The sequence below is a fragment of the Rhodopseudomonas palustris genome, from assembly GCF_034479375.1.
Lineage (GTDB): Bacteria > Pseudomonadota > Alphaproteobacteria > Rhizobiales > Xanthobacteraceae > Rhodopseudomonas > Rhodopseudomonas palustris_M.
This window is the reverse complement of record NZ_CP140155.1, coordinates 917,595-975,265: the sequence shown is the minus strand read 5'-3', so window position 1 is coordinate 975,265 and position 57,671 is coordinate 917,595. Positions and strand designations below refer to the sequence as shown.

The window sequence follows — 57,671 nt, the reverse complement described above, 5'->3', positions numbered from 1 at the left end:
CGCCGATAATGGGCAAGGCTGGCTGGTGGCGCGTGCGGATCGATTCGCCTGCACTTGTCCGCATCCGATTCACGCAAGCGGAGATCGACGATCTGCTCGCCGCCGCAGCGCTGTGCCAAACCGCGCGCGCGCTCGGTGCCGCCACGCGCGCATTCGAACAGGCGGTGGCGTACGCCCGTGAACGCCGGCAATTCGGCCGGCCGATCGGCAACTTTCAAGCGATCCAGCACAAACTGGCCAACTGCCATATCGCGCTCCGCGCGGCTGAACTTACACTCGCCAACGCCGCCGCTCAGCACGACCTCGGGATCGAACGATGGCGCTGGTTCGCAGCCGCCGCGCAAGCCACCGCTGCGAGCACCCTCCGCCGCATTTCGCTCGAGACCCAGCATGCATTCGGCGCGGTCGGCTACAGCGAGGAGCACGAGGCGCCGCGCCATTTCAGGCAAGTTCATCTCGGCGTGCTTCGCCACGGAGGCGAACGCCCGCCGGTTGAACAGCTCGCGTGCTACTTTCTCGATCAGGACGGCCCGGTGCAGTTTCCCGAATACGATCTCGGGCCAGCCGGAAATGCCTTCCGGGCGGAGGTGCGCGCTTGGCTGGGGGCATACTGGTCTGGCGAACGCCGCGCCCGGTACGAGCGACTTTCGTTTCGCGAGCGGGAGTACGATCGAGACTTCGCCAGGGCGCTCGGCGAGACCGGCTGGATCGGCCTGAACTGGCCGAAGGCGTTCGGCGGTCAGCAGCGTAGCGCGTTCGAGCAACTTGCCTTCATGGAGGAGATGGAGCGCGCCGAAGCCCCGCGGGCCGGCGCGCCGGTGCAAGCGGCGATGCTGCAGGTTTACGGAACGCCCGAACAGCAGCGACGCTATCTGCCGGAAATTTTGCGCGGCGAAGCCATCTACGGCATGGGCTACAGCGAACCGCAGGCCGGCTCCGATCTTGCCTCTCTGAAGACCCGCGCCGTGCGCGACGGAGATGGCTACGTCATCAACGGCCAGAAGATCTGGACCACGACCTATTGGGGCGAGTACATGCTGCTCGCGACCCGGACCGATCCTGCCGCGACGCCGCCTCACGCGGGCATCACGATGTTCATCGTTCCGATGAAGACGCCGGGCATCACCATCCGTCCTTCGGAAACTATGTACGGGGGTACGTTCGCCAACATCTTCTACGACGACGTTCGGGTGCCGGCGGAGAATCGGATCGGTGCAGAGGGTGACGGATGGAAAGTCCTCACCGGAGCCTTGGCGACTGAGCGCGGCTTCATTGGCGGCGGCATCGTGCTGAAGGTCGCGCACGCGTTCGAGCTTCTCTGCGCGCACATCCGCACCGCCGAGCGCTGCGGCCAACCGATGCGTTGCGATCCACTGATCCGCGCCAAGATCGGTGCGCTCGCAGCCGAGATCGAGGCGGGCCGCCGCATGATGGTGCACTGCGCGGAACTGGTCGACAGCGGCGAGACGCCGCCCGACGAAGCCGCGATCAGCAAGGTCTATTCTGGCGAGCTGATGGAACGCTTTGGCGAAACGGCCCTGGATCTGCTCGGGCTCGAGGCCCTTCTCAGTGAAGACAGTCCCGGCGCGGTTCTGCGCGGGCGTATCGAACAAAATCTCCGCCATTCGCTGATGTGGGTGATCAGCATCGGCACCAACGAGATCCAGCGCAGCCTGATCGCCCAGCGCGGCCTCGGGTTGCCGCGATAAATTCACCAAATGAGATGTGACACGGACCAGGCCGCCGCAACTCCCTCTGCCGCGATTCTCGCATTTCATCGCAGGGCCGTTGTGCACGCTCGTCCTCGCCGGCGTGGGGCCAACGTGATCAAGCTCGAGAACGCGGCGAGTGGCGAAGACTTCCGTCACTTCAGCCCCACCTCGGCGGCGAAGGCGAGCCGTGCCGACGATCCGCGCTTCGCCACCAATCCCGATCGGATGGCGCATCGCGAAGAACTCACGGCCATGATCGAAACAACCCTCGCGAAAGACACTCACGAACGATGGCGGGCCGGAATGCACACCACGGGCGTGCCAGCCCGCGACGTTCGGACCGTAGAAGACGCGTTCAACTCGGTCGAAACGGCCGAGCGCGTGCTCGCGTCGTCGATTCCGCATCGGCCCGCGGGCGAGTTCCCGAACGTCGGATCGCCACTCCACTTCAGAGATACGCCGGTGTGCCCCGATAGCGGCCCCGACTCTCAGCCAGCACACCAGCGAAGCGCTGCAGCGCGTCCTCGGCTACGGGCCGGGGCATGGCAGAGCTGAAGGCGGCCGATCAGCTCGCGGTCGATCGAACGGCTCGGCGCGTATAGATGTCGGCGTAGCTGTCGCGCAGGACGTTCTTCTGAACCTTGCCCATCGTATTGCGCGGCAGCTCGTCGACGACGAACACGCGTTTAGGCATCTTGAACTTGGCGAGCCGGCCGTCGAGTCCTGCAAGGATCACCGCCTCGTCGAGACTTGCGCCGGGCTTGCGCACCACGACGGCAGTCACTCCTTCGCCGAAATCCGGATGCGGCACGCCAATCACGGCGGATTCCACGACGCCCGGCATCGCGTCGATCTCCGCTTCGATCTCCTTCGGATAGACATTGAAGCCGCCCGAAATCACCAGATCCTTGCCGCGTCCGACGATCAGCACATAGCCGCGCTCGTCGATCCTGCCGAGATCGCCGGTGATGAAGAAGCCATCGGCACGGAATTCGGCCTTGGTCTTTTCGGGCATACGCCAGTAGCCCTTGAACACGTTCGGCCCCTTCACCTCGATCATGCCGATCTCGCCGCGCGACTTTTCCACACCAGTCTCGGGGTCGGTAACGCGCAGCACCACCTCCGGCAGCGGGAAGCCCACCGCGCCTGGCACGCGCTCTCCGTCATACGGGTTCGACGTGTTCATATTGGTCTCGGTCATGCCGTAGCGTTCGAGCACCGCGTGACCCGTACGCGACCGCCATGCGCGATGCGTCTCTGCGAGCAGCGGCGCTGAACCCGAGACGAACAATCGCATCCCTGCGGTGCTCTCGCGCGACAGTCCGGCATGTTGCAACAGCCGCGTGTAAAACGTCGGCACGCCCATCAGCACGGTAGCGCGCGCCATCATCGCCAAGACGAGATCCGGATCGAACTTCGGCAGAAAGATCATCGCGCCGCGAGCGAACAAAGTCACATTGGTGGCCACGAACAGCCCGTGGGTGTGGAACGTCGGCAGCGCGTGAATCAGCACGTCGTTGTCGGTGAAGCGCCAGTAATCCACCAGCGTCAGTGAATTGGACGCCAGATTGCCGTGGGTGAGCATAGCGCCCTTCGACCGGCCGGTCGTGCCGGAGGTGTAGAGGATGGCGGCGAGATCATCGGGCCCGCGCGGCACAGTGACGAAGCCGCTGTCGGCCGCGTCGGCGGCGTCAGTAAGCGTCCCGCGCCCCGTCGGGTCGAGCGTTTCGACCTTCGCGTTCACGCCGGCCGCGATCGCCGCGATGGCGTCCGCCCTCGCCGTCTCGCACACCACCAGCGACGGCTCGGCGTCGGCGATGAAATGCGCGAGTTCGTTCGGCGTGTAGGCCGTGTTGAGCGGCAGATACACCGCGCCGGCCCGCACCGTCGCCAGATACAGCACGATGTTGGCGACGGACTTGTCGACCTGAGCCGCCACGCGATCGCCGACCCTGACCCCGCGTTCGACCAGCACGTTCGCCATTCGTCCTGTCGACGCGATCAAATCCGCATAGCTGATGCGATATCCGTCGTGCGTCTCGATCGCGAGTCGATCGGAATCGTCCATGCCGGAAAACAACGACGAAAACAGATTTTGATCGAAGGTCTTGATCATTCGTCTAACACTCATCCAGATGGCGGCTTCGCGCCCATCGTCATGCCACACCTCGAATGGGGCCGCCGGGCATGGCGTCCCCCGCGACAACTCACGTTCGTCGATCAGATATTGCGTCCTGTCGCCTTCCAGAACGGCTCCTTCAGGCGGCGCTTGAAGATCTTGCCGCTCTCTTCGCGCGGCAACTTGGCGTGGAAGTCGATCCGCCGCGGGACCTTGTACTTGGCGATCCTCTGCGTGAGCTCGGCGCGAACCTGTGCGGCTGTGAGCTCCCATCCCGGCTCGAGCTCGATCGCCGCCGCGAGCGACTCACCAAACTCTTCGTCGGGGATGCCGAAGACCGCACAGTCGCGCACGCCCGGGCACTGGATCAGTGCGGACTCGATTTCCGCCGGATAGATGTTCACGCCCGCCGAGATCACCATGTCGGAGCGCCGATCGCAGAGATACAGGCGCTCGTCCTTGAGATAACCGACGTCCCCGACGCTGATCAGCCCATCGCGCTCCACCGACTTTCGCTTGTTGACGTCGTTGAGATAGACAATGTCCGACAGAGACTCCTGACGCACGAAAATCTCGCCGGTCTCGCCGGGGCCGACCGGCTTGCCGTCCTCGCCATACAGGGCAATGCGGGCGCCGGGGGTGAGCCTCCCGACGCTGCCGGGATGCGCCAGCCAGTCTTCCGGCGTGCTCAGCATCACCGCTCCGACTTCGGTGCCGCCGTAGGTCTCATAGATCACCGGCCCCCACCACGCCATCAGCGCTTTCTTGATCTCCGGCGCGCACGGCGCTCCTGTATGGATCACCCAACGCAGCGAGCTGACGTCGTAGCGGCGGCGTGTCTCTTCGGGCAATCGCATCAGCCGGACGAACATGGTCGGCACCATCACCGCGTGGGTGATCTTCTGCTGCGCGATGATCGCCAGCATTTCTTCCGGTTCGAATTTGGACTGGAAGGTGATCACGTCGGCCTGCGGAATGGCCTGACGCAGGCAGGCGTTCGGAGACGCGTGATAGAGAGGCCCACCGATCAGGACGCGCACGCCGGGAGAGATGCCGTAAACCGACCGCATCAACTCACCATAGGCCTTCGCCTGTTCGGGCGTCGCCGGCTGGCGCTTCACGCCTTTCGGGTGCCCGGTCGTGCCCGACGTGTAGATCAGCGTCGCGCGACTGCGCGGCGGCGCCCCGCTCCAAGGCTGAAATTGCGCCAGCCATTCCGGCCAGTTCCGGTCGGATGCGACCGGCGTTTCGGCGCCGGCCGGAACGTCGAACTGCCTCACGATCTCAGGTGGTGTCGGAACAGCGATCACCTCAATTCCCTGCAAGCTCTCCGCGAGGCCGTCGCGGGCCGCCGCCAGCAGGTCGGCATGCGCGATCAGCACCTTGGGCTTGGCATCCTTCAGGATGTAGGCGCATTCCTGCGCGCGGCCGTGCCAGTTGATCGGCACGCAATACGCACCGATCAGCGAGGCCGCGTGGGTCGCCTCGACGAAACTGAAATCGTTGCGCAGCAACAGCGCGATGGTGTCTCCCTCGGAGACTCCGATGGCATGAAATCCGCTGGCCGCGCGCGCGCCGTTTGCCAGCACTTCGTCACGCGGGAGAGCCGTTTGGTCGAGAAAGATCGTTGGCGCAGTCATGTATCCTCTGACGATGTACTAGTCGGTGCCACAGAAATACTCACCCGGCCCGTTCTCACCGCCGCCGGGCGTCCCCGCTGGGGACTACTGGGCGAGTTTGCAAGCCGGATTCGGCGTCTCCGACATCAACTCTTCGGGCTTGATCCGCCGGACAATCTTGAAATAGTCCCAGGGCCCCTTCGACTCGGCCGGCGACTTCACCTGCAACAGAAACATGTCGCGCATCACGCGGCCGTCGGCCCGAATCCTGGCTGACGGCGTCGTTAGATCCGAGATCGGCAATTCGTGCATCTTCTTCGCTACCTCGGGCCCGGATGTGGTGCCGGCGGCTTTGACAGCCTTCAGATAATGCGTGACCTCGCTGTAGACGCCCGCCTGCAACGCGGACGGCGGACGGCCCATCTTCTCGCTGAAGCGCTTGGAGAAATTGCGGGTGTTCTCGTCGGTGTCCCAGTAGAAGGCACTGGTGGTGTAGATGCCCCTCATTCGATCGAGCCCGAGGCTGTGCACATCCGACTCAAACAGCATCAAACCGGCGATCCGGATTCCTCTTTCCAGCAGGCCGAATTCGACGGCGTTCTCGATCAGCAAGACGCCGTCGTGGCCGGCGAATGACGAGGCGATTACGTCGGGCTTCGCATCCTGAGCAGCTAGCAGGAGCGATGCGTAGTCCGCGGTTCCGATCGCCGCGCGACGCGAACCAACCATCTCTCCGCCGATCTCTTTCACCGTTTCCGCAACGGCCTTTTCCATCTGGTGCCCGAATGAATAATCGGGGCCGACCGCGAACCAGCGCTTGGCCCCGGACTGCGCGACGCTGAGCACGGTGGCCCGCGGCAACACGGTGGTGTCGAACGTCCAGATGAACCCCGTCGGCGAGCAGGACTTGCCGAACAGATCGAGCGTCCCGGAGCCTGAGATCAACGCGATCTTGCCTTTGACGCGCGCCAGATTCTGAATTCCGAGCGCAATGGTCGACACCGGAATGTCGGCGATCGCCTCGACCTGCTCCTCGTCGTACCAACGTCGCGCGATGGTGAGGCCGACATCGGGTTTCAGCTGGTGATCGGCGGAGACGAGTTCGATCGGTCGTCCCAACACGGCGCCGCCGAAGTCCTTCACCGCCAGCTCGGCGGCGACCACGGAGCCCCGCCCCACGGTGTCGGCGATGACACCCGACATGTCCGTGAGCACGCCGATCTTCAACGGCTGCGCCGCCGCTCCACCGGCCCACAAATACAGGCCAAGAACGGCCACCGCCAATGCACGCGCCATGTCGCCTTCTCCCTATCGTCTTATTGGTTGTACCATTGATAATCTTTGTTCGGCGCCTCCGCAAGCCCGCGCGATGCACCTGGTCGATCGGCATCGATCGGTCCGGACCTGCCACGTCGGCCGATGCACGGCCGGTGTCCGCGTCGCATGATCGCCACGTCCTTCGCGCTGTTAGCAGACGCAGCATAGACGCCCTCGCCGCCACCGAGCGATCGAAGCGAACGATCCCGCCTCACAGCGCGATCCGCGCTTGGCTTGCCCGCTATCGGAGAGAGCTCTCGCGACGATGGCGTGCGGCGGGCGCGTTTCTGTGGTGTTGACGGCACCGGCGGCAGAGTCGGAAAGAATGACGGGACGCCTTGCGTAGCGACGCGCGGCGCCCAGATCCTCGCGCACGCGATGGCGCGATCACGCCTCCGCGCGGTTCTTCATGCGATACCTGATCGGCAGCCGCTTCGGACCGCTGACCAGATTGGCCTCGATCCACGCCGGCTCGCCCGACAGCTCGATCGAGTCCACCTGCGCGAGCAGTTCCTTGAACAGAGCTTTCAGCTCCATCCGTGCAAGGTTAAGTCCGAGGCACTGATGCACGCCGTGTCCGAAGGCGATATGACGGTTGGGTGCACGATCGATCCGAAATGCGAACGGATCGTCGAACACCTCCTCGTCGCGATTGCCGGAGGGAAAGCACAGCATCAACGAATCACCGGCGCGGATTCGCTTGCCGCGAAGCTGATAGTCCTGAGTCGCCGTGCGGAAGAAGTGCTTCACCGGCGAGGTCCAGCGCAGGATCTCTTCGACCGCGGAATTCAGCAGATCCGGCGACTCGCGCAGCCGACGGAGCTCCGCCGGATGCTCGATCAACGCATGCAGCCCACCGGCCATCACCGAGCTCGTCGTATCGTGGCCCGCCGTCGCGATCACTAGATAGTACGACAGGCTCTCGAAGACCCCGATCGACTTGCCGTCGACCGACGCATTGGCGATTACCGAGGCGAGATCGCCCTTCGGGTCCCGGCGACGCTCCTCCGCGATGGCGCCGAAGTAGCGAAAGAACTCCTGGGCCGCGACCTGGCGGTTCTGGATGTCATTGGTCCCTCCGGACAACTCCTTGTCCGACGAGCCCAGCAGCGCCTGCGTCAGCCTGAGCATCTTGACGTCGTCTTCGCGCGGAACGCCGAGGATCGTCATGATGACCCTCAGCGGGTACCAAAGCGCAACGTCATTGACGAAATCGCACCGGCCGCCGCGCTCGCCCATCAGGGCAACGAACTCCCGAGCGAGGCCTTCGATGTCGCGCTCGATCTTGCGCAGGTTCATCGGCATGAACCACGCCTGCGTAATACCGCGATAAGCGCGATGATCGGGCTCGTCCATGTTGACGAGCGTCCTGATGAGTTTGGCGTTGCCGGCGCGCGTTCGCCGGTCCTCCTCCTCGATCGGAATAAGACTAAGGCGCGGATCGTTGATGAATTTGTCGTTCTGGCGTTCGATTTCGAGGATGTCGCTATGCTTTGCGACCGTCCAGAACGGCCGATATCCGGTCGGCTCCGTCCAACGCACAGGGTCATTGCGCCGCAGGCCTGCGAAGACATCGTCGTATTTGCGCGGCGTCCCGTACGTGACAGGATCCACGACCACGTCATCGATCCGCTCGACCATCGTTTCCTCCAAGCGTCTGATTATTTTTGTGACTGTTTAGCACCGGCGCGAAAGGCAAACCTGCCTGGCGGTGCCGAGCACCTGACGCGGAGTGCCAAGTTCACCGAGCCGCGGCATTCCTACTCGCGGTCAAGGTCCATTGCCTGGGCGATTGGCCGTACCGCGCCCGGAACAGCCGGCTGAAATGCGTCGGGTCGACGAAGCCGACCGAATACGACACGCTGGTGATGCTCGCCCCCTCTGGTCGGTGTTGCAGCAATCGCGCAGCTCTCGCGAGGCGCGCTTCTTGAACAAGCCCCATCGGAGTCTGATTGATCTGGCGAAACAGCCGGTACAGCGAGCGGCGCGAGAGCCCGACCGATCGGCCGATATCGTCCGGGCTCAGATTGGGATTACTCAACTGAACCTCGATGGCCTGTCTCACCTGTTCGATTTTCGCAGCCACGAGCATCAAGGCACTTCGTTCGTTGGCGTCGGCGGCCAAACTCGCCTCGACGGCGTCCATCAACAGGATTTCCATCGAAGCTTGAACGCGCGAGCTCGGCCATTCCACGAATCCCAGGGCCTCGACGATCATGGCGAGTGCAACTCGGCTCTCGGGAGACCTCGCCAGGCGCATCCCTCCGATCTGAATGCGCGACCACCGTTCGCCATAGCGATGGGGAACCGCTAGCCCTATCGTTCGACTCGCATCCGGAATCAGGAACGAGGTCGGCAAGGACGCGTCAAAGATCGCCCATTCGCCGGCTCGGAGCTCCGTCGCCTGATCAGCCTGCTTTACGAATGCGCGGCCGTCGCGTTGCAGCAAAATGAAGCAGCTACTGGTCTCGAGCGGATCAATCGAAAGTCCGTACGTGTCATTGGTAGGCCCCAATCCGGACGCCGCGACGCAATTGTCGAGCAACAGTGTGTCGCCCAATCTCTCGAGGCGCCCCCAGAGAGAGAACGACTGTGCCCGTCGCGTGTAGCGGCTCCCGGCGAAATGCGGCGCGATCGCGGAGTGCCAATCCTCGGCCGACGTGAAGCGTCGGTGCGCTGCGGAAATCGGCGACATGCGATCGTAGCCCCTTCGGCTGCTTCGCGGCCATTCTATGAATGGTTGAACCTTTTGGTCAAGGATGGTATTGACGGGCCAAACAAGAACGGCGCCGGCATTGCGGACTACGCAGCTGATCGACCGACCGATGGGGAGAAACAAAGTGAGCGTTGTATTCCAGGGCCTCAAAGTCATTGATGCGGCGACGTTCGTGGCGGGCCCCGCCGCGGCTGTAATCCTCGCGGATTTCGGCGCGGACGTTATCAAGATTGAGCCCACCGGCACCGGCGATCCGCAGCGCCTCCTCGGGCTCCTGCCGAATCTACCTAAGGCGGATCACAACTACGCATGGAGCATCGCCGCGCGCAGCAAGCGGGGGATGGCGTTGAACCTGAAGACGGAAGCCGGCCGCGCGGTTTTGACGCAGCTCGTACGCACCGCCGACGTTTTCATTACCAATCAGTCGCCCGCCTCGCGGAAGCGACTGGAGATCACTTACGAACAGCTTTCGGCCCTCAATCCGCGGCTCGTCTACGCGGCGCTCACGGGCTACGGCGAGACCGGCGCGGACGCCGAGCGGCCAGGCTTCGACGCCAACGCGTTCTGGGCGCGGTCGGGCCTCGCCGATAATGTTCGCCCCGACGTTCGCAGCGCGCCGGCCGCCCCCACTCTCGGCATGGGCGACCAGCCGACCGCCGTCACGCTCTACGCCGCCATCGTCACGGCTTTGCTGCATCGCGAACGCAGCGGACGCGGCAGTTTCGTCACCAGCTCGTTGCTGGCCAACGGCGCGTGGGCCAACGCGGCGTCGATCCAGGCCGTGCTTTGCGGCGGTGAAATCCAGTATCGGCTGCCCCGGAACGAAACACGCAACGCGCTCACCTGCTTCTATCGATGCGCCGATGATCGCTGGTTCATGATCAGCCTGGTTCAAGAAGAGCGCGACTGGTCTCGGTTTTGCGAAGCCATGGGCGTGCCGGAGCTCATCGACGACTCTCGCTTCGCGACGCTGACGCCCAGGCGCGCCAACGCCTCACAGCTTGTCGCCATCCTCGACGACGTATTCGCCAGGAGCGACGCCGCTGAATGGCAGCGGATCTTTCAGGCGGCTGATATCACCGCTTCCGTCGTCGCGCGCGCCGGCGATCTCGTCGACGACGAGCAGATGCATCACGCCGGCGCGTTCGTGGCAGCCAGTTGGATTCCGGGCCAGGGCAAGACCATCGATAGTCCGTTCTGGATCTCTGGCGTGGCCAAGACCGCTCCGCGGCCGGCTCCCGAACCGGGACAGCATAGCCGAATGATCCTCGAAGAGCTCGGATACTCCGCGGACGACATCGCCCGGCTCAAGGAAGCGGGCGCTGTCGGCTGAGCCAAGGGCCCGTCGATCAATCCCTCACTGCAGATCTTTTCACTCATCCCGATCTCTCGAGCCGAAGGAAACTCCATGCCGAGGAAGCATCTGTCGCATGTCGTCGCCGGCGCCCTGGCCGCCGCTATCGCCGCAACCTCGCCCGCCGCCGCCGACAAGAAGTACGATCTTGGCGCGACCGATACCGAGATCAAGATCGGAAACATCGCGCCCTACAGCGGGCCGGCGTCGGCCTACGGCATCATCGGCCGCACCGCAGCGGCTTACTTCCGCAAGGTCAACGACGAGGGAGGCATCAACGGGCGCAAGATCAACTTCATCAGCTACGACGATGCCTTCAGCCCGCCGAAGGCCGTCGAGCAGGCGCGCAAGCTCGTCGAGAGCGACGAGGTCCTGTTCGTTTATCAGACTGTCGGCACCCCCTCGAACGCGGCGATTCAGAAATTTCTGAATGCCCGCAAGGTGCCGCAGCTCTTTGTCGCCAGCAACGCGACTCGCTGGGGCGATCCGCAACAGTTTCCGTGGACGATGGGCTGGCAGCCCAATTTTCAGAGCGAGGGCCGCGCCTACGCCAAGTACATCCTCAAGCACTATCCGAACAGCAAGATTGCCGTGCTCTGGCAGAACGACGATGGAGGAAAGGACCAGCTCAAGGGCTTGCGCGATGGCCTCGCCGACAAAGCCTCGATGATCGTCGCCGACGCCTCGTTCGAGTTGTCCGAGCCGACCATCGATGCCCACCTTGCCCGCCTGAAGAGCTCCCGCGCAGATATCTTCGTGGCCTGGAGCACGCCGAAGGCAAGCGCGCAGGCGATTCGTAAACTCGCCGAGCTCGACTGGAAGCCCATTTTCTTTCTGGGATCGGTCTCGAGTTCGGTCGCAAGCGTGCTTCGCCCGGCCGGGCTGGAGAACGCCAAGGGCATCATCTCGAACGCTTATCTGAAAGATCCTGCGGATCCGGCGTGGGGTGATGACCCTGAAATCAAGCACTGGAACGCGTTTATGGACAAGTATCTGCCCGACGGCGACAAGGCGGACCGAGTGAGCGTCTACGGCTACGCGGTGGCGGCGACTATGGTCGAGGTCCTCAAACGCTGCGGCGACGATCTCACGCGGGAGAACGTGATGCGGCAGGCGGCGACCATAAAGGACCTCACTGTTCCGATGCTGCTTCCCGGCATCAAGATCAACACGTCTTCACGAGATTATTTCCCCGTCGAGCAGATGCAACTCATACGTTTCGATGGCCAGCGCTGGCAACCCCTTGGCGAACTGGTCGACGCGGAAGTGGGAAGCAGCAACGCCAACTGAGCAGTGAACAGGCTGCACGGCATCCACGAGTTGGGCGATTATGCGATTTGGATTACAAGCCGGGAATCAGCGCTCACCGGTGCAGCGGACCGGCCAGGAATGCGAATTGGAGAGGGAACCACAATGAGAGCGGTCGTCGTCGAGAATTATACGGCCATCGATCAGATCGTGTTGAAGGACGTCCCGATTCCAGATCTCTCGCCAGGTTCGGTGCGGGTGCGCGTGCGCGCGGTCGGGATCGGCTTCGTCGACGGCCTCAAAGTCCAGGGCCTCTATCAGACCAAGGATCCGTTGCCGTTCATCCCAGGCACCGAATTCGCCGGCGAAGTGGAGGCGGTCGCGGACGGCGTGACCGGCTACGTGCCCGGCACACGGGTGATGGGAATGCTGCGCTCCGGAGCGCTCGCCGAATTTGTCGTCGTTCCACCCGAGGCCCTGCGCCGCCTTCCAGACGGCGTCTCCGCCGAGGCGGGCGCGTCGTTCCGAGCGAACTATCTCACCGCGCACTATTCGCTCACCGAACGAGCCAGTCTACGGGCCGGCGAGCAATTGCTCGTGCTCGGCGCGGCTGGCGGCGTCGGGACGGCGGCGATCCAGCTCGGCAAGATTCTCGACGCCCGCGTCATCGCCGCAGCGTCCACCGAGGAAAAGCGTCGCTTCGCCCTGGACCTCGGTGCCGATGCGGCCATCGACTACACGCGCGCGGATTGGCGCGACGAGCTCAAGACGCTCACCGACGGCCACGGCTGCGACGTGATCGTCGATCCGGTCGGCGGCCCGGTCTCGCTCGAGGCGTTCAGATCCATCGCCTGGAAAGGGCGCCACCTCGTGATCGGATTCGCGGCCGGCAGCATTCCCGCGCTTCCTTTCAACCTGCCGCTCCTGAAGGGCGCGCAGCTGATGGGCGTCGATCTCGCGCAGGTACCCCGGCGCGAGCCGGAGGCCTATCAGCGCGTCACAGGCGATCTGTTCCGGCTGCTGAGCGCGGGACAGCTGCAGCCGGCTGTCGGTCAGGTCTTCGACCTCACGGATTTCCGCGACGCCTTCAAGACGCTGTCGGGCCGCCAGGCGCTGGGTAAGGTAGTCGTGAGAGTCTGAGCATGGTCCCGCCAAAATCAGATGGGCAGCAGTACTTCGAAGATTATGCGGTGAGCCCAGCAGCGCCTACATCACCCTGAACAATTGATGTCGTCTTCGCACGAAACGCCGAGGATCTTCATTAGGACCGCAATGAGCACCCACGAAGCGCTGCGAACGCTAGTGAAGCAAACCAGTGAAAGGCCGATGAGGTCCCGCGATCCCTCGTCAAGGAGATCGTGCTGACCCCCGAAGACAATCGAGTTTAAATCGACCTCCGAGGCAGTCTCGCCGGATCACTGTTGTCCACAGCGTGAGACCGCTGCCCAAGCGGGTGATTGTTCGAGCAGCTCCCACGGCATTGCCTGTGCCCGGGTCGTCCACAGCAATCGATACAGACTCCACCGTCGGCAAAGGTCGGCGCGTTCACGCGCTGAGCGACGATTCCCATTCTCCCTATGGCGCATCAAAGTTGCGCCTTTCCGCCTCCGTCAGTTGCTGCCGTTGCGAGGGGGACAACACCCCGGAGCCGATCACCTGCACGGGGCTGGACGGATCCTGCATGCGATCAACGTCGCTGCGGCGATCGCGTCGGCGATTGCCGTCGCTGTCGTCAGGCGTGCCGCCGTCGCCACCGCCGCCATAGCCCAGGAATTCGACAATGATCACCGATGGGCGATCATTGTTCGTCTGCGCCGGCGCCGCTGTCTGCTGCGTGGCGGCGGTCGCGTTCGATGCCACCAAGCCGGCGCCGATGCTCGGCGGCTGCACGGTCGGTATCCCCGCTGCCGTTCCCTGCACCTGAATGTTGGCGGCGTTGACGATCTGCAGCGCGGCCAAGTTGATATTGCCGGAGACGCGGATGCCGGCTTCACCCGCGTCGATGGTGCCGAGCGGAGCGATCAGGTCGATGTCGCCGGCTGGTTTCTCCGGGATCGGCCTGAGCGTCGCGATGCCGGCGCCGGCGGATGGCACCTGCGGCGACAGCGTGACGTTGCCATAGATGTCGTAGACCCGCTTCGGCGGCGTGTAGACAACCGTGGTCTTCGAGCCGCGACCGGCGTTGATGTCGCCCGTCGCAGTCCAGGCGATGATGTTGCCGCCGAAGGTGGTCATGATGCGCGACAGGCCGAGCAGCACGCTGCCCTTGGCATAGACCTGGATGTCGCCGGATCCTTGCGTCACCAGGCCGGCCGTCGAAGGCGGCGCGACACCTTCGACACCGACCACAAGTCTGCCGCCCGGCGTCAACATCTGGATGTCGCCGCCGAACAGCGTCTGCACGCCGGAGCCGCCGAACATGGTGATGTCGCCCGATGCTGCTGCAGCATCCGGGAACAGCGCCGCGATTGCCGCGCGACCGCGCAGATAGCTACCATGGCGCGGGCTGGTGGCGTCGTTGTATTCGCGGCCACCGGCGGTCAGCTCGGCGAAATAGACCTTACGCAGGAATATGGCCTGTTGCTCGGACGTCAGATCGGCAAACTTCGCGCGGGCCTCGCCAACCGTCTTGGTGACCTCCTCTGGCGACAGTTTGGCAAACCTGGTGCCGACCTCCTCAACGTCTTTAGCGCTGAAGTTGCGATCTTGGAGCCAGGCGACCAACTCCTTCTCGTAGGTCTTGGCGACCTTGCCGGAGCCATCGAGCGGCGTCCCCTTCGGCAGCAGATTGGCCGGATCGAGATAGCGCAGCAGCGCCTGGTAGTCCGGCTCTGTCGCGCCGATCCCGGCCAGCATCGTGATGGAAGCGCCTGGACGCAGATCACCAGCGATCGGCTGACCGACCGACACGACGCCCGCTTTGTTGTCCATCTGGATATTGCGGCCTGCGGTGATCTGCAGTGTGCCGGGACCGGCAATATTGAAGCTGCTGTAGATGATGTCGTGCCCGGCCTGCACCAGCGACACGTCGGTCTCGTCGTTGTGCACGAACAGGTTGCCGGTCGAGGAGAAGTAGGTGTCGTATCCCGCCCCCAGCCCGTCCTCGGTGGTCCCGATCGCGGTGCCGCTGCCGACGATGTCGCGGCCGGCCATCATCCGCACCGGGCCTGCGCCCTGATACCAGACCTGCCCGGCCCGCGTCGGATCGTTGGCGGCGAAGGTCACGATGCGGCCGCTGCTGACGCCGACCAGATCGCCATTGACGGCGTAGAACCGCGCCGGATCGAGGGCGCCCCACTCCGCCGTCGCGGTGTTGGGCCCGAAGGCGAACAGCGGATAGATGCCCTGGCTCCACTCGGCCACATTTCCCATCGCCGACAGATTGCTGAATGCAGTGGTGCCGGTCTGATCGGTCACGGTGAAGGCCGGACGGACCGGCGTCGCCAGCGATCCCGCAGAGGCGCTGGTCCGCGCGACCGTGTAGCCGCCCGCATAGATCGATCCCGACGCCAGGAATTCGAGCTTGCTGTTGGCCGAGGGCGCCAGCAGCAGCGGCGCGTAAACGGCCGAGATCAGGGCGGAGCGATCGGAGATCGCATTGCCATAGTAGAAGCTGCCGCCGGCCGCGACGGCGGTGAGGATCGATGGATACATCATCGCCGAGTCGGTGGAGGGCAGTTGGGTCCCGAGGCTGATCGGCACCAGATCGCCGCCTGCAGAGAACAGGTTGATGGCGCTGTGGTCGGTCCATAGCGAGAACCAGGTTTTGCCGCCGGCCGCGCCGTCGCGCGCATAGGCTGGACCATAGGGTGCATCGATCATCGTGGTGACGCGGCCGGGATCGCTGGCGCCGGACACAACCAGGTCGCTGCCGCTGTTCAGCGTAAAGGTCGAATCGCCGGGTGCCAGCGCCAACCCGCCGAAGGCCAACGCCCGCGACGCATTGAATACGTCAAAGGCCCGGCTTTCGCGCGGCGACTGGTCGATCGACTGGACGCCATAGGTCGGGCTCACCATGCCCAGCGAGGCTGCGGCGATGCTGGTGTCGCCGCGCAAATTGGTGACGGTGCCGTTGAAGCTGGCGTCCTTGTACAGCGAGGCCGGGTTGAGCTTGCCGCCGACCCGCAGATCGAGGTCGCCGCCGCCGGTCAGCGTCAGGCTGCCATCGGCGCCGAGCCGGCCGGTGCTGCCGACGGCCAGCACGAGACCCTGGGTGCGCTGGTTGCTGATCTGATCCTGCGCGCTTACGCCATCCGATGCGACGACGTTGCTGCCCATCAGCGTGACGATACCGGCATTGCCGCCGACATCGACGCGGAGATCACCGCCGCCCAGCGTGCCGAAACCGGTGAATCCGACCAACGTGTCGGCCCGGCCATTCCGCGCGACGTAACTGCCGAAATTGATCCACCAGGCGGTGGCCTGATCGGCCCCGCCGCCGAGCGTCGTGCCGGTGCCCTGCCGCCACAGCCAGTTGCCGATGGAAGCACTGTTGTAACCGACATCGGTCGGATTGGGCCGACCAACGCCGCCCGTGTAGACTGGCAAGGTCATCAGATTGCCGGTCAGATCGCCGCCGGCCTTGATGGTGAGATTGCCGCCACCGGTCGGATACCAGGCGCGCGCCAGGCTGTCCGTCCCGCCGTCGACGAATTTATCGTAGCCTTTATTGGCGTCGCCAAGCACCGTGCCCGACGCGGTCTTGGCCCGCGGCAGATTGTAGGGATCGCTGGCGCTGGTCGTCGTGGACGACGTGCCGGCGGTGTAGACGCCGAACAGCGAGTTCATTTGCAGGCTGCGCGCCGAGAGCAGATCGAGATCGGCGGCACCGGTGCGGACCACGCTGAAGCGCGTGCTGCCGGGGAGCAAGTCGAACGTGTCCTTGGCCGTGTTCAGGCAGTAGGAGGGCGTGCCGGCGCACAGGGAATCGACGGTGAGGCCGGGGATCAAACTGTCCAGAAATTGGTCGGTGATCAGCGTGCCGGCGACGATGCCGGGGATTCCTTGAGACTCGAGGTCGTCGGCTGCGTACTGGGTCCAGGTAAAGACCGGCTTGACCGCGCACCAGCCGGGAAAATCGGTGCACATGCCGATATAGCCGATCGCGGCCTCGTCGACCGGCGCCCCCACAAAAATCGATGTGTTACTGGGATCGCCCCAGTTATCGACGCCTTCCTGCGTCCAGACCAGGGTGCCCCCCGGCTTGGACTTGCCGTAGAGGCCATAGTGATGGTCGGCCAATCGCAGATCACCATGGGCCGCATGCGGATCGGTCAGCCGGCTGTCCGCCGCCTTGGTGTCGGCGCCTGCGACCAGCCGCACCGACCACGACTGCGAACCTTCCGGCAGCATCTTGGCCAGCGCCCAGAGTTTGCCGGCGGCCCCGGGCCGCAAATCCACCGAGGTGGCGTTGTTTGGAAGTTTGATATCGGTCCCGGCCGGCAGCAAAGCGCCCAGCGGCAGCGCGAGATCGCCGTTCAGTATGCCCGGTATCGGCAGCGCGACACCCTTCGGCCAGATCAGCGCCGCCAGCGACGCGGAGTCCGGCAGCTTCATGCCCGCGTCGAACTTTGTGCCGGCCGGCAGCGTGACGGGCGCGCTGACGATCGAGCCGGCCGCAAACAGCAGGTTGCCGGACGCATCGCGCACATTGGCACTCAGCACAGTTCCTGCGGCCAGATTCATAGGCGTGCTCAATGAGCTCGCCGTCGGGATCACCGTGCCCGCACCGAAAGTCGCCGCTTGCATCGGCAGATCGAAATTCAACGCCTTGCCGCTGATGAATGTGGTGCCGGTGGCGAGCACCACGCCGGTGCGCGGAATGGTGATATCGCCGCCGGTGAACTCCTTGCCGGGCAGCAGCAGCCAGCCAGTGTCATCCTGCGTCGCCGGCGGCGTGGTGAAGCCGTCGCTGATGCTGCCATAGATATTGAGGTCGCCGCCGGCGCGCAGCGTCAGCGCGGCCGCTTCGCCAGATCCGTCTCCGGCGATGCCGGTGAACTGCGAATGCGGGTTGAGGCTGGCATAGCGGTAGCCGGACAAGTCGAGATCGCCCTGCACGACGAGATCGCCGTCCGCCGTCTTGCTGACCACCTCGACGCCCGGCCGCAGATGGAAGACGTCGCGATAGGTCGCATTGTTGAGCCCGGCGAGCTTGCCGTTGACCAGCGCGTCATTGACGCGCGCCGCATTGATGAAGTCGGTGCTCTCGTCGTGACGGTTTTTCAGCCAGGCCTGATCGATGTACTGATAGCGTCGACCATTGGCCGCAGGATCCGGCGCGTATGGCGCGTCGTCGTAGCTCCGCATCGCATTGACGGCGATCGAACGCGCGCCCTGGATGTTCGGCATGCCGCTGACATCGATATCGATGTCGCCATAAGCCACGGCATCGAGGTCGGTGACGTTGCCGCTGCTGCCGATCCGCGGCGCATTGAGCTCCAGCGTGCCACGGGCGCGACCGTCGTTCTGGCCCGCCGCCGAACCCACGGAAGCGCTGGTGCCGTGGCGCAGGTCGATGCGGGCGCCCTGCGCCAGCGTGAGCCGGCCGTTGCCCGAACTTAGTTCGACGATGGCCCGGTTCGGGCTGTCGATAATCTTGCCGTAGCTGTCGACGCGCAGCACCGTGCCGTGGGCATCGAGCACCGCCGATCCCGTCAGCGTCAGGCCGTTCTTCGCGGCAAGCCGAATGGTGCCGACGCTTTCGCCGCTGGCATCGATGGTGCCGGCCACCGTGAGCACGCCGTTGTCGAGCGAGACGTTGATCTCGTTGGCCTTAAGTTCGTTGCCGATGGTGAGGTCGCCCTGCTTGATCTGGAAGCTGCGCGCACCAAAGACGCCGCCGGCATTGAGCCGCGCATTGAGCGCGGCAAAATCGCCGAGAGTCTGCGCGCGCACAATGGCGCTGCCGGCGCGATACGGCACCAGCGTGCCGCCGGCGTCATAGCGCCCCTCGGTAGTGCCGAGGATCGCGCCCTGCAGATCGACCGTGCCCGCCGCGGCATCGAGCGCGATCGCGGTGAGGCTGCCGGCATTGTTGAAGCGCGCCGACAGGTCGATCACCGAGCCCGCCGCCTGGCGGATGTTGCCGTTGCTGCTGTCGAGCGTGACGTCGCCGCCCCAGCTGTATTTCCTGACATCGTTGAACACCACCTCGCGGCCGCTCATGTCGATCCGCGACGCCCCGGTCAGGGAAATGTCATTGGTCGCTTTCAGCGTCAGCTTGCCGCTCGGCAATACGATCGCGGTGTCGAGCGCGATGCTGTCGCCCTTCAACGTCAGCTGCGCGCCCAGCGTGTCGGTGGCGACCACGCCGGGCGTGCCCGCGCCGAGCAACCGCAGCGCGCCGCCTGCGGTAATGCTGTTGACCGAGCCGCCCTCGCCGGTCACCAAAGGCGCCGCGATGGTGAGGTTGCCGCCGCTATAGCTGTAGCCCTGGCCGGCGACATAAGCGCCGCGCGACTGATAGACCGACAGGTTGCCCTGCTGGTTGGCGCTGACGCGGTCGGTCGCCGACAGATTGACATTGGCGAAGCCGAGCGCCAGCCGGCCATCGACATCATTTCCGGTCGGGCGCGAATTGGCGCCGTAACCGAACACGATGCGCTCGGCATCGATGTTCAGCGTGCCGCTGCCGGTGCCCGCGCCCCCCGCGACCAGTTCGCCCGGCGCCAGCGTCGATCCGCGCCAGATGAAGTTGCCGGTGCGGATGGTGGCGACGTCGCCGGCATTGCCGGCGCCGTAGATAGCCGGCGTGCCCAGCACCAGATTGGCCAGCGTCGATTTGCCGGTCGCGGGATCGACGGTGTCCAGCGTGACGCTGCCGAAGATGTTGACGGCATTGGACGCCGACAGCGTCAGCGTCTCGAGCCCGGGCGCGCCGTAGCGGGTATCGCCGCGCAGCAGGCGGTCGAGCAGCGCCTGGTTCATCGACAGCCCGCTCGGCAGGATGTTGCGCGCCGCGGCGACGTTCAACACCGCGCTGTCGCCGAGATTGATCCGGCTCACCGACAGTGTGAGATTGCGGGTGCCGTAGGCCACGGTATCGTTCATCTGGAACTGGTTCGGCGTCACCAGCGCGATGGTGCCTTCGGAATAGATTTCGGTCTGACCGCTGCAATTGCCGCTGTCACAGACGCCGATGCGGACGCCGCTGGCCGTGACGGCATTCGCCGCAGCGCTGTTCGGCGCCAGAATGAGAATGCCGTTGGAGACCATCACCTGGTTTCCGGTGGCGGCATAGACATAGCCGTCGCGCGAATCGTAGGCCGCATCGCCCTTACCAATGGTGTTGATATGGGCGCCCTGCTCGATGACGATGCCGCTTCCGGTTCGAGTGTTGTTGCTGTTGGCCATCAGGAAGACTTCGGGCGCCGCCAGCAGCGAACCCGGACGCAGATAGATAAATTGCGTGGAGTCGGCGCTATCGACCAGCCGGCCGCCCTGCCCGTAAGTGATATACTGAATGCCGCCGACCACGATGCGCGACGCGCCGAGCGCATTGAGCATCGATGAATCGATCGACAATCCGGCAAAGCCGGCCGTTGCGGTGCCGCCTTCGGCCACGATCTCGATATCGGAGCCGCCGCCGGAATTCGTCGCGACCATCACGGCGCCGCCATAGCCGCCCCTGGCCGCATCGAACCGCGCCGTGCCGTTGAACCGCAGCGCATCGATCCCGGCGCCGGGATTGAGGTTCAGCAGCAGGCTGCGCGCATCGATCGGCAACATTGCCCGCGGCACGCCGCGCTTGACGGCATCGGCAACCACATAATTGGCGAAGCTGGTTTCGTTGTAGGTCGAATAGCTGCGCAGCACGGCGCCGGGCGTCACCACGATCTGGCTGGGGAGACTGTCTTTGATCGTCGTATTGGCAATGCCGAGCTGACCCGAGGCGAGATAGGAGCCGTTGCCGAGCGCATTGGCGCCGGCGACGACGACGCGCGATTGCTGCGCGCCGATCTCGATGCGGAACGCACCGGGCAACAGCGCATAGGTTGCGGGCATAAGCGTATAGGTGCCGGCCGGCAGCCCGGGCACGCTACCGTCCAGCGTGATCTGGCGCCCGAGGCGCGGATCGTTCGCGGCATTTTCGGACCCCACCGGGGCGTAGTTGCCCTTGAAGCCCGGCACGATCGCATAGACCGTATTGCCGGGCGCGCTGAATCTGTTGGCGGGATTGGCGTTGGCGAACGCCGTCGTCCGAATATCCACCGAGCCACCGCGTCCGGTGATGAAGCCCGCGCCGGTGAGATCGCCGCCGCCGGACAGATCCAGCACCGCGCCGGATTCGACCACCGCGCTCTGCCCGCCCAAAGCGATACCGACTGTCAGCCCGCCGCTGCTGCCCACGAAGCTCGCACCGCCGGCGCCGATCAGCGTCACATCCTTGCCGTTGTAGCTGTAGCTCAGACCATCGATGGTGCCGCCATAGGGCATCATCAGTCCGCGCCCGCTCACCGAGGTCAGACTGCCCGGCAGCAAGGTGACACGGGTGGACTTGTTGTTGTCATAGCCGCCCGCTCCGATCGTCAGCTTACCCAATGGCGCACGAACGACGCCGGCCTGCTCGACCACGGCCGCGGCCAGCGTCAGGTCGCCGAACACCGAATAGGGCACCGCCGGCGCCTCGGCCGAAATTGCCTCGATGCGCAGTGTCTGCGCGGGATCATAGCCGATCACGCCGTTCACGGTGTTTTGCCCGACCTGCACCTGCGCGACGGTGCCCGTCGTCGGATAGACCTGCGTCGCGCGCAAGGTGATGCTGCCGGGACTGAGCAGCGACGTGCTGATCAGACCGCCCATGGGCCGCACGCCCTGCACGAAGCGCAGATCGCCGTCGCTGTGCAGACGGGTCTTGCCGAAGCTCAGATTGACGGTGTCGCGAATGTCGATCAGTTGCGCGGCGACATCGAGCTGAACGTCGTAACGCGTCGGCGCCGCGGTGAAGACCGGCGTGCGCGATTTTTGGGGGTCCGGTTCCTTGTAGACGTAGTTGATCTGGCCGAGCCGGGCATAGGCGGCGGCCAGCGTGATCCGGGCATCCTGCGCGCTGCCGGTCACCGGCATCATCATATCGCTGTAGAGATTCAGGCTCTGCCCGACCCGCAGGCTGACATTGCCATCGAAGCCGATCGCGCTGCTCATCACCGACAGATTGTCGAAGCCGCCGCGCGCGACGGCATCAGCACCGAGCCGCCCGTAACCATAGGCCAGCGCCGAATCCGCCGCGCCGGCTTGAAGTCCGGCGCCCAGCACCGAGTCTCCCTGCCGATCGGCGAGGACGATCTGACGCAACGCCCGATAGGCCGGATCAGCAAGCGGCTGATTGACAGGATCATAGCTCTGCACCCGATATTCCGGCATCTGCAGCGCGACGTTGAGGCTGCCGCCCGCGGCCCCGGCACCGCCGGCGCGCGCCATCATGGTGCCGTCGAGGAACAGGCCGTTGTTGGAGACGAGCGAGATGCTGCCGCCATTGCTGGCGACATCGACGCTGCCGAGGCCGGCAACGTCCAGCGTCGCCGCCGTGCCCGACGCATCGAGCACCGCGCCCGCCCGCACCACGATGAAGTTGTTCGAAGCCGTCGCCTGCCCCAGCGCGGCGTCGATCTCGCCGCCGATCACGATGCTGCCGCCATTGCCGACCTGACCATAGCGTCGGCCGCGCGCGTCGAGCGCCACGACGGCCTGCGCCGCCACGTCGAGCCGGGCGCGCTCGCCGATCCAGATCGAGCGGCTGTTGGTGGTGGCGGCGATCTTGTCGGCTTCGCTCGCGATCAGATCGATAGTCTTGAGCGAGATGCTGCCGCCCGCGGCATGCAGTGTGCCGTCGACCGTCAGTTGGCCGGCACTGCTCAGCGCGATGGACTTGCCGGGATCGACACTGATCGCGGCGTTCTTGCCGACGGTGAGACCGACCGACGGCAGCTCGCTTGCCAGCAACTGGTTGTTGCCGGCCTGCAGTGTCAGGCTGGCCCCGCCGCGCTGCGTCAGTACGCCGGTCGGGCTGTTGGTCGTGTAGACCGGCGGCGTCCAGACTTCGAGGCCTGCCGCCGTTGAACCCGCAAGGCGATAGACCGGCATCGTGACATCCACGACCGCACCCTCGGCAACCGTCACGCCGCGGTTGCCGATGATCGTGTAGGACCCGAAGCCTTTGGAAAAGAAATTCGCAGCCAGCGCCAGGGCTCGGGCGGTGATGTCGGAGGCTGCACCGATCGCCACGCGATCGGTTTGAACGGTCAATCGGCCGCCACCGTTCATGCCATAGCCCCGAACGTCGCCGGCAAGGGTCACGTCTCCCCGCGAACCGACGCCATTCAGATTGGCCCTGAGCATGACAGAGCCGCCCCGGCCGCCCTGAATCTTGCCGTTCGGCAGCATTGCAGCGCCAGACGAAACGTCGATGAGCGCCGTCTCCTCGACCACCACATCCTGGGTCGATTGCAGCGAAACATTGCCGCCATCAAGACGGGCAAGCGCGCTCGGCTCGTATCCGGCGGCACCGAGACTTCGCACACCGCTCAGATCGAGCACCGAACCCGCGCGCACCGTGACGCTCGACGCGCCGTTCGATGTGAGGCTCACGGTGCCGAGGACCGAGGTGGAAAACACATTGGTGGCGCCGATCGAGCCGCCATGCGCAGTGACATCGGCTTTGATGTCGATCACCGCCGCCGTCATGTCGAGTGCGCCGCCATGGGCCAGCGTCAGATCCGCCGTGATCGCGATGGCACCGCGCGTGCCGATCTCGATACGTCCGAGCCCCTGATCGTTGAGGCGGCCCGCATCGAGCCAGACGGTGTTGGTGCGGGCTGCAGGCAGGGCATCAGCCGCACCAAGCCCCGCAGTGACGTCGGCGATATCCCCGATCCGGACGTCGCTGTTGTACAGATTGATTCGCCCGATCGCTGTGTATTGACCGGTCGTCAGCGTACCCGCGAGCGGCACGGCCTTCTGCGATTGCTTGTAGCCATCGACGAAGGCTGCCTCGCGCGCCGCGGTTTGGCGTGCACCGTCGACCACGTCGGCAATGATGTCCGCCTCGAACATTGCGGTCGGCGTCGACAGGATCAGGCGGCCGGCATCGCGACCGACGGTGTAGCCGTCCTCCCATTGCGCGGACCCGAAGCGGCCGCCAGCGTTGGCCCAGGTCTCGGTCAGCGCCGGCGCGATCTGGCCCTGAATGGTATGATAGCGAACGAAGCCGCCGCCGACGGCGACAAACTTCATGTCGGCCGGCGCATTGTCGAAGCTGTAGGTCCGACCATCGGTTCCGATCAGCTGGGTGGAATAGATATTACCACCGGCGTAGCTGACCGAGCCGCCGGAAATGTCGAAGCGTGCGCCTGCCTGCGCCACGACTTCCGGCGCCGCCAGCGTGACCGTGCCGCCGAGCGCTGTCCATTCGCCGATCTTGTGCGCGGTGTTCGAGAGATTGCCACCGACTTCGAGCAGGCCGCCCTTGGTATAGTAGCGATCGGCGGCATAGCCGCCGGTGCCGGCGGGAACCAGCACGAGATCGCGAATGTCGATCCAGACATCCTTGTTGATCAATGCACCGCTATCGCGGTTCACCGGCGAGTCCCTGAGCTCATTGCCCTGAACATTGACCAGCACCTGATTGGCCGACATTGGCAGCAGGACATCACGCGTGCCGGAGACGTCGATGCTCGCGCTCTGTTCGGCGAAGATGCGCTGGCCGGCGCTGGCGGCAACCTGACCGCCTTGCGCGATGGTCTGCGACCGGCTCTGGAAATTCACCACGCCGCCGGTGACGATTTCGATTCGTGATTGGTCCTGCCGGTCGGCCAGCAACGACAGGTTGTCGAACACGCCGGTCGCGCTGCTGGCACGCAGCAGATTGGCCTCCGCCGAAGAGGCGATCAGCGCATCGCGCTGGCTGTTGAGCGCAGTTTCGCTGCTCTCGAGCTCAGGCAGGATGGCAGTGACGCTGGTCGCGCCGAGCGTCACGCTGCCCTGGCGATCGGCCGCCGAATTGAGCAGGTGGATGGTGCCGCGGGTATTGACCGAACTGGTGGCAAGCAATACGCCGCTCTGGGTCAACGTCCGCCCGGCCAGCGTGATGTCGCCCTGCTGAGCGACGATCAATCCGCTGTTGCTGACACGACCGCTGCCGCTTGCCGCGCCGATGACCGGCGAAATCTCGATGCCGCGCGTCGTCGATGCCGCGTTGCCCTGGGTGCCGAAGCCGCGACGCAGGGTGAAACTGTCACCGGCCGCAAGCAAGGTCTGGCCCTTCGGCGTCGATATGCTGCCGGCATTCTCGACCTGCGAGCCGATCATCAGCACATAGCCGCCGCCCAACGTGACCGACGAGGGCGAAGGTGTGCCAATCGTGGCCCCACTCTCGACCACGACCTTGCCGCCGGCGGCAGTGAAGCTCGGCGTATAGGTCGAGCCGCTCAGCGTCGAATAGATGCCGTTGGTCAGGAACTGGCTGTCGGTAATGCCCGCGGTCGCGGCGATCAGCGAGCCGACATTGATCTGGCTGCCGCCGCCGAAAATGATGCCGCTCTGGTTGATCACATAGACCTGGCCGTCGGCCTTGATCTGGCCGAGGATCTGGCTCGGCGCGGTCGCCGACGTGACGCGGTTGAGCGCTACCCACGAACTATTGCCCTGCTGATCGAAGGTCAGCGTCGTCCGGGCTCCGACGTTGAAGCTGTTCCAGTTCAGGATCGCCTGCGCCGAGGTCTGGCGGATGCCGATTTGGGTCTGGCCCGACGCATCGACGCCCCGGGTCGGCGCATTGGCGCCGCGCCAACCCGCCGCTAGGTTCGGATCGAGACCGCCGGCCGTAAGGCCGTTCGGCACATTGACGGGCGCCGTCGCCGAAGTCTGGCTTGCCGCGGCCGCCGCCCGCGCCGCCGACTGCGCGGCCTGCATCGCCTGCAGCGCCTGCGTCGCCCGCGTCAGCGCACCCGCGCTCTGCCGTGCCGCCGCCGCCGCCTGCTGCGCCGCCAGCGTCGCGGCGTCGATCGTGACCATCGGCGCCGATTGTGCGGAGCCAAAGCTGCCGAGCGGACGCGCTGTCGCCACACCATTCGCCAGCAGCAAACTCACCGCGCTCACGGTGACCAGCAACGCGCCATGGCGCAACGCGCGGTGGTGCGGAGAAAGTTTGGGGGGGGCGGGCGCGTGATCTGGCATCGGACGCTCTTTCGATCGGTTCAATAGTATCTCTGCATCGAAGCGCGATGACGTGAACCAACCATTGGACGAGGCATCGGTCAGGGCCGCACGCGTTCTGATGAGGAGACGAACGCCGAGCGCCTCGGACCGCCAATAAAAATGGTGAAACATTTGTGACGCGCGACGGCACCCGATCAGCGATGTCGGATCAGGACGTCAGCTCAGGAAAACCACGCCGCCGGGCAGCGCCCTGACCTTCAGGCCAAACAAATGTGCCAGTTTCGGCACCACCTCGTCGATCCGGTCGAGCCGGAAGGTGGCGTCGAGCGGCAGGCGAGCGACGCGATCGCTGGTCAGCACGATGCGACCGCGGCGGTAACGATTGATCTCCGGGATCACCTGCGCCAGCGGCTGGTTCTCGAACACCAGCAGACCTTGGCGCCATGCTCCAACCACGCGGCCATCGGTCGCCGCGAGTACGCCGAGACCCTGCGCGCCGAAGCTGATGTGCTGCCCGGCCTTCAGCTCGGCCGTCTGCTGGCCGCACGCGACGATCAAGCCGCCTTCCAAACAGGTCACCGCGACATCCTGGCCGTCGCGGCGCAGATCGAACATCGCTTGCGTCGCACTGACGCGCCCGCTGCCGGCCACGATGACGAACGGCTGGCCCGGCGCTGTACCCACCTTTCCCGTCGTCACGGCAATCTCGCCGCTGACCAGGTTGAGACCCTGAACGTTCTCGCCGAGGTCCAGTGCCGTGAGGCTGGTCCGCGTATTCATCTCGACTGATACGTTGTCGGCAAAGTCGATCTGGCGGCGCTCTCCGATCTCGGTTCGGTAGTCGGCGTTGAGCTCCGACAAAGACGGCCAGAGTTCGAGCGGCGGGCGCACCGCGAGATAGGCTGCGCCGCCGACCGAGGCAGCGAGTGCGCCACCCATCCAGACCCGCCGTGTCATCAGGGTATTCGCAGGTTTTTGCGGATTCACGATATCGGCCTTGACGACGTTCTTGGCCGCCTGCCGCAACACGTCCCATTGCGCATTCGCAAGTGCGAATGCCCGGCGATGCGCCACGTTCTCGGCACGCCATCGTCCGAGCGCCTCGACATCGCTCCGACCTGCTTCACCCGAACGCAAGCGGATGACCCAGCGCCGCGCCGCGATCATCGGGTCTTCAGTCGGGTCGGGCACGTCAGAATTCGTCGTCATGGTTGCTATCCGTGGCGGGGTTCAACGCCCTGTCCATTGACAAGACGTCTCCCGAAGCACGAACCCGCCTCTTTACCGGCAATTTTTCGAAACGCTTGCTGCAATGCTCGAAGGCGTGGCTCATCTCGCGCTCGACCGAGCGAAGCGAAATACCAAACCGCTTTGCGATCTCCCGATAGGGCAGTTCCTCGATCAGCGCCGCCATAAAGACCGCGCGGCGCCGCTCCGGCAACTCGGCAAGGACCTTCTCCATCGCGGCCATTTCCGACTGCATCAGCACGATATGTTCGGGATCGAGCTGGTCGTCGTCGGAGTACAGCACGGCCTCGAAACTGGCCCTGTCGGACCAACGAACATCGGCTCGGTGGCGGTCCACCGCAACATTGAGCGCGATACGATAGAGATATGATTCCGGCCGCCGAACCACGGCGACTTCATGGATCTGGCCGAGCCGGATCCAGGTCTCGTGCAGCGCTTCGGCCGCGACGTCCGACGAACCGACGCGGCGCGCCAGCCGCCGCTTCAACTCGTCGTAGCGCGAAACCAGCAGCTTGCGCAGCACGTTGAGCCCATTATCGACCATGATGGAGGCTGCCAGCTACCGATTTGCGGCGCGGCGCGGAAGAACTCCTGCCGGGCAGCCCGTGATCGTGCCGGTGTAGCTGGGCGATACGATGACAGCAATCGGCTGCGCCAAAAGCGGCGGCGGCGATGTCCCGACGCTGATCCGCGATATCGCCGCATCGAGGGCGTCATCGCGTGCCCGATCGCCGGTGGTGTCGAGCCGTTTTGCCCGCGTCACCTCACCCGATGGCCCAACCCAGAGCTTGAGCGCCAGTCGATAGCGGCCTGGCAAAGTGCGCTCATCGGCGCAAAGGGCATGTTCGACGGCACGCTGAACATCCGCAAAGTAGCGCTGATCTTCCATCAGAGATGTTGGGGCCGGCGACATCGCGGCGAGTATGACGGTATCCCTGCCGAAATCCCGGGCGACGAGGTTCGAGCCGGCCAATAAGATCGACAAGGCCTCGTGCGGCGGCAACGAGCCTTTGAGATCCGGCGCACGATGGCCGGCCGCCGGCCGCGCATCGACCAACACCTCGATTCCAGTCGCCGCGCTGAAGGCATGAAGCGCTTTTGCCAGCGGCTGAGATGGAATATCGAAACTGACTGACTCTTCCGCTTGGCCAGATCCGGTTGCCAGGGACAGAGCGAACACCAGCGCCAGCGCGCGGCGAGGCCGAACGATCCAGGACGCAACGACTGGCGCATCCGGTGGCAATACTAATCCTCGCTCGCGCCTATTCCTCGGAATGCTGATGCAGTAGGCAGAAAATGTTACACTCGCGTGACGGCCATCAGCACGCGCTTTTCTTGTCGCTCTGGTTGCGCTCACCGAGATCGTTGAGCCGGCACAAAATACCCCGAACAGAACGCGGTGTTTTTAGTATCAGCCCACGGACCTCTATACGTTTCCATGTCGGCCTCTCTCGTTTGAGGGGATCAGGCGCACTCTCCAGAGTGAGTGCCGCCCGCACCCTGCAGCCAGTGCCACGATCGGCGGCGGAGGCGCGGTAGGCACGCCCGTGACCATTCCCTGCGCCGGAAGGTTGAAGGCGTTTGACCGGTGCCGCGATTGGAGTTGTAATCCGCGTTGTCGTAGAAGATGCTCTTTGGCGCCGGCGCTGTACTTGCTGAAACCAAGAGTGCTTTGACGGCCGCTCGCCGCTGCAGCGTCGTGCTGGCGCGCTCGCGATCGGCTCACCGACCGGTCGGACAAGCCACTCGATCCGATACCAGCTCACCGTCCACGCGGAGACGGGAAACTCACATTAGGGCGGAACGGCACGGCCGAGATGCCGAAGTTGCTTCCATACTGCTGCTGCACCGCCGGGATATTTACAGTTCCGACTTTGAGATCAGACGACTTCGCATCGATCGGGGGAATGTTCATCACCGGATTGACCTGATCGACGGTGCGCTTGAGCCGTTGGTTGAGGCAACCGAACGCCCGGTCGGAGCCTATCGGGACGTCGACGCAGCGCTGGGCGCCGCCCGGCCCGCCGGGGCCGCGTCCGACGTTCGAGAGATCGAGCGCAGGCGGTGCGGTGACCGGCGCCGTCGGCAGCAGCGGACTAGGTGGCGGGGTTTCGATCGTGACTGGCGGCAGCCTGTTCGGGCTCGGCGCCTGTGCGACGGCCGATGTCGAAGCGACCGCCAGCGCTGCCATGAGAGCGACCACAGCCGGCACGACAGCCTCTACCCGCCCCGCGCCGCCGCGCGATGTAATCAGGCAACATGTCGCTGTCATCGGCTTCACCTCCCGCTGCGAACCTGCACCACCAACGTATTCAGTCGCGCGTTCAACGCTGCGAGATCAACGCGTCCGACCGTGTTTCCGGCCAGACAACGACGACGGCAGCCGCCGTCGAACCCGGCTCCGCCGCCGCTTGGCGAACCGAAGCTTGCGACCGGGACCTGACCAGTCACCGGAAAGCCCAGCGCAGCGAGCTGGCCGCGCACCGCTACGCAATACTTGACCGAGAGGTGCGAGAATCGTGTCTCGCCGTGTCCCGCCCGATACTTCATTGTCGCCGTGCAGATATCGCCGCCGGCGAGCCGCCAGGCTCGCGCCAGATAGGTCACGCCATATCTGATGTTGGTTTCAGGCACTGCGAGTTCTGCGTTGCTGCCGAGGAAGCCGAGCATCCGGGCCGTCGACGGCATCACCTGCATCAGTCCGATCTCACCGGAGCCTCCGACAGCATCCGGATTGAAGCCGCTCTCGACCGCCATCACCGCTTCGGCAACCGCCGGTGCGAGACCGTGCCGCTCGGCCTCCCGGGCAATCAGCGCCCGAAACGCCGCCGGCGTATTGCTTGCCCTCGTCTGGCTCGAGGGCGCAGCGACCGAGGGCGTCAAACTGGGCGGCGGAGCTTCGGCAGCGGCGAGCCTTGCAGGCGCTGGTTCAGCGCCGACGTCGGACCGTGCAGCCTGCGCGTCGATTGCAGCCGACGGATTAGCCGGCTCGGCGCGCGCCAGACCGAAACCAATGAATGCCCAGAGCAACACAGCGCCGGCACACCGTCGCAGCAAGACCCGAGCCCCGTTCGAGCGCCAGTTCATCGCGACTGCTCCGTCGGCCGTGCCGCCAAGGTGAACTTCATCCGAAGCGGCTGCGGCATCTCGGGCGGCACTGTTTCGTCGACGCCCGCATCACCGATCGCCAGCATCAGATCGCGGCGATCTTCCGCGCTCGACGGACCCTCCAGTTCGGCGCGAGCGACAGCGCCATCCGAATGAACCCATACACGAACGATGACGGTCGGCGATGCGCCGCGCTCGGTGGCGAGGTTCTGCATCGACGTCTGCAAGCGCATCACGGCTTCGCTGTCGGAACTCAGGCACTGCTGAATCCGCTCCTGCAGCCGGCGGCCGAATTCGATCCAGACCGCCGGGACCTGGCGCGTTGAGCCAGGCTCCTTGATCTCGCCGCTCCCATCGGTCCCGGCACGGACACCGGTCGCTGCGGCGACCAGACCCATCGTCAGACCGAGCCATCGTACGATCTTGGATCGCCAGTGGACGCCGCGCCGCATCGCCTGCCCTCGAACGTCCATCGCAATTCCTCGGCCGCGCAGACCTATTGCACCGTCGCCGCGGCCACGTCGCCAGCCCCGGCAGCCGCCGCACCGGCGACTGACTCACCCGGCCGCACCTGTGGCAATGCAGCGATCTCCTCGCGCAGGAAGACGATCAGTTGCTGCACCAGATGATCCCAAATCTCGATCTGGGCGCGCAGATGATCCCGGCTGACTCCGCCGGCGAACAGCAGATCGAGCGACAGCGCGAGGAACGGCCCGCTCGCCTGCAATCGGCCGAACCGGCGCGACGCATTCCAGCGGTTGACCACGGCGAGCGGCAACTCTCCCTGTACCTGGATCACCGCGACCAGAGCGACGTCGGCAAGGCTCTGATCGTCTGGAAGGCGATTGCCGGGACGAATGTCGAAGGCGAGGCCGTTGGTGGCGGAACGCAGATAGGTGACGTTGGCTACCGGGTCGGACACGGTTTCGACGCGATAGCCGGCGGTTTGAAACAGTTCGCGCAGGCCGTCGACATCGAGCCTGCTGATGAGGTTGGCGGACATTGAGTACTCCGGTTCGAGGTGCCGCGACGCGGCGTCGGATGGTCGGCGGACGACGGTTAACGCGTCGCCGAGCTACGCTCGTTCAGCAAACCCGCCAACGCCAGTTCGTTGATCACGGGCGGTTGCTGCTTCAGCAGGTCGGCCAGATAGGCCCGGCGCAGCATCGTCGCGCGTTCGTTGCGGATCTGCTGGACCAGCCCGTCTCGGACCTCCGGCAAAGTGCGCGTATACGGCGCCTTGGTGTCGAGCACCCTGACGATGTGCCAGCCGTCGTCGAGCCTGATCGGATCGGACACGGCGTTCTTCGCCATCTCCATCACCTTTGCGCGGATCTCGGGCCTGATCTGGTTCTCCACCACCCAACCCAACGCGCCGCCATTGGCGTCACCAGCCTCGTTGGCGACGGCCGCAAAATCGCCCCCCGGCGCCTTCAGCTTGCGCTGAATGTCATCCACGCTTTTTCTAGCTTTGTCTTCGGTCGCCTTGTCGGCATCCTTCGGCAGCGCGATGAAGATCTGCGCCAGTTCGAACTGCCGCGGCATCAGGAATGCGGCGCGATTGGCCTCGTAGACCTTCTGTAGATCCTCGTCGCTGGGAAACTTCTCGGGCGGAGACGACACCGTCTGCAGATACAGCTCGACTGCCGCGCTCTCGCGCACACGGTCGAGCTTCTCGGCGATATTCGGCTGCTGATCCCACTTCTTCGCGGCGATCTCCTGCAACACGAGACGATTGGCCAGCATCATTCGCACCGCCTGGCTGAGCAGGCTGGGATCCTGACGCAGCGCCGCACGATCGCGCTCGCCGAGCGCGGCAACGTAGCCGCGGATCTCGTCTGTGGAGATATTCGTGCTGCCGACGCGGGCGATCACGTCGCCGCTCTTGCGCGCGTCGGCATCCTTGTCGACCGCCCTGGTGGTTTTCGACGCGACGCCTTGTGATTGCACGGCTTCCGCAGGCTGCTGCTTGGCCGCGCGCGGTGCGGCGTGAGGCTGTCGTTGCGCAGGCGCCGACGGCGTCGTCGCGGTCTGGGCGGCCGCGACCAACGGAACCAACGTCGCGACGCTGACCAGGGCTGTCCGCCGGATGCAATCGACGATCCTGTTACTCATGGGTTCACCTTCTGATCGAGAAACTTGTCGCCGGTCTCTTGGATGCTGTTCTGGATTTCGACACGTCGCAGTCCGAGTACCGGCTCCTGCGCGACAATTGTGTCACCGATGGTGACACTTTGATAACGCTGCAGAAGATCCTTGCCGGCGGCGACGAGCTGCTTGTTCTTGACGACGCAGCTCTTCGTCGACGCCTTGTAGGCATTGGCCTCGCCTTCGAACTTGGCGCGCGCCGCATCCTTGTCGCGCGCCACCGAGGCGGCCTCCTCGTACGCGACTTTCCATTTCTCCAGCGTTTCGTCGCGCTCCGAGAGCCGGCGATTGAACTCGTCGACGGCTTCCCGATATTGCTTCTTGGCCTCTCTCGTCTCCGCCTTGGCGGCTTCGGCCTGGGATTTCGCCGCGGCCTTTTCCCGCTCGGCGTCGGCGACCTTGGCCTGCAGCACGGCGCGTTGATCTTCGAGTTGGCGCGTTTGCAACGTCGCGGCGCGAAGCGCTTCGCGCAGCTTGTCGGCCTCGACCTCGGCGGACGCGCCGGTCGCCGAACAGGCCAGCACACCGATCGTGAGCATCAGGATCAGAGTCTTCATGATCAGAACTTCGCGTTGAGGTCGACGACCAACACGTCCACCGCGTACGGCAGACCGGCGATGCTGTTGGCGCTCAGCCAGCGCACGGAGCTCCAGACGTTGTCGCTGAGGCCGAGATTGGCGCCGAGGAAATAGCCCTTCAGGTTGGTTCCGCCGAGGCCGAAATCGGAGTCGGCGAAGGCGTCCAGAGTGGCGTCGGACTCCAGATATTTGTAACCGGCGTGAACGTTCCAATCGCCGAGGTGCTTGATCTCCCGGTTTCCGACGGTGACTCGCCCCATCCAGCCCTTGTCACCACCGTCGAACGCGCCGAGCGTCCGGTCCGGGGTCGGCCCGCGGTTGTTGTAGAAGTATCCGGCGACGTTGCCGGGAAGGCTCTTCATGCCCACGCCGTTGTTGACCAGCGAGCGATCGAACGCGGTGTTCCACACGAACTCGCCGTCGATGACGATATGGTAGGGATGGAATTCGCCGAGATCGAGCGATCCGCTCACCACCAGTGGCCGATACTTCTGCGCCAGTCCAAAGTACTGATACTGCAGCTCCGAGCCGAAATTGTTGAAGGCGAAGCCCGAGGCGAGGTTGCGCAGCGTCATATAGGTGTTGCCCTTCTGCGCGAACATCGGACGGGTCAGATCGGTGCTGCAGCCGTTGCTCGCGTTCGCCACGAAGCAGGTGTCCGAGGTCTGGCCCTGCACGTTCTGGAAGTCGTAGATCGCGGTCGCGAACCGGAATTCGCTGACCGGCGCGAAGCGCTGCGCGAAGCCGAGCTGAGCACCGAACAGCCATCTGTCGTGGCTCGGGAACTTCGACTGCTCGACCGGAAGATTGCTGCCGGCGTTGAAATCCGTGTTGAAGATCGGGAATGCGCCGGCGACGCCGAATACCGAGAAGTCCGGGGTGACCGAATATCGGCCCTGCGCCGCGACGCCATCGAACCCGAGTTCGCGATACCAGACGAGATCGGTCGGCGACCAGAACGGGTTGTCGAAACGACCCGCCGACAGCACCAGATCGCGGTCGAACGCTTCGTATTTCAGATAGCCGCGATCGAGCCACACCGAATATTTCGATAAATTCGAACCGCTGCCCCCCATCGTCTGGTTGGTGGAGACCGGTGAATTGCTTTCACCGGTCGCAATCCGCACCCCGGCATTGAAGCCGTAGGCCAGGTCGGCTTCCATACCGAGCCGGGCGCGCAGCCGGACTTGGTTGCGATTCTGCGTCGTGTTGTAGGTCGGCCAATTGTACGGATTAGTGGTGTCCGACAGGTCGTAGGGCGAACCGCTGTTGATGGCGTTGAAGTTGATCGCGTCGGCCTGTGCGTTGCCCTGCGGGAAGAAGCTGCCGTGATAGCGGCTGCGGAAGTCGCCGTAAAAGCGGATGCGCTGCGCCCATTCCGGATACATGCCCGGCGACGCCCAGTTCTCCTTTTGCGCCTTCGCCATCACTTCCTTCTTCAACTCGTCGCGGATCTGCCGCTTGACGATCTCGGGCACATAAGTGACGTGACGTGTGCCGGGCGGATTGGCGGCGGCGGCGGCTTCGCCGGCCACCTTGGCGGCTTCGTCCGCCTTGACGCGTGCATCCTTGGCGGCCTGCCGCGAAACGTAGGCCTCGGTGTCGGCCTGCTGGATCAGGCTGTCGGCCTCCTCCTGCGTCAGGAGCTTGCGCTTCACCATCAGGTTCAAGAGACCGACCGTGGCGTTCGGCGAGACCGGCTTGGCATCGGACACCCTGGGCCGCTTGGCCTCGGTCCTGTCGGCGGCACGATCCGCGCTTTGGCCGAAGGCCGGCGCCGCGGCCACGAGCGCCGCCAGCGAAACGGCGAGCAGATATGCGCGCCGGCGTGCGTTCGGATTGAAGTCAAACATCGTCCCCTGTCCTTCCACTCGTCGTCGTTGTTAGTTAGATCAGCTCGGACGACGCGCGGTCACGCGCGTCACCATCGGCATTGGCATGTCTTTGGGCGGAGGCTCGCGCAGCGTCAGGCTGCCGAGCACGTCGTCACGGATGATCCGGTCGAGTTCGGCGTCGCCTGTCGACGACACCAATTGCACGCGACTGATCTTGCCGGTGCTGTCCGCCCACAATCGGATCTGCACCTGCAGCACCGCTCGCTGCGTCCGCTGGTTCGCGCGCAACGCGCTTTCGATCTGCGACTGGACGATCGAGGCGTACCAGCCCCAGCGGCTTCCACCGCCTCCACCTCCGCCATACGGGCTGCCGCCCGGCTTTCCGCCGAGATTGAACAGGTCGCCGGGTCCGGTCGCCTTGGCGTCCAGCGCCAGAGGGCCGGGTGGTTCGTCGTTCTTGGCGTCCTTGACCGGTTCGTCCTGCGGCTTCTCGATCGCCTTCTCTTCCTTGAACTCCTGCTCCGCCATCTTTGGCTGCTCGACCATCGTCTGCTCGGGCGGAGGAGCCGGAGGCTGCGGAGGAGGAGGCGGCGGCACGTTGACGATGGTGATCTCGTGAACCTGACGGGGCGGCGGAAGATCGTCGCCGCTGAACAACCAGCGATAGCCGCCGCCGAAAAGCCCCGCGAGGATCACGACCGCGACGCCATACCTGATCGCAGATCGCCTGCCCGGCCCGCGCGCATCGCTCTCTGCGTCGTCCGACGGCGACCGCTGCCAGTCTTCCCCGAGCTTGCTCACGATGCGGCCTCACCGGATCGCGCGAGGTACCCCTGCTCCGCGCAGTACTGCAGCACGAACTTCACCAGCAGCGCGAAGTCACTCGTCTCCAGCGTCAGCCGAAACCGAACGGAATCGATCACGAGTTGGAAGCTGCCATCCTCGGCACGGTGCTCGACGTAAGCGTCACGATCGATCGACAGACTCCGACGCCGCCCGTTCAATAGCTTCAAACGGAAGGGATCCTCCTCCAGCTCCGCCGGAGCCATCCATTTGGCCAGCATGCCGGCCAGCCCGACGAGCCGCGCGTCGCCGCGGATCGGAAACTCCAACACCGCGGCGCCACCGGCTTCGTCGCGCTGCGGTGCTGAGACGGCGCCGATGCCGACCGCCGCCGCCTGCTGACGCCCGAAGCGGCGCAGCAGCGCGTCTCGCATCTGCACGAGCACGCCTTCCTGAACGACCGGGACGGGCCGGGGCGCGAGGGGAAACAATAGACGCTTCACGACATTGTCCCCGTCACTTCACGAGCGGCTTGGTTGCGAGACCGACCTGGCTGAGGCCGATCCGGCCCAGCAGATCGAGCACGTCCATCACGCTCTGGTACTGGGCCTGCGCGTCGCCACGCAGCACCACCGGGAATTCCGGAGTAAGCGCCTTCTGCTGCAGCAGGCGCTGCTCCAGTTCCGGCAGGGTGACGGGCATGGTGTCCAGGAAGATCTTGCCGTCGTTGCCGACGGTGATCGCCTTCGTCGTCTGCGTGGCCAGGCTGGGCGCCGCGGACGCTTTTGGCAGATTGACCTTCTGGCCCTGCACCGTGGCCGTCGTCATGATGATGAATATCACCAGCAGGACGTAGGCCAGGTCCAACATCGGCGTGATGTTGATGTCGTCATACGGCTTGGAGTCGTCTTGGACCTGCATCGTCTCACTCCGCCGCCTGGCCGCGCCGCAGCGGCGCCGGACGGTCGGAGGTGTAGAGTTCGGCGATCCGCGTCACCACGTCGTCGACGAACACCTGCACGTCGGCGGTGAGATTCTTGATCTGGGAGATCAGGTAGTTGTAGCCGAACAGCGCGGGGATCGCGACGCCGAGACCGGCCACGGTGGCGACCAGCGCTGCGGCGATGCCGGGTGCGATGGCGTTGACGTTGACGTCCCCCGAAGCCGCAATCGCCGCGAACGTGATCATCACGCCGACCACAGTGCCGAGCAGGCCGAGGAACGGGCCGCCGGAAATCGCGATGGTCAGCATCACCATCAGGCGGTTGAGGCGCTGCGTTTCACGAACCACACCGCCGTCGAGCGCGGCGCGGATCGCAGCGATCGAGCTCGACGACAGCACGGGAACGCCACCCTTGCCGGACCGGCGGCGGATTTCGTCGGCGGCGATATGGTAGATCCGGTACAACGACGAGGACCGCATCAGGGCCGCGTCCTTGTTGTCGAGCTTGCCCCCGAGGGTCGCGACCTGCTCCGGCGAACCGTGGCTCACCAACGTCAGATCGAAATCGACGCTGTTGTAGCAGGCCATGAAACGAGCGTTCGCCCGCGCCTGGCGCCGCAGATAGGAGGCCCGGTCGATCATCACCATCCAGCTGATCACCGCCATCACCATCAGGATGGCGATCACCACCCAGCCGTCGAGCGTCACCGACTTCAGGATCACGGCGAAATAGCCCGACAGCCAGCTTCCGGTCTCCTCGTCGACGCTGAACGTCACCAGCTTGCCTTTGTCGAGCCCCTGGCCGATCGCCGCAACACGAACGAAGCCGGCCGGACGCGACGCCTTGCTGATCTCGAGCTCGTCGATGTCGCCGGTGAACGCCGTCATCGCGACCGCCGCGGGAGCGGCCGCCACCGGAGCGGCGTCGGCAGGACTGCCGCCGGCGTCCGCTTCGCTTGGAGGATTGCTTCCGTCGGCCACCGGCGCCGGCGTTGAAGCCGGCGACGCTGTTGGAGCCGCGTTGGAGGGAATCGTGTCTCCACCGACGAAAGCAAGGGTGTTGAGCGCAGGAAGCGCCGCGTCGAGCACGGCATAGGCGTTGCCGTCGAGATACAGCGTGACCCGTCCGTTCCCGGCGACCACTGCGACGTGATGCCAGCTATTGAGAGCGATCGGAGACGCGGTCGCGCTACGCTGAACCGTGCCGCCGTTGGCGACCTCGACGAACGGGGCGCCGTTGTCGAAGCCGATCACCACCGCGTTGCCGCCGTCCCGCCGGCTGTAGAGCGCGGTGTTCGGTTGCGATGCCGCAGGCTTGACCCAGGCGGACCAGGTCCAGCCGCTGCTGCCTGCCAGCGCGAGCGCCGAGGAGGACGGCAAGGTGAGCGGCATGCGACCGTCGAGGCGCAAGCCCGTGCCGATCATCGCACCGTCGGCAGGCTGGCCAACGCTCTGTGCATTGTTGCCCCAGACGGTGGAATCCAGCGGAACGGTGCCGCGCTCGCCAAAATGATAGACGAGCTGAGTGTCGGCGTCGTAGGTGCCCTTCGAATCCGCCGCCGCGACCGCTTTCTTGTTGCCGTAGTAAAGCCAAAGCTCGGTCTTGGCACCCGGCTGCAAGTTCGGGACAGCAACCCAGACCAGGGCTTCGCCGAGCAGCGCGTCGAACTTCTCGATATGATACTTCAGCGGCGTCTTGTCGTCGCCGGCGACGAAGCGCAGATCGCCACCGTCTTCCTTGGTGGCATTGAAGCGGAAGTTGCCGGTGTGCAGCCGCACCAGGAGCGGCGTGGTTCCGATCGGATCGGTGATGTTGGCGCCTGCGGCGCTGGTGTCGATCGTGATCTTCTTGCGAAGCTGCCACTCGTCGTTCCACCACGCCTTGGCGGGGGTCGCGGTCAGCAGCAGGCCGCCGACCATCGCGAGCAGTCCTGCCCTTGTCAGGGCCTTGGCGCCGCGCGTCCACCGCCATCCGGCACCGCGCACGTCGTCTTTCTCGATTGTCATCAGAATTCGCCCCAAACACGGAAATTGAAGCGCGGATCACCCGCGCGGGTGTAGGCTTGGTCCTTCATCGGCACCGACAGCACGACGACGCCGTTGATCAGGCTGAACACCTTGAACCGGGAGCCGATGCCGTAACTCCAGAGATCGAACGATGAGATCTGGCCCGGCAGCGGCCGCTGAATGGACGCGTGGCCGGCGTCGGCGAAGCCGAACACCCGCCATTCGTTGAAAGTGGTGAAACGAGGCGTCCCCAGCCCGGTCTCATCCTTCATCTGCGACTGCAGCCAGGAGCCGACGTCCAGACTGCGGATCTCGAAATTGCCGACGACGCCGTCGTCACCGAGCGTCTCGGATTCGAGATAGCCGCGCACACTGTCCAAGCCGCCAACGCTCATCTGCTCGCTCGACACCAACGGCCCGTCGGCGACCTGCGACTGCACCTTGCCCCAAAGCTGGAATCCTTCGGGCAGTTCCTGTGTGTGCGAGACGTCGACGTTGAAGTGGGTGAAGCTCGGCGACGCGAAGTAACGTTTCGCGTCGAATTCCGCCGCGCTGCTCGACAGCGTCCGCAGATTGTAGGTGACCGCGGCGTTGAACTGCGTGGTGAAATTCTCGCCCTGGAACGTCGCGCCGTAGCTCGCAACCGCGGGATAGTAGGTGACGGGCGAAGAGAATGCGTCGGCACCGAGCGCCACCGTCTGTTCGAAATGCTTGTAATCGAGGCCCGCCGACAGCGTGTGGAAGAAGCCGTCCCGCCCGGGCAACGTCATCACCGCCCGGGTGCCGATGATCTGCCCAGGACCGACGATGTTCGTCCCGCCGACGCTCGCGACACTGCTGTTCGAGGACACGCCGTAGAGCAGCAGGTTGATCCAGTCGAGATTCGGCAGCCGCGCCAGATACGAGCCGGAGAACACCTCGGCATCCTGTCGTCGCTCCGGCGCAACCTGGTAGGTGAAACTCGCAGAATGTCCGAGCTGCCAGAGATTGTCGTAGTGCACCGTGGCGTTGACGCGCGTCGCGGTGGTGCTCGGCGACTGCCGGTTGTTGTGCTCCACCGATGCGTGGATCGGCGCCTTGTCTTCGACGTTGAGATCGACGTCGACGGTCCCCGGCGCGACGCCGGCCCGAAGAGCCGGCGTCACCCGCCGGTCCGGCCATTGATTCAGCGCCACGATGTCCTTGGTCACGTCCTTGAAGTTCGGCACGGTCCCTTCCTTCAGCGACGGCGCCGTCCGCTTGATCTTGCCAACGTCGAAGTAGCGCGAGTTCTTCACGCGCAGCCGGCCGACCTTCAGCTCGGTCACTTTCAGCACGACGACCTTGCGTCCGACGTTCTGCGGCGGCACCGCGACGCTGACGGTTTGAAGGCCCTTGTCGTGATACGCCTTCTCCAGCGCGGCCCTCGCCTTCTCGACATCCTCCGCCGTCTTGTTCGGACCGAGGAACGGATAGACCGCCTCCTCGATCTCGATCTGCGGCAGCTTGTCGGCCCCCTGAACGGCGAAATCATGGATGTCGAAGCGCTGCGCCGGCTGCGCTTGAGCAGCCGGACCGGGCTGGGTTGCCGCGGCTTGCGCCGTTTCGCTGCGCGCCGCGGCCGGCACAACCACGCCGATCGCGGTCAGCGCGACAGCCGCTGATTTGAGGCAAAACGCCGTCGCCCGCGCGGACGCGAGGCCGCGACGCTGATAGCTACTTTCAAACTGCACGGGTTCTCGCTCGTCTCCCGGACACTCGCATGATCACGCGGCGGGCGGCCGCGTTCACGGTGTCTCGAATCAGAAGACGACTGGCCCGGCCGAGGACTGAATCGGAAGTTAAGAAAAATCTCGAGCGGGAAGGAACAAAACGATTAGTCCGCGGATGGCTGCAAAATGTTCAGACCGCAATCGGCTCCGAGCCCGTACCGGTGATGCCGTCCCTCACTGGTCGAAACCAAAGGACGATCGACGTCGCAGGGGCGCGCCGTCAGCTCAGCAACAGGATGCCGCCCGGCAGCGTCCGCGCGCTCGCGCCGAACAGTCCGCGAACCTGCGCGACGACATCGTCGAGATGGTCCAGATAGAATGTGCCCGAGATCATGCGACGGCCGAGTCGGTCGTCCATGATCACGATACGGCCGGGACGATAGCGGTTGATCTCGGCGACGAGACGCTCGACCGGCCAGTCCCGGACCAGCAGAAGCCCCCGCTGCCACGCCGTGGCCTGCTCGGGATCGGCCGGAGAAACCGGCGTCAGGCCGCCCTCCTCCGAGTAAGTCAGTTGCTGCGACGTTGTCAGCGCGGCGCGCTGGCCCTTCCAGTCGACCTGCAGGGCGCCGCTGAAACACACCAGCGACACCTTGTGATCGATACATCTGACGTTGAAATTCGCCTCCAGCGTTTCGATCCGCCCGCCTCCGGCGTCGACCGCCACCGCGGCAGCCTGGGACTTGACGTCGACGGCGGCTTCGCCCGACACCAGCTCCACCCGCGGCGCCGAGGCGGCCGACCGCACCGACAACGCGGTCTGCGTGTTCAGCTTCACCGCCATGTTCTGCGCCAAGGCGATGGTGCGGCGCTCGCCCTTGCCGGTGCGATAGTCGGCGGCTAACTCCTCGATCGAGGGCCACAGCCCGAGCGGCGGCTGCGCCGCCACATAGACGCCGCCGACGGCAGCGGCGGCGGCCATCGAACCGCCGATCACGAAGCGACGGCTGACCACGACCCGGGATCGCACCGGCCGCGTGGGAGCAGCATCGGTCCGCCCGAGCAGCTCGCGCGTCGCGTCGCCGAATGTGTGCCACTGCCTTACCGCCTCGCGGAAGGTCTCCTCGTATTCGGGCCCGCGCTTACGCCACATCGCCAAAGCGGCGGCATCGTCGGACGTCGCCTCGCCGGAGTTCAGCCGGATCACCCAAGCGAGCGCCTGCCGCTGAACGGCATCGAGCTCGGGCGTCTCGTCGGCTGCACTCAAGATCGGTCCCCCACTCTGAGGTCTCCTCGGACCGGCATGCGCGCAGCGGCCACAGGTTGGTGTCGATCCTAAGACGATTCGCGGCCCCGCAGACCGAATCCTATCAGCGGCCAGTATCGAGAGATTTTCGTATTTCGACGGTTCGATTCCGGAAGGCGATCAAGCGTCCGGCCGGCGGCGAAAACACCGATCGGCGCGAACTCCCCCGGATTGACCCGAACTGCCGCTAATCGACCGCTTTGGGGCGCGGACGGGGACCAAAACGCCGGACCACCTGACGCCCCAATCGGCCGCTGAGATACTCCATCGCGTGCTGAATGTCGAACTCGACGGTGCGGATGTTGATCCCGAAACGCTGGGCAATATCCCGATGCGGGATCTGTTCGAGATGCGCGGCGATGAAAACCTCTCGGCGACGAGCCGGCAATTCACCGAGCGCTTTCTGAAACTCGGCGATCTCCATGCGGGATTCGGTCACAATGGCCGGATCGGGCCGCTCGTCGACGACGTCCATGATCGCGGCGATCTCGCCGGCGCTCAACAGATGCCGATCCTTCTTGTTGCGATCCTTGGCGACGTTCAGCGCGATACGGAACAGATAGTCCAATGGACTGCGGATCTCGACCGCGTCCGATACTCGATCGACCTTGAGAAACGTCTCGTGCAGCGTTTCGCGGGCGACGTCAGCGGAGCCCAAACAGCGCGTAAGCCGGTTGACCAGTCCCTGATAGTCTGCCGCCAGCGCGTCGCGGAGCGATTTACTGTTGCGATCGGACACTTGACTAATTTACCCGCACCTATCGTGCTCACCAACCGCCCGCACTCGGCCAAAAGGGTAGGTATCGGCCATCAATGACAAAGTCGTGACATTTCTGTAGGCGGATTTCGCAGGTGCGATCAGTACGCGAGATCGAAGGCCACCGGCACGGAAATATTCAGGTTGTCAGGCAGTTCGTCCGGAATCCGCGGCAACGGCTCGGCTCGGCGCAAGGTGGCGAGCGCAGCGCGGTCGAGGGTCGCCGAGCCGGAGCTGGTCGTCACCTTCATGCTGCTGACGCTGCCGTCGCGCCGCATCGCGAACACCAGCCTGACGATCCCCTGGGTGTGATTGCGCTTCGCCTCGTCCGGATATCGCCGAAACCGGGCGATATGCGACAGCAGCGTGCGCTGAAACGTGGCGGCCTTTTGGTCGAGCGCGACCCGCGAGGTCGGCGGCGCGGACGGCCGCAGCCGCGGCGCATCGGTGCGCGCCGGCTGTTCGGCCGGTGCCGGATCCGGGGTCGATGCCGTTTCGGTCGCCGGGCGCGACGGTGCCTCCGCCGGCCGCTCCGCCGGCACCGTCTCGGACGGCACGGGTTGTGGCCGATCCTGGCTCTCCGGCGCCGCGCCTTGCGGCGCGATCAGCCGCACCTCGATCAGATTGTCATCGGCGCGCAGGTTGGGACCGGGCGGCAGCCGATGCAGCCAATACACGCCGGCCGCCAGCAGCAGCGGCACCGCGAGGGCGGCGATCGCCAGCCAGCGCAAGTCGATGCCGGACGCGGTAGCCCGCCAGTCCGGCGCGGCATTGGGCTCCGGCGGGGCGCGGCGCAGAATATCCCACATGACGTTTGGCCGACCTTCGTGGCTATAGCGCTTTGATCGATATCATGAACCGGATCGGCCGCGGCAGATTCGGCGGAGGCTGCCGGCTCAGCGTCATCATGTGCAGCATATCGGCGATGCTGGCGTCGCGAACGGGGTCGCCGGTCGAGCCGTCGAGTTCTGCGCGGTCGATGCCACGCGACGCCGGATCGACCCACAGCCGCACCGCGATCCGATACTCACCGCGCCTGGACTGATTGACCCGCTTCAGAGCCTTCTGGATGTCCGACTGAACCGCGGCGACATACTCCCCCAGCTGATTTCGGTCCGTGGTGTCCTTACCGCTGACGTGGAGGGTCTCGAGTGCCATATCCGCCCCTGCCCCCAGCGACAGCATCGGCGGCAAGTCCGGATCGGGCGCGCTCGCCGGCGCCAGTGTGACGGCGCGCGACCGGCTGTAGCGGACCTTGAGATCGGTCTCGGCGAGCAACAGACGCAATGCGACGTCCGGCGAAAAGTCACCTTCGACTGAAGGGGCCCTGAAACCTGCAGCGGCTGCGGTTTCGAACATCACCTGCACGCCGCTCTGCTGGCTGAAGGCCTGCAGCGCCTCGATCAGCGGTTGCGCGCGAATCCGAAAAGCGATCGGTCCCACCGGGACTGCAGCTTCCTCTCCGGTTGCGATTGCGGCACTCAGGATCAACGCCAGCGCGCACACCACGCGGCCGGCCGGTGACAAGGTCCATCGACTTGCCCTCGCCTCTCCGGCAGTCGTCAGGTTGGCGTTGCTCCACACCATCACGGCAACAATCTCATCAATCGGGGCTGGAACGGCAGTCGGCGCCTCGGCGATCCACCCGGCCACTGCCAACCGGCTACATCGCCGCTTCCTATGTCAACGGGATGACGATTCGATAACGATCGGAGGGAGCCATCCGTCAGACCTCGCCACGACCATTCCGTCGGCCCCAGCAGCCACGCGAGAGCTCGCCGATCCGCGGGCTCTCCGCCTACCTTTTGAGGTTGAGCGACAACCGGAGATTCAGCGGCTGCAGTATTTCGGGCGGCGGCGGCTCCCCGATATTGCCGCGTGTCAGAATGGTGCGGAGATTGAGAACGCCGCAGTAAGCGCGCGCATCGGCTCGTCTTGGGCAGCGTAGCCGCAACGCTGGGCCAGCAACTCTCTCAGCTCCACCTCGTAGGTCTTGGCGACCTTGCCCGGCTGGTCGTCAGCGGCGTTCCGGCGACCGCGCGGTTAGCGGGATCGAGATAGAGCGCCGCCACCGCTGCGTAGTTGGTGCCGCTGCTGCCGGCGCCGGCGAGCAGCGCGATCGAGGCGCCGGGGCGCAGGTCGGCCGCATAGGCCGGACGAGCCGGCGCGCTGATCACGACCGCTGCGCCCAAGACCGTGACCAGCGGCGGCGGCTCCGTCATCCTGCTCGGCACCGACCGCAACGCACTGCGCGTCACTCCGGCGGAATTCGCTACGCTTTGGATAGAGGTGAACGGCCGCGAGAACAGCCTCGATACGTCCGCGAAGACGGACGGCCTGCCTGAAGTCTGCCGCGAGTTTGCGCTGGCACAACCTCGCCATTTCGCCAGCTACTATAGCTGTCGGCGTCCAACAACGTACCACCGGTCGGAGATCACGATGGAACTCTGCTGGCTTCAGCGTGATCGTCGAGGCCGTCGCCGCGCGAACTGACAGCGCACGATCAGCGCCGGTCGACTGCGGCGGAAGCGGCGGCGACCCGGCGCAGGCCGGCCAAACGCACAATCGATTGCGCCGCGAGCTTCTGCGCCAATTCGAGGCTCGCCTGATCGACCGCGCGATCGGCGTCCTCGAGATAAAGGTCCGACAATTGTTCCGCCCGATGCAACGCACGGCTGCTGATCTGATCGACAGGCCCCGCCTCCACGACCGCCTCGTGCGGCTCGCCGGATGGCGGCAGCGGCGATGGCGCAAGCGTCGCCAGGAACTCGCGCTCCCGGTCCGTCAAATGCTGCGCCCATGCCACGATGTCCTTGAGCAACAGACTCTCGAGCAACGCAGCCGAGGCGGGCTCGGAGAAGGATTCGCTGTCCGGCGCACGCCCGTCGCGGGCCGCCCGCCAGGCCAATCGCCGCTCGCGCCGCAGCAGATTGCCGTCGGCCAGCGCTTCCCGCGCAAATCCTTCGGCCGCGGATCGGACCTCGCCGTCCGTCGCCAGCGCGATCACGTAGGTCCAGAACACGAAGGCGCGCTGCCGGTGCTGTACCGCAATCGCCCAGGCCGTGTAGGGCGTGGACAGGCTGGACTGTTCGATGTCGGAGAGCTCGTATTCCGGCACGAGGTCCGGCGCCACCCACGGTCGATCGCGCGGCGACGGCACGCGGTCGCAGGTTTGCTCGCAAACCGCAGTCAGCGATCGGACGCGCTCGCGTTCGCGCGCCGTCAACACCTCGAACACGCAGCGGACCGGACGGAAGTTCTCGTCGACCCGAGCGGCGAGCGCGCCGTAGTGCCGATGAGCGCGCTGGGCGAGATCGAGTGCGACCGCATAGAGCGCGAACAGCTCGGTGATCGCCGCTGGTGGAACCGCGGTGAGAAGCGACGCTCTGGCCATATGAGGGCTCCTACGGAGGTTGACTTGAGCTGCTGCGGAGAACATCACTTCAGCACGCTCGACAATGCCGTCGGTGAGTCACGGGAACTGTGTGTCTCGACACCGGACAGGCATCGCGCAATTTCCCGCACTCCACCGATCGAAAACGATGGAATCATCTTGCGGGGATTACAAGCCATATCCGCTTTCGTATCCGTGGTGCTCGCGACGTTGCTGATCGTGTGCGGCGGCAGCGGTGTGCACGCAGCAGCCCTCGGCGATTTCATCGGCAAGGCTCAGCCGGGCGAGCTGCTGCCGGGCGCCGACAGATTCGGTCCAATGCAGGGCGAGCCGGCCATCGCGCCGGTGTATCAGCAAGACCGGCTGCTCGGTTTCGCCTATCTCACCTCGGATTTCGCCAATGCAACCGGATATTCCGGGAAGCCGATCCAGGTGCTGGTCGGCATCGATCCAACCGGCGTCATCAAGGGGATCAAGCTGGTCGAGCACAAGGAGCCGATCGTGCTGGTCGGGATTCCGGTGCAGCGCATCCTCGATGTCGTCAACAAGCTGATCGGCGCCGACATGGCGAGCGTGGCGCGCGGCACGGCGCCCGCCCCGCAGGTCGATATCGTCAGCGGCGCAACTGTCACCGTGCTGGTGATGGGCGACAGCATCGTCCGCTCCGCCACCAAGCTGATCCGCAGCGGCCGCATCGGCGGTGGCGGCGTCGTCGCAGCCGCGACCGTGCCGCCGGTCATCAGAACCATCGACCTCGACAAGAGCGAAATCCGCGACTGGCAGGGACTGCTCGCAGACGGCGCCGTGCGACGGCTGCTGGTCACCGTCGGCGAGGTCAACCGGGCCTTCGAAAAATCCGGCAACAGCGCGGCTGCAGAGCACCCCGAGGACGGCAATCCCGACGAACCGTTCGTCGATCTCTACGCCTCCGACGTCGCGGTGCCGACGATCGGCCGCAGCCTGCTCGGCGACGACGGCTACAACCGCCTGGCCGCCCGGCTGAAGCCGGGGCAGCAGGCGCTGGTGGTCGCCGGCGCCGGCAAATACTCGTTCAAGGGTTCCGGCTACGTGCGCGGCGGCATCTTCGACCGCATCGAGCTGATTCAGGACGGTAACAGCATGCGGTTTCGCGACCGCCATCACACCCGGCTGGGGAGTCTTGCCGCAGACGGCGCCCCGGACTTTCCCGAAATCGCGCTGTTCGTGGTGCCGACCGATTTCAGCTTCGACCCCACCGCACCGTGGACGCTGCAACTACTGGTGCAACGCGTCATCAGCGTGCGCGACAAGGCGATCCTGACGTTCGATCTCGGCTACACGCTGCCGGAGGTGCTCACCAAACGGGAGCAGCGGGCCGCGACGGTCAGCGATGTCGCGGCGGCCGGGACGCCGGCCTCGTCCACCGTCCCGGCGATATCACCCAGCGCCGTCGCCGACGGCGAACAGCCGCTGTGGATGCGGATCTGGCAGGGCGACCTCGTCAAGATCGGCATCACAATCGCCGCGCTCGGCACGCTGGTCGTGATCTTCTTCTTCCAGAACGCGCTGGTGCGGCGACCCAGGCTCTACACCTGGGTGCGTCGCGGCTATCTGACCTTCATCCTGGTCTGGCTCGGCTGGTACGCCAACGCCCAGCTATCCGTCGTCAACGTGCTGACTTTCGCCAACTCGCTGATCTCCGGCTTCAGTTGGGAGTACTTCCTGTCGGCGCCGCTGATCTTCCTGCTGTGGGCGTCCACCGCCGCAGGCCTGCTGTTCTGGGGGCGCGGGCCGTTCTGCGGCTGGCTGTGCCCGTTCGGCGCGCTGCAGGAATTGCTCAACAACATCGCCCAGGCGTTCAAGGTACCGCAATATCGGCTGCCGTGGGGACTGCACGAACGGCTGTGGCCGCTCAAATACATCATCTTCCTCGTGCTGTTCGGGATGTCGCTGTACTCCACCGCCCTCGCCGAGCACCTCGCCGAAATCGAGCCGTTCAAGACCTCGATCGTGCTCAAATTCGCGCGCGAATGGCCCTACGTGGTGTACGCGCTGACCCTGCTGGCCGTCGGCCTGTTCGTCGAACGCTTCTTCTGCCGCTACCTGTGTCCGCTCGGCGCCGCCTTGGCGATCCCCGGCCGGATCCGGATGTTCGAATGGCTGCGGCGCTGGCCCGAATGCGGCTCGCCCTGCCAGCGCTGCGCCAACGAATGCCCGGTGCAGGCGATCCATCCGGAAGGGCACATCAACGTCAACGAGTGCATCTACTGCATGCACTGCCAGGAATTGTACTTCGACGACCACCGCTGCCCGCACCAAATTCAGGTGCGGCTGAAGCGCGAGAAGCGCGCCGCGCTGGCTTCGCCCGCGATGCGCAGCGGCAAAGGCCCCGACACGCTGATCACCGCCGGCGGCCGGCCGATCGCCGGCCTGACGACCTCCCCACCCTCACCCTGAAAGCCAAGGAGCAAACGATGACCGACACTACCAAGGACCGCGGCGTCAGCCGACGCACCTTGCTCGGAAGCACGGCCGCAGCGGCCGGCGTCGGCCTCGCCGGCGGCATGGCGTTCAGCACCGATGGCAATCGGCTGATCGGGACCGCCGACGCCCAGACCAAGGCGGCGCCGACGCTTCCCGCACGCCCGGCGATCCAGAAAGTCGAAATCGCTCCCGGCGAACTCGACGAATACTACGTGTTCTTCTCCAGCGGCCAGACCGGCGAACTGCGCATCGTCGGCCTGCCGTCGATGCGCGAATTGATGCGCGTCCCGGTGTTCAACCGCTGCAGCGCCACCGGCTGGGGCCAAACCAACGAAAGCCTCAAGGTTCTGACTGAAGGCCTGCTGCCCGAGACCCGCGAATTCCTCAAGACCCGCGGCGGCACCTATGTGAACGGCGATTTGCACCACCCGCATCTGTCGTTCACCGACGGCACCTATGACGGCCGCTACGCCTTCATGAACGACAAGGCCAACACCCGCGTCGCCCGCGTCCGGCTCGACGTGATGAAGTGCGACAAGATCATCCAGTTGCCGAACCAGCACACCGTGCACGGCCTGCGCGTGCAGAAATATCCACGCACCGGCTACGTGTTCTGCAACGGCGAGGACCGTGTGCCGCTGGTCAACGACGGCAAGATCCTCGACAAGCCGAAAGAATATCACGCGATCTTCACCGCGGTCGACGGCGACACCATGAAGGTGGCCTGGCAGGTGATGGTCGACGGCAATCTCGACAATGTCGACGCCGACTATCAGGGCAAATACGCGTTCGCGACCTGCTACAATTCGGAGGAAGGCGTCAACGCCGCGGAAATGACCGCCAGCGAGCAGGATTGGGTCGTCATCTTCAATCTCAAGCGGATCGAAGAGGGCGTGAAGAAGGGCGACTTCAAGGAGATGGGCGGCGTTCCGGTGCTCGACGGCCGCAAAGGCTCGCCCTACACCCGCTATGTCCCGATCTCCAACAGCCCGCACGGCATGAACACCGCTCCGGACGGCATTCACATCGTCGCCAACGGCAAACTGTCGCCGACCGCGACGGTGATGGACGTACGGCTGTTCGATCAGTTGTTCGACGACAAGATCAAGCCGCGCGAGGTCGTGGTCGCCGAGCCGGAGCTCGGCCTCGGCCCGTTGCACACCGCCTATGACGGCAGGGGCAACGCCTACACCACGCTGTTCATCGACAGCCAGGTCTGCAAATGGAACATCGATCTGGCGAAGCGCGCCTTCAAGGGCGAAAAGGTCGATCCGATCCTGCAGAAGCTCGACGTCCACTATCAGCCGGGCCACAACCACACGTCGATGGGACAGACCAAGGAAGCCGACGGGAAATGGCTGATCTCGCTGAACAAGTTCTCGAAGGACCGATTCCTCAATGTCGGGCCGCTGAAGCCGGAGAACGACCAGCTCATCGACATCTCCGGCGACAAGATGAAGCTGGTGCACGACGGCCCGAGCTTCGCCGAGCCGCATGACGCCACCATCGTGCATCGTTCCAAGATCAACCCGATCTCGATCTGGGACCGCGCCGATCCGATGTTCTCCGACGCGATCAAGCAGGCCAAGGCCGACGGCATCAAGCTGGAAGAGGAGTCCAAGGTGATCCGCGACGGCAACATCGTGCGGGTCTACATGACCTCGCAGGCGCCGTCGTTCGGGCTCGAGCACTTCCAGGTCAAGCAAGGCGATCAGGTCACCGTCTACGTCACCAACATCGATTCCGTCGAGGATCTCACCCACGGCTTCTCGATCATCAACTACGGCATCAACATGGAGGTAGCGCCGCAGGCCACGGCCTCGGTGTCGTTCTCGGCCGACAAGGCCGGGGTGTATTGGTACTACTGCTCCTGGTTCTGCCACGCCATGCACATGGAGATGAAGGGCCGGATGTTCGTCGAGCCGAAGACGGCCTGAGGAGTACGAAGGTGTCTTTCCTGCTGCGTCTGTTTCCGGCGGCGTTGTTCGCCGCCGGAGCCTGCGGCCCCGCTCTGGCGGAGACGATCGGCATCGCGCCGACGCAGTCGCTGCAGGCGGCGCTGGAGCGTGCGCAGCAGGGCGACGTCCTCGAACTCGCACCGGGCGATCATCGCGGCCCGATCCGGATCGATCGACGCGTCGTGATCGGCGGCAAGCCCGGGGCGAACCTCGTCGGCAACGGCAGCGGCAGCGTCATCACGGTCACGGTTCCGGACGTCACCATCCGCGGCCTCACCATCAAGGGCTCAGGCCGCGACCTGCAGACGATGGACTCGGGAATTTTCCTCACCAAGGACGCGGCCCGCGCGCTGGTCGAGAACAACCGGCTCGAAGGCAACCTGTTCGGTATCTACGTCCACGGCGCGTCCGGATCGCGGGTCCAGCGCAACGTGGTCGAAGGTCTGCGCAATGTCCGGCTCAACGAGGCCGGCAACGGCGTCTCGGTGTGGAATGCGCCCGACGTCGTCATCGCCGAGAACATTTTTCGCTACGGCCGGGACGGCATCTTCAGCATCACCAGCCGCAAGGACCGTTTCATCGACAATCGCTTCGAGAACGTCCGGTTCGCGGTGCACTACATGTACACCAACGACAGCGAGATCTCCGGCAACGTCTCGATCGGCAATCACGTCGGCTACGCCATCATGTTCTCCAATCGGCTGATCATCCGCGGCAACGTGTCGGAGCGCGACCGCGATCACGGCTTTCTGTTCAACTACGCCAATTATGCCGCGATCGAGGGCAACCGCGTCACCGGCGGTCCACGCCGCGATCTGGCGGACCGCGAGGATGCCGCCGACGACGAGAAGGGCATGCTGCCGGAGCCGCGCGCAGCGCAGCCGAGCGACGAAGGCCCCGGCAAATGCGTGTTCATCTACAACGCGAACCACAACAAGTTCCGCGACAACTGGTTCGAGCGCTGCGGCATCGGCGTGCATTTCACCGCGGGCTCCGAAGGCAACGAGATCACCGGCAACGCCTTCGTCGGCAACCGCACCCAGGTAAAATATGTCGGGACCCGCGATCTCGATTGGTCGAAGGGCGGTCGCGGCAACTACTGGAGCGATAACCCGGCGTTCGATCTCGACGGCGACGGGATCGCCGACACCGCCTATCGGCCGAACGATCTTGTCGACCGCGTGTTGTGGACCGCGCCCTCCGCCAAGGTGCTGATCAACAGCCCGGCTGTGCAGGTGCTACGTTGGGCCCAGAGCCAGTTCCCGGCGCTGTATCCCGGCGGCGTGGTCGACAGCCGCCCCCTGATCGCGCCGCCGCCGAAACCCTCGGCGTCGAGGAGCTCACCATGACAGCGACCGTCTCAATCAGCGACGTCGAGAAGAGCTATCGCGCGGTGCGCGCGCTGCGCGGCGTCTCGTTCGAACTCGCGTCGGGCCGGCTCAGCGCGCTGGTCGGCCACAACGGCGCCGGCAAGACCACACTGATCAAGCTGATGCTCGGGCTGATCCGTCCCGATCGCGGCGACATCCGCGTGCTCGGCGAAGATCCCGCCGCCGGCGAATTCGCAGGCCGACGGCTGCTGGGCTATCTGCCCGAGAACGTCGCCTTCAACGCCGCGCTGACCGGGCGCGAGACGCTGGCATTCTACGCCAGGCTGAAGAGCATCAAGCCCGCGACGGCATGGCCGTTGCTCGAGCGGGTCGGGCTCGCGGCCGCCGCCGATCGCAAGGTCGGCACCTACTCCAAGGGGATGCGGCAGCGCCTCGGCCTGGCGCAGGCCCTGCTCGGCCGCCCCCGCGTGCTGCTGCTCGACGAACCGACCACCGGGCTCGACCCGGCGCTGCGCCAGACTTTCTACGAGATCCTCGACGAATTGCGCGACGACGGCGCCACCGTGCTGATCTCCTCGCACGCGCTGAACGAACTCGAGGATCGCGCCGAGCACGTGCTGATCATGAACCGCGGTCAGCTCGTCGCTCAGGGCACCATGACCGAACTCCGCACCATCTCCCGACTGCCGATCCGCATCGCGATCGATCTCGCGCCGGAGGCGGCGACGCCGGCCTGGATGAGCGGCCCGCGCTGTGCGGCGTCACGCGGCCATGTCATGCTGGTGCAGGACGACGCACAGAAGATGGCGCTGCTGCGCGCGGCCGCCGCCGATCCGAACGTGCGCAATGTCGAGATCGCATCGCCGACGCTGGACGAGCTCTACGCGCATTTCCTGAAGGATCAGGAGCGCGCGGCATGAGGACCATCGCCATCATCGCCGCCAAGGAAATCCAGGAGGGCTTGCGCAATCGCTGGGTGCTGGCGACCACGTTGCTGCTGGCGGCGCTGGCGCTGTCGCTCACCTTCCTCGGCAGCGCGCCCACCGGCCAGGTCGGTGTCGGCGCGCTCGACGTCGTGGTCGTCAGCCTGTCGAGCTTGACGATCTTCCTGTTGCCGCTGATTGCGCTATTGATCTCGCACGACGCCGTCGTCGGCGAGATGGAACGCGGCACGATGAACCTGCTGCTCAGCTATCCGGTCGGCCGCGGCCAGGTGATTCTTGGCAAGTTCGTGGGGCACGTGCTGATCCTCGCTTTCGCCACCGTGATCGGCTACGGCGCCGCCGGCGTCGCCCTGGTGCTGACGGGCGCCTCGACGCTGGCCGCGAGCTGGTACGCCTTCGCGGCGATGCTCGGCACTTCGATCATGCTCGGCGCCGTGTTCGTGGCGATCGGCTATCTGATCTCCAGCCTAGTCCGCGACCGCGGCACGGCGGCGGGATTGTCGATCGGCGTCTGGCTGCTGATGGTGCTGGTGTTCGACATGGCGCTTCTCGGCATTCTGGTGGTGGATCAGGGACGGACGATTTCCGGGACGGTGCTGAATGCCCTGCTGTTTCTCAATCCGACCGACCTCTATCGCCTGACCAACCTGACCGGCTTCAACGTCAGCCAGTTTTCCGGCATGGCCGGCCTCGCCGCGAACACCAATCCCGGCCTCGCGGCGCTGCTGCTCGGGCTGTCGCTGTGGATCGCACTGCCGCTGGGACTGTCGATACTGTCGTTCGCACGGAGGGAATTATGAGACTGCGTGTATCGGCGGCGCTGGTCGCCCTCGTTCTACTCACCGGATGCGAGCCGAAAGCAGGCGCCCCGGCGCCGCTGCCGGTCGCGCTGAATGCCGAGGCGATGGGCGTGTTCTGCGGCATGAATCTGATGGAGCATCCCGGGCCCAAGGGCCAGATCATCACCGCGAGCCGGATCGATCCGTTCTGGTTCTCCTCGGTGCGCGACACCGTCGCCTTCACGCTGATGCCGGACCAGCCGCGCGACATCCGCGCGATCTACGTCTCCGACATGGCACGCGCGCCGAGTTGGGAAAGCCCCGGCGATGCCAACTGGATCGACGCCCGCAAGGCGTTCTTCGTGATCGGCAGCCGCAAGCAGGGCGGCATGGGTGCGGCCGAAGCGGTGCCGTTCGGCGAGCGCACGGCGGCGGAAGGGTTCGCCGCCACCAACGGAGGACAGGTCGTAATGCTCGACCAGATTCCGGCCGACTACGTCCTCGGCAGCGAGCCGCCCGGCGCCGCCAGCAACCTGGACGATTCCGGCGTGCGCACCAACTGACGAGGACCGCCGATGATACCCCGCTCTCTCACGCGCCGTCGGATGATCACAATTGCCGCCGCGGCGGCTGCAGGATCGCTGTGGCCCGGCCGATTGCGCGCGGCGCCGGTGTCCGAGCCTGTCCGCTGGCAGGGCTCCGCGCTCGGCGCACAGGTGTCGATTGAAATTCACCATCCGGATCGCGCCGCCGCCGCCGAACTGGTCAGCCGCTCGATCGCCGAAGTGCGGCGGCTGGAGCGGCAGTTCAGCCTGTATCAGCCGGACTCCGCGATCTGCGAGCTCAACCGCAGCGGCATACTGATTGCGCCCGATCCCGACATGGTGGTTCTGCTGCAAGCCTCGCTCGGCTATGCCGAGCGGACCGGCGGGGCGTTCGATCCGACGGTGCAACCGTTGTGGCGCCTGTATCAGCGGCACTTCTCGTCCGACCGGCCCGATCCCGCAGGTCCGTCTCCGGCGAAACTCGAACAGGCGCTGGAGACGGTCGGACGCGATGGTCTGCGCGTCACGCCGGACCGCATCGTGTTGCTCGAGCGCGGCGCCGCCATCACGTTGAACGGCATCGCGCAAGGCTATGCGACCGACCGCGTCGTCGAATTGCTCCGGAACGCAGGGCTGTCGACGACGCTTGTGGATATGGGCGAAATCCGCGCGATCGGCGGACGGCCGGACGGCACGCCGTGGCGTGTCGGCCTCGCCGATCCGGACCAGCCCGGCCGATCCGGCGAGATCGTGGAAATCGCCGACCGAGCCGTGGCGACCTCTGCGGGCGCCGGCTTCCGGTTCGATCCGGCAGGCCGCTTCACCCATCTGCTCGACCCGCGGACCGGCCGCAGCCCGCGCTTGTACGGTTCTGTCAGCGTGATCGCGCCGACGGCGACCGAAGCGGACGCGCTGTCGACGGGCTTCAGCCTGCTGCCGCTGCCGGTCATCCGGCGCATCGTCCATGAATCTCATGGCGTGGAGGCGCGCATTCTCGACCTCACCGGTCAGAGGCTCCACATACAGACGGATTCCGGATGGAGTGGACACCGCTCCGCGTCGTGACGACGCGTCGATTCCGCCGATCATCGCAGCCGCAATAGTAGCATCGGCCTATCCGGGACGACGAACGACGAAGGCCGCGACCATCCCCGCCCCGGTCGCCGACGTTCCCTCTACGACAGGTCCTTGATCGTCACGCGACCGTCGCCGTCCTTGTCGAGCGCCTTCAGCCAGGTTTCGCCGCCATCGAGAAACTCGGCGCGGGAAACCCGGCCGTCGCCATCGGTGTCGTTCCACGCCCGCGTGAGCCCCTTGGCCACCTGCCGGATCTTGTCCTGGTCTTCCGGCGCAAAACGCGCGATGCCCGCCTCCCGCACCTTGTCAAAACGGTCGTACTCCTGCGGATCGATATAGCCGTTGGCGTCGGCGTCGAACGCGAAGAACCGCTGCTCGCGTCCCTGCCGGATCTCGGCCAGGGTAACGGCGCGGTCGCCGTTGGTGTCCCACTGTTCCAGGAAATGCTCCAGGCTCGGCGACTCCGCCGCCGCCGACGTGGAGAGAATGGTGGCGACGGTCAACGCCGCCAATCTTGCAAGCATGCTCATGTCGAACTCGATTTCCTTACTGATCAGAACCTTGCCTTGATACCCGCGTAGAAGCCCCGCCCGTCGGCGGGCAGGAAGGCCGCCTGGCCGGCCGACGCCTGATCGACCACCAGGGTGGTGGCCGCATAGGTCTTGTCGAACAGATTGGTGATCTCGCCGAACACCCGGAAGGTCTTGTCGATCTGGTACTCGCTGCGCATGTCGACCACCGCATAGGGGTCGGCGAACAGCGTGTTCGCATTGTCGACCGCCACCTCGGACGGGCTCCAGCGCACCGCGCCCTGCACCATCCAGGCGTCGGTCGCCTGCAATTGCAATTGCGCATAGATCAGGTGCGGCACCACACCGCCCAGCCGGTTGTTGCCGCGGGTCCGGTCGTCGACGAAACGGAAATCCTGATAGGTGTAGGCGATGCGGCCGGACAACCGATCGGTGAACTTCATCCCGGCGCCGAGTTCGACACCGAAATGCGTCGTGCGGTCGGCGTTGACCGCCCCGAGCAGCGCACCGGTGACGTCCCGCAGCGTGAGCAACTCGTTGTCGACCCACGAGTAGTAAGTCACGACATCCCAGGAGAAGCGATCGGCGCGACCGCGCCAGCCGCCCTCCACCGTGTTCGCCGTCTGCGCGCTCAGATTCGGCGTCGCGAACGCCGCCGCCGCCAGCGACGGGTTGCCCGGCGTCGGCCGGCCGGGGCTCGAATTCGGCGTTCCGTTGATCGTCGCGATCAGATCGTCATGGGTCGGCGGCTCGAAGCTGTGGCTGCCGGCGATGAAGAAGGTCTGCACCGCGTCCGGCCGATAGCTCAAGGCGAGGCTCGGACTCCAGCCTGAATAGTTGCGCGAATAGCTGGTGCTTTGCGTCGCCACAGACCCGTTCGGCAGCAGCACCGTGGGTTTCGCCGGATTGTACGCGATCGTCGGCCGGCGCGCCGAACCGTAGACATCGTCGCTGTCCCGCGTCGCATAGGCGTAGGAGATCGAAGGCGACACCACGAATTGCTGCCAGACCGGAACGTTGGCGCCGGCGTACAGCGACAGCGTCTGGGCGTTCAGCCGGTTGGCGCCGAATTGCGACCCGGTCTGGCCGCTTTGATTGAGATAATAGCTGCGATCGGCCGAGCCGACGGTGTATTGCGCGGTGGTCTCGAACAGCGGCAGCAGTGCGGCCGCCGGATTGTAGGCGTAGCGTGCCACGCCGGTGAAGTCGCCGCCCTGCGTGGTGCGCACACCCGAGGAGATCGGGAAGCGGAACATGTCGTCGGTGTAGGTGTAGCCCATCGCGACGTCGAACAGATGCGCGTCGAACACAGCCGTGGTGCGGTTGCCGACCATGAACTGACTTGCCTCCCGCCGCGGCTTGTCGCGCACGGCGTTGGGACCGGGATTGACCGCGACGCCTCCGACCACCGTCGGGCCGGCGTTGACCTGCTTCGGATTGGCGTACAGCGTGGTTTTGTTCACCGGCCCCGGGACGTCGAAGCCGAGATCGGTATAGCCCATGAAGAACCGCGTCTTGACGTTCTCCGACAGCGCGACGCCGACATTGCCGTTGACGCTGACGCGCTCCGACGAATTGTAGCCGCGATAGCCGTCGCGGCGGCTGGTGTCGAATTGGATGAACGCGTCGACATTGTCCTTCTTGCCGCCGACCTGCCCGCTGGTGTTGATCTGGCCGAAGCTGCCGCCGCTCACGCCGATCTGGGTGCCGGGCTGGCTCGATCCGGTCGGCGACACGAAGTTGATCGCGCCGCTCAGCACCGTGGCGCCGAGCCGATTGGCCATATAGCCGCGATACACCTCGATCGATTCGGCCTGTCGCGCGTTGGCGAAGCCGATGATGTAGGAGCCGTCGGCGCGGTTGATCGGCAAGCCGTTGCTGAGCACGAGAACGCCGCGTTCGGCCGGATTCTGCTGGGCGGAGCCGCGCATCTGAATCCGCGGCTGATCGTTGGAGCCGAGGAAATTCTGCACGATCAGTCCGGGGACCCCGCTCAGGCTGTTG

41 protein-coding genes (2 of these 41 cut by a window edge) are annotated in these 57,671 nt (G+C 65.2%); 12 read left to right on the top strand and 29 right to left on the bottom strand.

Features of this window, described 5'->3' with window-relative positions; all coding sequences use genetic code 11:
- Together SR870_RS04230 and SR870_RS04225 are read left to right on the top strand one after the other, a co-directional pair.
- Nucleotides 1-1,709 carry the 3' portion of an acyl-CoA dehydrogenase gene (locus SR870_RS04230; RefSeq protein WP_322516799.1) on the top strand. The gene continues 514 nt to the left of window position 1, outside the view, so 1,709 of the gene's 2,223 nt are visible here — the last part of the coding sequence; its start codon lies off the left edge, out of view; its stop codon occupies nucleotides 1,707-1,709.
- Nucleotides 1,710-1,823: 114 nt separating this feature from the next.
- Nucleotides 1,824-2,267 carry a CoA transferase gene (locus SR870_RS04225; protein ID WP_322516798.1) on the top strand — a complete coding sequence of 148 codons (444 nt, stop codon included), beginning with the start codon at nucleotides 1,824-1,826 and terminating at the stop codon, nucleotides 2,265-2,267.
- A 10-nt stretch (nucleotides 2,268-2,277) separates the two neighbouring features.
- Here SR870_RS04225 and SR870_RS04220 read toward each other — a convergent pair whose 3' ends face one another.
- The 5 genes from SR870_RS04220 to SR870_RS04200 all read right to left on the bottom strand — a co-directional run bounded on the left by SR870_RS04220 (nucleotide 2,278) and on the right by SR870_RS04200 (nucleotide 9,462).
- The gene (locus SR870_RS04220) at nucleotides 2,278-3,828 is read right to left on the bottom strand and encodes a malonyl-CoA synthase (protein WP_322518186.1); all 1,551 of its coding nucleotides are present in this window, start codon (nucleotides 3,826-3,828) and stop codon (nucleotides 2,278-2,280) included.
- A 104-nt stretch (nucleotides 3,829-3,932) separates the two neighbouring features.
- A complete protein-coding gene (locus SR870_RS04215) occupies nucleotides 3,933-5,471 on the bottom strand; it encodes an acyl-CoA synthetase (protein ID WP_322516797.1) in 1,539 nt (512 codons plus the stop codon).
- Between the two features lie 84 nt (nucleotides 5,472-5,555).
- Complete coding sequence (locus SR870_RS04210; protein ID WP_322516796.1) at nucleotides 5,556-6,746, bottom strand: ABC transporter substrate-binding protein; 1,191 nt, start codon at nucleotides 6,744-6,746, stop codon at nucleotides 5,556-5,558.
- 408 nt (nucleotides 6,747-7,154) lie between these two features.
- A complete protein-coding gene (locus SR870_RS04205; RefSeq protein ID WP_322516795.1) occupies nucleotides 7,155-8,408 on the bottom strand; it encodes a cytochrome P450 in 1,254 nt (417 codons plus the stop codon).
- A gap of 100 nt (nucleotides 8,409-8,508) precedes the next feature.
- Nucleotides 8,509-9,462, bottom strand: coding sequence for a helix-turn-helix domain-containing protein (locus SR870_RS04200; protein WP_322516794.1), 954 nt, complete (start codon nucleotides 9,460-9,462; stop codon nucleotides 8,509-8,511).
- Between the two features lie 145 nt (nucleotides 9,463-9,607).
- Between SR870_RS04200 and SR870_RS04195 the strand changes: the two genes are divergently transcribed.
- From SR870_RS04195 to SR870_RS04185, 3 genes are all read left to right on the top strand, one after another.
- Nucleotides 9,608-10,816, top strand: coding sequence for a CaiB/BaiF CoA-transferase family protein (locus SR870_RS04195; RefSeq protein ID WP_322516793.1), 1,209 nt, complete (start codon nucleotides 9,608-9,610; stop codon nucleotides 10,814-10,816).
- 75 nt (nucleotides 10,817-10,891) lie between these two features.
- Nucleotides 10,892-12,127, top strand: coding sequence for an ABC transporter substrate-binding protein (locus tag SR870_RS04190; RefSeq protein WP_322516792.1), 1,236 nt, complete (start codon nucleotides 10,892-10,894; stop codon nucleotides 12,125-12,127).
- Between the two features lie 123 nt (nucleotides 12,128-12,250).
- Nucleotides 12,251-13,225, top strand: a complete 975-nt coding sequence (locus SR870_RS04185; protein WP_322516791.1) for an NADPH:quinone oxidoreductase family protein — start codon at nucleotides 12,251-12,253, stop codon at nucleotides 13,223-13,225.
- 435 nt (nucleotides 13,226-13,660) lie between these two features.
- On the opposite strand, the gene SR870_RS04180 is transcribed toward SR870_RS04185, so the two are convergent.
- The 22 genes from SR870_RS04180 to SR870_RS04075 all read right to left on the bottom strand — a co-directional run bounded on the left by SR870_RS04180 (nucleotide 13,661) and on the right by SR870_RS04075 (nucleotide 46,085).
- Nucleotides 13,661-26,098, bottom strand: coding sequence for a filamentous haemagglutinin family protein (locus SR870_RS04180; RefSeq protein ID WP_322516790.1), 12,438 nt, complete (start codon nucleotides 26,096-26,098; stop codon nucleotides 13,661-13,663).
- Nucleotides 26,099-26,458: 360 nt separating this feature from the next.
- Nucleotides 26,459-27,451 (bottom strand): FecR family protein, encoded by a 993-nt coding sequence (locus SR870_RS04175; RefSeq protein WP_322516789.1) that lies wholly within the window; start codon nucleotides 27,449-27,451, stop codon nucleotides 26,459-26,461.
- Nucleotides 27,435-28,034 (bottom strand): RNA polymerase sigma factor, encoded by a 600-nt coding sequence (locus SR870_RS04170; protein WP_322516788.1) that lies wholly within the window; start codon nucleotides 28,032-28,034, stop codon nucleotides 27,435-27,437. Before SR870_RS04170 ends, SR870_RS04175 begins: the two co-directional genes overlap by 17 nt.
- Nucleotides 28,035-28,049: 15 nt before the next feature.
- Nucleotides 28,050-28,733, bottom strand: a complete 684-nt coding sequence (locus SR870_RS04165; protein WP_322516787.1) for an STN domain-containing protein — start codon at nucleotides 28,731-28,733, stop codon at nucleotides 28,050-28,052.
- Between the two features lie 519 nt (nucleotides 28,734-29,252).
- The gene (locus tag SR870_RS04160; protein WP_322516786.1) at nucleotides 29,253-29,681 is read right to left on the bottom strand and encodes a hypothetical protein; all 429 of its coding nucleotides are present in this window, start codon (nucleotides 29,679-29,681) and stop codon (nucleotides 29,253-29,255) included.
- A gap of 86 nt (nucleotides 29,682-29,767) precedes the next feature.
- Nucleotides 29,768-30,520, bottom strand: a complete 753-nt coding sequence (locus SR870_RS04155) for a lytic transglycosylase domain-containing protein (protein ID WP_416221124.1) — start codon at nucleotides 30,518-30,520, stop codon at nucleotides 29,768-29,770.
- Nucleotides 30,521-30,573: 53 nt separating this feature from the next.
- Entirely contained in the window at nucleotides 30,574-30,996 is a 423-nt protein-coding gene (locus SR870_RS04150; protein WP_322516785.1) for a hypothetical protein, read from the bottom strand.
- A gap of 98 nt (nucleotides 30,997-31,094) precedes the next feature.
- Nucleotides 31,095-31,601 carry a YbjN domain-containing protein gene (locus SR870_RS04145; RefSeq protein WP_322516784.1) on the bottom strand — a complete coding sequence of 169 codons (507 nt, stop codon included), beginning with the start codon at nucleotides 31,599-31,601 and terminating at the stop codon, nucleotides 31,095-31,097.
- 56 nt (nucleotides 31,602-31,657) lie between these two features.
- Complete coding sequence (locus SR870_RS04140) at nucleotides 31,658-32,713, bottom strand: peptidylprolyl isomerase (RefSeq protein ID WP_322516783.1); 1,056 nt, start codon at nucleotides 32,711-32,713, stop codon at nucleotides 31,658-31,660.
- Nucleotides 32,710-33,303: a hypothetical protein gene (locus tag SR870_RS04135; RefSeq protein WP_322516782.1), complete on the bottom strand. Its 594-nt coding sequence runs from the start codon at nucleotides 33,301-33,303 to the stop codon at nucleotides 32,710-32,712. The genes SR870_RS04140 and SR870_RS04135 overlap by 4 nt, the downstream gene beginning before the upstream one ends.
- Before the next feature lie 2 nt (nucleotides 33,304-33,305).
- Nucleotides 33,306-35,177, bottom strand: coding sequence for a putative porin (locus tag SR870_RS04130; protein ID WP_322516781.1), 1,872 nt, complete (start codon nucleotides 35,175-35,177; stop codon nucleotides 33,306-33,308).
- Between the two features lie 39 nt (nucleotides 35,178-35,216).
- Nucleotides 35,217-35,960, bottom strand: a complete 744-nt coding sequence (locus SR870_RS04125) for a TonB C-terminal domain-containing protein (RefSeq protein ID WP_322516780.1) — start codon at nucleotides 35,958-35,960, stop codon at nucleotides 35,217-35,219.
- Nucleotides 35,957-36,445, bottom strand: a complete 489-nt coding sequence (locus SR870_RS04120) for a hypothetical protein (RefSeq protein ID WP_322516779.1) — start codon at nucleotides 36,443-36,445, stop codon at nucleotides 35,957-35,959. Before SR870_RS04120 ends, SR870_RS04125 begins: the two co-directional genes overlap by 4 nt.
- A gap of 13 nt (nucleotides 36,446-36,458) precedes the next feature.
- Nucleotides 36,459-36,863: a biopolymer transporter ExbD gene (locus SR870_RS04115; protein WP_322516778.1), complete on the bottom strand. Its 405-nt coding sequence runs from the start codon at nucleotides 36,861-36,863 to the stop codon at nucleotides 36,459-36,461.
- A gap of 4 nt (nucleotides 36,864-36,867) precedes the next feature.
- On the bottom strand, nucleotides 36,868-38,892 hold the full coding sequence (locus SR870_RS04110) for a DUF2341 domain-containing protein (RefSeq protein ID WP_322516777.1): 2,025 nt from the start codon (nucleotides 38,890-38,892) through the stop codon (nucleotides 36,868-36,870).
- Nucleotides 38,892-40,604 carry a ShlB/FhaC/HecB family hemolysin secretion/activation protein gene (locus tag SR870_RS04105; protein ID WP_322516776.1) on the bottom strand — a complete coding sequence of 571 codons (1,713 nt, stop codon included), beginning with the start codon at nucleotides 40,602-40,604 and terminating at the stop codon, nucleotides 38,892-38,894. Before SR870_RS04105 ends, SR870_RS04110 begins: the two co-directional genes overlap by 1 nt.
- A 259-nt stretch (nucleotides 40,605-40,863) precedes the next feature.
- Nucleotides 40,864-41,850 carry a FecR family protein gene (locus SR870_RS04100; RefSeq protein WP_322516775.1) on the bottom strand — a complete coding sequence of 329 codons (987 nt, stop codon included), beginning with the start codon at nucleotides 41,848-41,850 and terminating at the stop codon, nucleotides 40,864-40,866.
- A 226-nt stretch (nucleotides 41,851-42,076) separates the two neighbouring features.
- The gene (locus SR870_RS04095) at nucleotides 42,077-42,628 is read right to left on the bottom strand and encodes an RNA polymerase sigma factor (protein ID WP_322516774.1); all 552 of its coding nucleotides are present in this window, start codon (nucleotides 42,626-42,628) and stop codon (nucleotides 42,077-42,079) included.
- Nucleotides 42,629-42,747: 119 nt separating this feature from the next.
- Nucleotides 42,748-43,455 carry an energy transducer TonB gene (locus SR870_RS04090; protein ID WP_322516773.1) on the bottom strand — a complete coding sequence of 236 codons (708 nt, stop codon included), beginning with the start codon at nucleotides 43,453-43,455 and terminating at the stop codon, nucleotides 42,748-42,750.
- Between the two features lie 22 nt (nucleotides 43,456-43,477).
- Nucleotides 43,478-44,299: an STN domain-containing protein gene (locus tag SR870_RS04085; RefSeq protein WP_322518184.1), complete on the bottom strand. Its 822-nt coding sequence runs from the start codon at nucleotides 44,297-44,299 to the stop codon at nucleotides 43,478-43,480.
- Nucleotides 44,300-44,619: 320 nt separating this feature from the next.
- Nucleotides 44,620-44,868: a hypothetical protein gene (locus tag SR870_RS04080; RefSeq protein WP_322516772.1), complete on the bottom strand. Its 249-nt coding sequence runs from the start codon at nucleotides 44,866-44,868 to the stop codon at nucleotides 44,620-44,622.
- Nucleotides 44,869-45,149: 281 nt separating this feature from the next.
- On the bottom strand, nucleotides 45,150-46,085 hold the full coding sequence (locus SR870_RS04075; RefSeq protein ID WP_322516771.1) for a ferritin family protein: 936 nt from the start codon (nucleotides 46,083-46,085) through the stop codon (nucleotides 45,150-45,152).
- A gap of 150 nt (nucleotides 46,086-46,235) precedes the next feature.
- Between SR870_RS04075 and SR870_RS04070 the strand changes: the two genes are divergently transcribed.
- Genes SR870_RS04070 through SR870_RS04040 form a run of 7 tightly spaced genes read left to right on the top strand, consistent with a single transcriptional unit; the run spans nucleotide 46,236 to nucleotide 55,125 of the window.
- Nucleotides 46,236-48,476 carry a 4Fe-4S binding protein gene (locus SR870_RS04070; protein WP_416221152.1) on the top strand — a complete coding sequence of 747 codons (2,241 nt, stop codon included), beginning with the start codon at nucleotides 46,236-46,238 and terminating at the stop codon, nucleotides 48,474-48,476.
- A gap of 17 nt (nucleotides 48,477-48,493) precedes the next feature.
- Nucleotides 48,494-50,440 (top strand): TAT-dependent nitrous-oxide reductase, encoded by a 1,947-nt coding sequence (gene nosZ / locus SR870_RS04065; RefSeq protein WP_322516770.1) that lies wholly within the window; start codon nucleotides 48,494-48,496, stop codon nucleotides 50,438-50,440.
- Nucleotides 50,441-50,451: 11 nt separating this feature from the next.
- Nucleotides 50,452-51,810, top strand: a complete 1,359-nt coding sequence (locus tag SR870_RS04060) for a nitrous oxide reductase family maturation protein NosD (RefSeq protein ID WP_322516769.1) — start codon at nucleotides 50,452-50,454, stop codon at nucleotides 51,808-51,810.
- Entirely contained in the window at nucleotides 51,807-52,712 is a 906-nt protein-coding gene (locus SR870_RS04055) for an ABC transporter ATP-binding protein (RefSeq protein WP_322516768.1), read from the top strand. Before SR870_RS04060 ends, SR870_RS04055 begins: the two co-directional genes overlap by 4 nt.
- The gene (locus SR870_RS04050; RefSeq protein WP_322516767.1) at nucleotides 52,709-53,536 is read left to right on the top strand and encodes an ABC transporter permease; all 828 of its coding nucleotides are present in this window, start codon (nucleotides 52,709-52,711) and stop codon (nucleotides 53,534-53,536) included. The genes SR870_RS04055 and SR870_RS04050 overlap by 4 nt, the downstream gene beginning before the upstream one ends.
- Nucleotides 53,533-54,078, top strand: coding sequence for a nitrous oxide reductase accessory protein NosL (locus SR870_RS04045; RefSeq protein WP_322516766.1), 546 nt, complete (start codon nucleotides 53,533-53,535; stop codon nucleotides 54,076-54,078). The genes SR870_RS04050 and SR870_RS04045 overlap by 4 nt, the downstream gene beginning before the upstream one ends.
- A gap of 12 nt (nucleotides 54,079-54,090) precedes the next feature.
- Entirely contained in the window at nucleotides 54,091-55,125 is a 1,035-nt protein-coding gene (locus tag SR870_RS04040; RefSeq protein ID WP_322516765.1) for an FAD:protein FMN transferase, read from the top strand.
- 110 nt (nucleotides 55,126-55,235) lie between these two features.
- On the opposite strand, the gene SR870_RS04035 is transcribed toward SR870_RS04040, so the two are convergent.
- The gene (locus SR870_RS04035) at nucleotides 55,236-55,667 is read right to left on the bottom strand and encodes an EF-hand domain-containing protein (protein ID WP_322516764.1); all 432 of its coding nucleotides are present in this window, start codon (nucleotides 55,665-55,667) and stop codon (nucleotides 55,236-55,238) included.
- 23 nt (nucleotides 55,668-55,690) lie between these two features.
- Nucleotides 55,691-57,671: the 3' portion of a TonB-dependent receptor gene (locus tag SR870_RS04030; protein ID WP_322516763.1), read on the bottom strand. 386 nt of this gene lie beyond the right edge of the window; 1,981 of the gene's 2,367 nt are visible here — the last part of the coding sequence; its start codon lies off the right edge, out of view; the stop codon is at nucleotides 55,691-55,693.

Bases quoted from the DNA above. Each gene is read 5' to 3' on its own strand.
- SR870_RS04220 (WP_322518186.1), bottom strand. From the start codon at position 3,828: ATGATCAAGACCTTCGATCAAAATCTGTTTTCGTCGTTGTTTTCCGGC.
- SR870_RS04215 (WP_322516797.1), bottom strand. From the start codon at position 5,471: ATGACTGCGCCAACGATCTTTCTCGACCAAACGGCTCTCCCGCGTGAC.
- SR870_RS04210 (WP_322516796.1), bottom strand. From the start codon at position 6,746: ATGGCGCGTGCATTGGCGGTGGCCGTTCTTGGCCTGTATTTGTGGGCC.
- SR870_RS04205 (WP_322516795.1), bottom strand. From the start codon at position 8,408: ATGGTCGAGCGGATCGATGACGTGGTCGTGGATCCTGTCACGTACGGG.
- SR870_RS04200 (WP_322516794.1), bottom strand. From the start codon at position 9,462: ATGTCGCCGATTTCCGCAGCGCACCGACGCTTCACGTCGGCCGAGGAT.
- SR870_RS04190 (WP_322516792.1), top strand. From the start codon at position 10,892: ATGCCGAGGAAGCATCTGTCGCATGTCGTCGCCGGCGCCCTGGCCGCC.
- SR870_RS04185 (WP_322516791.1), top strand. From the start codon at position 12,251: ATGAGAGCGGTCGTCGTCGAGAATTATACGGCCATCGATCAGATCGTG.
- SR870_RS04180 (WP_322516790.1), bottom strand. From the start codon at position 26,098: ATGGTCACGATCGACGCCGCGACGCTGGCGGCGCAGCAGGCGGCGGCG.
- SR870_RS04175 (WP_322516789.1), bottom strand. From the start codon at position 27,451: ATGACGACGAATTCTGACGTGCCCGACCCGACTGAAGACCCGATGATC.
- SR870_RS04170 (WP_322516788.1), bottom strand. From the start codon at position 28,034: ATGGTCGATAATGGGCTCAACGTGCTGCGCAAGCTGCTGGTTTCGCGC.
- SR870_RS04160 (WP_322516786.1), bottom strand. From the start codon at position 29,681: ATGGCAGCGCTGGCGGTCGCTTCGACATCGGCCGTCGCACAGGCGCCG.
- SR870_RS04150 (WP_322516785.1), bottom strand. From the start codon at position 30,996: ATGGGTCTGGTCGCCGCAGCGACCGGTGTCCGTGCCGGGACCGATGGG.
- SR870_RS04145 (WP_322516784.1), bottom strand. From the start codon at position 31,601: ATGTCCGCCAACCTCATCAGCAGGCTCGATGTCGACGGCCTGCGCGAA.
- SR870_RS04140 (WP_322516783.1), bottom strand. From the start codon at position 32,713: ATGAGTAACAGGATCGTCGATTGCATCCGGCGGACAGCCCTGGTCAGC.
- SR870_RS04135 (WP_322516782.1), bottom strand. From the start codon at position 33,303: ATGAAGACTCTGATCCTGATGCTCACGATCGGTGTGCTGGCCTGTTCG.
- SR870_RS04130 (WP_322516781.1), bottom strand. From the start codon at position 35,177: ATGTTTGACTTCAATCCGAACGCACGCCGGCGCGCATATCTGCTCGCC.
- SR870_RS04115 (WP_322516778.1), bottom strand. From the start codon at position 36,863: ATGCAGGTCCAAGACGACTCCAAGCCGTATGACGACATCAACATCACG.
- SR870_RS04110 (WP_322516777.1), bottom strand. From the start codon at position 38,892: ATGACAATCGAGAAAGACGACGTGCGCGGTGCCGGATGGCGGTGGACG.
- SR870_RS04090 (WP_322516773.1), bottom strand. From the start codon at position 43,455: ATGTGGGATATTCTGCGCCGCGCCCCGCCGGAGCCCAATGCCGCGCCG.
- SR870_RS04080 (WP_322516772.1), bottom strand. From the start codon at position 44,868: ATGACGGAGCCGCCGCCGCTGGTCACGGTCTTGGGCGCAGCGGTCGTG.
- SR870_RS04075 (WP_322516771.1), bottom strand. From the start codon at position 46,085: ATGTTCTCCGCAGCAGCTCAAGTCAACCTCCGTAGGAGCCCTCATATG.
- nosZ (WP_322516770.1), top strand. From the start codon at position 48,494: ATGACCGACACTACCAAGGACCGCGGCGTCAGCCGACGCACCTTGCTC.
- SR870_RS04055 (WP_322516768.1), top strand. From the start codon at position 51,807: ATGACAGCGACCGTCTCAATCAGCGACGTCGAGAAGAGCTATCGCGCG.
- SR870_RS04050 (WP_322516767.1), top strand. From the start codon at position 52,709: ATGAGGACCATCGCCATCATCGCCGCCAAGGAAATCCAGGAGGGCTTG.
- SR870_RS04045 (WP_322516766.1), top strand. From the start codon at position 53,533: ATGAGACTGCGTGTATCGGCGGCGCTGGTCGCCCTCGTTCTACTCACC.
- SR870_RS04040 (WP_322516765.1), top strand. From the start codon at position 54,091: ATGATACCCCGCTCTCTCACGCGCCGTCGGATGATCACAATTGCCGCC.
- SR870_RS04035 (WP_322516764.1), bottom strand. From the start codon at position 55,667: ATGAGCATGCTTGCAAGATTGGCGGCGTTGACCGTCGCCACCATTCTC.